48 protein-coding genes and 1 pseudogene (2 of these 49 only partly in view) are annotated in these 57671 nt (G+C 69.1%); 19 read left to right on the forward strand and 30 right to left on the reverse strand.

Annotated features, from left to right (window positions below):
- Positions 1–185 carry the 5' end (the start) of a MarR family winged helix-turn-helix transcriptional regulator gene (locus ACYVJ4_RS00580; protein ID WP_460458157.1) on the reverse strand. It extends 256 nt beyond the left edge of the window, so 185 of the gene's 441 nt are visible here — the first part of the coding sequence; the start codon lies at positions 183–185; its stop codon lies off the left edge, out of view.
- 163 nt (positions 186–348) lie between these two features.
- Here ACYVJ4_RS00580 and ACYVJ4_RS00585 point away from each other — a divergent pair, with 163 nt between their 5' ends.
- The 4 genes and pseudogenes from ACYVJ4_RS00585 to ACYVJ4_RS00600 all read left to right on the forward strand — a co-directional run bounded on the left by ACYVJ4_RS00585 (position 349) and on the right by ACYVJ4_RS00600 (position 4546).
- On the forward strand, positions 349–699 hold the full coding sequence (locus ACYVJ4_RS00585) for a rhodanese-like domain-containing protein (protein ID WP_460458158.1): 351 nt from the start codon (positions 349–351) through the stop codon (positions 697–699).
- 42 nt (positions 700–741) lie between these two features.
- Positions 742–1317: a YceI family protein gene (locus tag ACYVJ4_RS00590; protein WP_460458159.1), complete on the forward strand. Its 576-nt coding sequence runs from the start codon at positions 742–744 to the stop codon at positions 1315–1317.
- Between the two features lie 295 nt (positions 1318–1612).
- A pseudogene (locus tag ACYVJ4_RS00595) lies at positions 1613–2035 on the forward strand (BREX system ATP-binding domain-containing protein); the annotation flags it as partial.
- A gap of 354 nt (positions 2036–2389) precedes the next feature.
- Complete coding sequence (locus tag ACYVJ4_RS00600; protein ID WP_460458253.1) at positions 2390–4546, forward strand: helix-turn-helix transcriptional regulator; 2157 nt, start codon at positions 2390–2392, stop codon at positions 4544–4546.
- A gap of 95 nt (positions 4547–4641) precedes the next feature.
- Here the strand turns inward: ACYVJ4_RS00600 and ACYVJ4_RS00605 are convergent, their stop codons facing one another.
- The 4 genes from ACYVJ4_RS00605 to ACYVJ4_RS00620 form a co-directional block, all read right to left on the reverse strand.
- Entirely contained in the window at positions 4642–5019 is a 378-nt protein-coding gene (locus tag ACYVJ4_RS00605) for a hypothetical protein (protein WP_460458160.1), read from the reverse strand.
- 346 nt (positions 5020–5365) lie between these two features.
- Positions 5366–6889, reverse strand: a complete 1524-nt coding sequence (locus ACYVJ4_RS00610; RefSeq protein WP_460458161.1) for an MFS transporter — start codon at positions 6887–6889, stop codon at positions 5366–5368.
- A gap of 290 nt (positions 6890–7179) precedes the next feature.
- On the reverse strand, positions 7180–7833 hold the full coding sequence (locus tag ACYVJ4_RS00615) for a DJ-1/PfpI family protein (protein WP_460458254.1): 654 nt from the start codon (positions 7831–7833) through the stop codon (positions 7180–7182).
- Positions 7834–7905: 72 nt separating this feature from the next.
- The gene (locus ACYVJ4_RS00620) at positions 7906–8346 is read right to left on the reverse strand and encodes a hypothetical protein (protein ID WP_460458162.1); all 441 of its coding nucleotides are present in this window, start codon (positions 8344–8346) and stop codon (positions 7906–7908) included.
- A 3-nt stretch (positions 8347–8349) separates the two neighbouring features.
- Between ACYVJ4_RS00620 and ACYVJ4_RS00625 the strand changes: the two genes are divergently transcribed.
- On the forward strand, positions 8350–8739 hold the full coding sequence (locus tag ACYVJ4_RS00625) for a heavy-metal-associated domain-containing protein (protein ID WP_460458163.1): 390 nt from the start codon (positions 8350–8352) through the stop codon (positions 8737–8739).
- An 18-nt stretch (positions 8740–8757) separates the two neighbouring features.
- Here ACYVJ4_RS00625 and ACYVJ4_RS00630 read toward each other — a convergent pair whose 3' ends face one another.
- Positions 8758–12159 (reverse strand): AfsR/SARP family transcriptional regulator, encoded by a 3402-nt coding sequence (locus ACYVJ4_RS00630; RefSeq protein WP_460458164.1) that lies wholly within the window; start codon positions 12157–12159, stop codon positions 8758–8760.
- A 233-nt stretch (positions 12160–12392) separates the two neighbouring features.
- On the opposite strand from ACYVJ4_RS00630, the gene ACYVJ4_RS00635 reads away from it, so the two are divergent.
- The 9 genes from ACYVJ4_RS00635 to ACYVJ4_RS00675 all read left to right on the forward strand — a co-directional run bounded on the left by ACYVJ4_RS00635 (position 12393) and on the right by ACYVJ4_RS00675 (position 24101).
- A complete protein-coding gene (locus ACYVJ4_RS00635) occupies positions 12393–13838 on the forward strand; it encodes an MFS transporter (protein ID WP_460458165.1) in 1446 nt (481 codons plus the stop codon).
- A 146-nt stretch (positions 13839–13984) separates the two neighbouring features.
- Positions 13985–14218, forward strand: coding sequence for a heavy-metal-associated domain-containing protein (locus tag ACYVJ4_RS00640; protein ID WP_460458166.1), 234 nt, complete (start codon positions 13985–13987; stop codon positions 14216–14218).
- Positions 14219–14311: 93 nt separating this feature from the next.
- Complete coding sequence (locus ACYVJ4_RS00645) at positions 14312–17728, forward strand: heavy metal translocating P-type ATPase (protein WP_460458167.1); 3417 nt, start codon at positions 14312–14314, stop codon at positions 17726–17728.
- A 72-nt stretch (positions 17729–17800) separates the two neighbouring features.
- A complete protein-coding gene (locus ACYVJ4_RS00650; RefSeq protein WP_460458168.1) occupies positions 17801–18697 on the forward strand; it encodes an HD domain-containing protein in 897 nt (298 codons plus the stop codon).
- A 143-nt stretch (positions 18698–18840) separates the two neighbouring features.
- The gene (locus ACYVJ4_RS00655; RefSeq protein ID WP_460458169.1) at positions 18841–20247 is read left to right on the forward strand and encodes an alpha/beta fold hydrolase; all 1407 of its coding nucleotides are present in this window, start codon (positions 18841–18843) and stop codon (positions 20245–20247) included.
- A 33-nt stretch (positions 20248–20280) separates the two neighbouring features.
- Positions 20281–21597, forward strand: a complete 1317-nt coding sequence (locus tag ACYVJ4_RS00660) for a DJ-1/PfpI family protein (protein WP_460458170.1) — start codon at positions 20281–20283, stop codon at positions 21595–21597.
- A 39-nt stretch (positions 21598–21636) separates the two neighbouring features.
- Positions 21637–22014 carry a hypothetical protein gene (locus tag ACYVJ4_RS00665; protein ID WP_460458171.1) on the forward strand — a complete coding sequence of 126 codons (378 nt, stop codon included), beginning with the start codon at positions 21637–21639 and terminating at the stop codon, positions 22012–22014.
- 404 nt (positions 22015–22418) lie between these two features.
- A complete protein-coding gene (locus ACYVJ4_RS00670) occupies positions 22419–23513 on the forward strand; it encodes a flavin-containing monooxygenase (protein ID WP_460458172.1) in 1095 nt (364 codons plus the stop codon).
- Positions 23514–23630: 117 nt separating this feature from the next.
- Positions 23631–24101: a hypothetical protein gene (locus tag ACYVJ4_RS00675; RefSeq protein WP_460458173.1), complete on the forward strand. Its 471-nt coding sequence runs from the start codon at positions 23631–23633 to the stop codon at positions 24099–24101.
- Positions 24102–24537: 436 nt separating this feature from the next.
- Here the strand turns inward: ACYVJ4_RS00675 and ACYVJ4_RS00680 are convergent, their stop codons facing one another.
- Positions 24538–25695, reverse strand: coding sequence for an alpha/beta fold hydrolase (locus ACYVJ4_RS00680; RefSeq protein WP_460458174.1), 1158 nt, complete (start codon positions 25693–25695; stop codon positions 24538–24540).
- Positions 25696–26565: 870 nt separating this feature from the next.
- Positions 26566–26790: a helix-turn-helix domain-containing protein gene (locus ACYVJ4_RS00685; RefSeq protein WP_460458175.1), complete on the reverse strand. Its 225-nt coding sequence runs from the start codon at positions 26788–26790 to the stop codon at positions 26566–26568.
- Positions 26791–26864: 74 nt separating this feature from the next.
- On the opposite strand from ACYVJ4_RS00685, the gene ACYVJ4_RS00690 reads away from it, so the two are divergent.
- Positions 26865–27176, forward strand: coding sequence for a hypothetical protein (locus ACYVJ4_RS00690; RefSeq protein WP_460458176.1), 312 nt, complete (start codon positions 26865–26867; stop codon positions 27174–27176).
- On the opposite strand, the gene ACYVJ4_RS00695 is transcribed toward ACYVJ4_RS00690, so the two are convergent.
- The 8 genes from ACYVJ4_RS00695 to ACYVJ4_RS00730 all read right to left on the reverse strand — a co-directional run bounded on the left by ACYVJ4_RS00695 (position 27170) and on the right by ACYVJ4_RS00730 (position 36394).
- Complete coding sequence (locus ACYVJ4_RS00695; RefSeq protein WP_460458177.1) at positions 27170–28486, reverse strand: hypothetical protein; 1317 nt, start codon at positions 28484–28486, stop codon at positions 27170–27172. The two genes, ACYVJ4_RS00690 and ACYVJ4_RS00695, sit on opposite strands and share 7 nt — an antisense overlap.
- The gene (locus ACYVJ4_RS00700; protein WP_460458178.1) at positions 28464–28874 is read right to left on the reverse strand and encodes a hypothetical protein; all 411 of its coding nucleotides are present in this window, start codon (positions 28872–28874) and stop codon (positions 28464–28466) included. Before ACYVJ4_RS00700 ends, ACYVJ4_RS00695 begins: the two co-directional genes overlap by 23 nt.
- A gap of 3 nt (positions 28875–28877) precedes the next feature.
- The gene (locus ACYVJ4_RS00705) at positions 28878–29489 is read right to left on the reverse strand and encodes a hypothetical protein (RefSeq protein WP_460458179.1); all 612 of its coding nucleotides are present in this window, start codon (positions 29487–29489) and stop codon (positions 28878–28880) included.
- Positions 29482–31191: a type IV secretory system conjugative DNA transfer family protein gene (locus ACYVJ4_RS00710; RefSeq protein WP_460458180.1), complete on the reverse strand. Its 1710-nt coding sequence runs from the start codon at positions 31189–31191 to the stop codon at positions 29482–29484. Before ACYVJ4_RS00710 ends, ACYVJ4_RS00705 begins: the two co-directional genes overlap by 8 nt.
- A gap of 32 nt (positions 31192–31223) precedes the next feature.
- Positions 31224–32582, reverse strand: coding sequence for a hypothetical protein (locus tag ACYVJ4_RS00715; protein ID WP_460458181.1), 1359 nt, complete (start codon positions 32580–32582; stop codon positions 31224–31226).
- Complete coding sequence (locus tag ACYVJ4_RS00720; protein WP_460458182.1) at positions 32579–34114, reverse strand: SCO6880 family protein; 1536 nt, start codon at positions 34112–34114, stop codon at positions 32579–32581. The genes ACYVJ4_RS00715 and ACYVJ4_RS00720 overlap by 4 nt, the downstream gene beginning before the upstream one ends.
- Positions 34111–35328 (reverse strand): hypothetical protein, encoded by a 1218-nt coding sequence (locus ACYVJ4_RS00725; protein ID WP_460458183.1) that lies wholly within the window; start codon positions 35326–35328, stop codon positions 34111–34113. The genes ACYVJ4_RS00720 and ACYVJ4_RS00725 overlap by 4 nt, the downstream gene beginning before the upstream one ends.
- 703 nt (positions 35329–36031) lie before the next feature.
- On the reverse strand, positions 36032–36394 hold the full coding sequence (locus ACYVJ4_RS00730) for a hypothetical protein (protein ID WP_460458184.1): 363 nt from the start codon (positions 36392–36394) through the stop codon (positions 36032–36034).
- A 148-nt stretch (positions 36395–36542) separates the two neighbouring features.
- Between ACYVJ4_RS00730 and ACYVJ4_RS00735 the strand changes: the two genes are divergently transcribed.
- Positions 36543–36770: a helix-turn-helix domain-containing protein gene (locus ACYVJ4_RS00735; protein WP_460458185.1), complete on the forward strand. Its 228-nt coding sequence runs from the start codon at positions 36543–36545 to the stop codon at positions 36768–36770.
- Positions 36771–36877: 107 nt separating this feature from the next.
- Entirely contained in the window at positions 36878–37750 is an 873-nt protein-coding gene (locus tag ACYVJ4_RS00740; RefSeq protein ID WP_460458186.1) for a hypothetical protein, read from the forward strand.
- Between the two features lie 159 nt (positions 37751–37909).
- Here the strand turns inward: ACYVJ4_RS00740 and ACYVJ4_RS00745 are convergent, their stop codons facing one another.
- From ACYVJ4_RS00745 to ACYVJ4_RS00765, 5 genes are all read right to left on the reverse strand, one after another.
- Entirely contained in the window at positions 37910–39415 is a 1506-nt protein-coding gene (locus ACYVJ4_RS00745; protein WP_460458187.1) for a hypothetical protein, read from the reverse strand.
- 707 nt (positions 39416–40122) lie between these two features.
- On the reverse strand, positions 40123–40572 hold the full coding sequence (locus ACYVJ4_RS00750; RefSeq protein ID WP_460458188.1) for a hypothetical protein: 450 nt from the start codon (positions 40570–40572) through the stop codon (positions 40123–40125).
- Between the two features lie 467 nt (positions 40573–41039).
- Positions 41040–41297 (reverse strand): hypothetical protein, encoded by a 258-nt coding sequence (locus ACYVJ4_RS00755; RefSeq protein ID WP_460458189.1) that lies wholly within the window; start codon positions 41295–41297, stop codon positions 41040–41042.
- 288 nt (positions 41298–41585) lie between these two features.
- Complete coding sequence (locus tag ACYVJ4_RS00760) at positions 41586–42146, reverse strand: hypothetical protein (RefSeq protein WP_460458190.1); 561 nt, start codon at positions 42144–42146, stop codon at positions 41586–41588.
- Between the two features lie 121 nt (positions 42147–42267).
- Positions 42268–42621: a hypothetical protein gene (locus ACYVJ4_RS00765; RefSeq protein ID WP_460458191.1), complete on the reverse strand. Its 354-nt coding sequence runs from the start codon at positions 42619–42621 to the stop codon at positions 42268–42270.
- A gap of 705 nt (positions 42622–43326) precedes the next feature.
- On the opposite strand from ACYVJ4_RS00765, the gene ACYVJ4_RS00770 reads away from it, so the two are divergent.
- On the forward strand, positions 43327–43851 hold the full coding sequence (locus ACYVJ4_RS00770) for a hypothetical protein (protein WP_460458192.1): 525 nt from the start codon (positions 43327–43329) through the stop codon (positions 43849–43851).
- Between the two features lie 751 nt (positions 43852–44602).
- Here ACYVJ4_RS00770 and ACYVJ4_RS00775 read toward each other — a convergent pair.
- The 9 genes from ACYVJ4_RS00775 to ACYVJ4_RS00815 form a co-directional block, all read right to left on the reverse strand.
- A complete protein-coding gene (locus tag ACYVJ4_RS00775; RefSeq protein WP_460458193.1) occupies positions 44603–47179 on the reverse strand; it encodes a DEAD/DEAH box helicase in 2577 nt (858 codons plus the stop codon).
- Positions 47157–47510 carry a M48 metallopeptidase family protein gene (locus ACYVJ4_RS00780; RefSeq protein ID WP_460458194.1) on the reverse strand — a complete coding sequence of 118 codons (354 nt, stop codon included), beginning with the start codon at positions 47508–47510 and terminating at the stop codon, positions 47157–47159. The genes ACYVJ4_RS00775 and ACYVJ4_RS00780 overlap by 23 nt, the downstream gene beginning before the upstream one ends.
- A complete protein-coding gene (locus ACYVJ4_RS00785) occupies positions 47510–50452 on the reverse strand; it encodes a type I restriction endonuclease subunit R (RefSeq protein ID WP_460458195.1) in 2943 nt (980 codons plus the stop codon). Before ACYVJ4_RS00785 ends, ACYVJ4_RS00780 begins: the two co-directional genes overlap by 1 nt.
- Positions 50449–51702: a restriction endonuclease subunit S gene (locus ACYVJ4_RS00790; protein WP_460458196.1), complete on the reverse strand. Its 1254-nt coding sequence runs from the start codon at positions 51700–51702 to the stop codon at positions 50449–50451. Before ACYVJ4_RS00790 ends, ACYVJ4_RS00785 begins: the two co-directional genes overlap by 4 nt.
- On the reverse strand, positions 51699–53522 hold the full coding sequence (locus tag ACYVJ4_RS00795; protein ID WP_460458197.1) for an N-6 DNA methylase: 1824 nt from the start codon (positions 53520–53522) through the stop codon (positions 51699–51701). Before ACYVJ4_RS00795 ends, ACYVJ4_RS00790 begins: the two co-directional genes overlap by 4 nt.
- Positions 53523–53590: 68 nt before the next feature.
- On the reverse strand, positions 53591–55039 hold the full coding sequence (locus tag ACYVJ4_RS00800; protein ID WP_460458198.1) for a hypothetical protein: 1449 nt from the start codon (positions 55037–55039) through the stop codon (positions 53591–53593).
- A complete protein-coding gene (locus ACYVJ4_RS00805) occupies positions 55036–55719 on the reverse strand; it encodes a hypothetical protein (protein WP_460458199.1) in 684 nt (227 codons plus the stop codon). Before ACYVJ4_RS00805 ends, ACYVJ4_RS00800 begins: the two co-directional genes overlap by 4 nt.
- A 571-nt stretch (positions 55720–56290) precedes the next feature.
- Positions 56291–56758, reverse strand: a complete 468-nt coding sequence (locus ACYVJ4_RS00810) for an NUDIX hydrolase (RefSeq protein ID WP_460458200.1) — start codon at positions 56756–56758, stop codon at positions 56291–56293.
- A 7-nt stretch (positions 56759–56765) separates the two neighbouring features.
- A complete protein-coding gene (locus ACYVJ4_RS00815) occupies positions 56766–57506 on the reverse strand; it encodes a DUF5919 domain-containing protein (protein ID WP_460458201.1) in 741 nt (246 codons plus the stop codon).
- Positions 57507–57636: 130 nt separating this feature from the next.
- Here ACYVJ4_RS00815 and ACYVJ4_RS00820 point away from each other — a divergent pair, with 130 nt between their 5' ends.
- Positions 57637–57671, forward strand: the start of a protein-coding gene (locus ACYVJ4_RS00820; RefSeq protein ID WP_460458202.1) for a helix-turn-helix domain-containing protein. 172 nt of this gene lie beyond the right edge of the window; 35 of the gene's 207 nt are visible here — the first part of the coding sequence; its start codon is at positions 57637–57639; its stop codon lies beyond the right edge, outside the window.

The following is a 57671-nucleotide window of genomic DNA, read 5'->3' on the forward strand; positions in this document are numbered from 1 at the left end:
GCGCGGCGTCCCAGTTCCGACATCGTCAGTCGGCGGTCAGGCGCCGCATTGGTCACCAGCAGCACGTCGTACCAGGTCAGCGGAAGTCCAGTCGGTTGCAGAGCCCGTTCCAGCCGGGGCATGACCGCGGCGTGCGTGCGCAGGAGGCCAGCCCAAGCCGCTACCCGGTCGTCGTTGCGAGGCATGGACGAAGAGTAGCGCAAAGTGCGTGCTGGCGCACGCAGTTGCCCCCTCTGCGCGCCAACGGGACGCACTACGAAGTGTGCGTGCGCACTGACTTGACAAGGGCCGCGCAGGCATGTGCATTATGTGCGTGCACACACACTTGCCGACCCATAGGAGAACACCATGAGCGCCGTCATCACCCGGCAGGAGCTCGAGGAGCTCGTCACCGCCGGCTCCGTCGTCCTCGTCGACGCCCTGCCCGACTCGTACTACGCGCAGCAGCACCTTCCAGGCGCTGTGAACCTGGTCGAGTCCGACGTGAACGCCCTGGCCGCCGACGTGCTGCCGGACAAGGCCGCCCCCATCGTCACCTACTGCTCGAACGCCGCCTGCCGGAACAGCCAGGCAGTGGCCAACCGCCTCGAGCAACTCGGCTACACCAACGTCCGCAAGTACGTCGAGGGCATCCAGGACTGGGTCGAGGCGGGTAACGCCACCGAGTCGGCCACCAAGTCCGCCGCCCCTTCCGCCTGACCTTCCAGCTCTGTCCAACCAACCCATCCGAAGGAGCACCCCATGAGCGCCCACATCGCCACCCGCACCGTGGCCGGCAACGTCCTGCCGGCGACGGGGGTCTGGAACATCGACCCCGGCCACACCGACGTCTCGTTCATCGGCCGCCACTTCATGGTCACCAAGGTCCGCGGCCGCTTCACCGGCGTCACCGGCTCGGTAGTCATCGCCGACCCCATCCCCAGCTCCAGCGTCGAGGTCACCATCGACATGGCGACCGTCGAGTCCGGCAGCGACGCGCGCGACGAGCACATCAAGTCCGCGGAGCTGTTCGACGTGGCGAACTTCCCGCTGGCCACGTTCAAGAGCACCAGCGTGGAGTGGGTGGCTACCTCAGGGGTCATCCACGGTGACCTGACCATCCACGGGGTGACCCGCAACGTGCCGCTGCACGTCTCCTTCGAGGGCCACGTGCGCGACCCCTGGGGCGGCGACCGAGCCATCTTCTCGGCCAGAACGACGGTCAACCGCGAGGATTTCGGCATCACCTGGAACATGGCCGTCGCGGCCGGTGGCGTCCTGGTCTCCAAGGAAATCAAGATCGAGATCGACCTGGAGACGGTGCTGGCGACCAGCTGACCCGTGGCAGCTGCTGCCAGAGCCACCCCGGCCACCGCAAACGGTGCTGAGCCGGACTGAGGCGGGCCCCTTCCGGGCCTCGCCTCGGTCTGGCCTTGCGCTCAGCCCCGACGGCCCCCGCGTCGCCCAGGAACAGTTGAGCACCAGCTCCGATCGCGTAAGCCCCGTTCAGGCTGCCCGACGCGTGCCGCTTCTCCCTGGTCAGTCGCCACGGTCGCCGGGTCTCTGGCCCCCTCGCCCCCGAGAGTTCGCGAGAGACCTGCTGCGCGTGTGATGCGCGCAGTAGCGTCACGACGTGCTATTCGGTCGCGAGCGAGAGCTGTCCCTGCTCGAGGGGCTGCTAGAACGCGCCCGCGGCGGGCAGGCCGCAGCCGTCGTTATTCGAGGTGAGGCGGGAGTCGGCAAGTCCGCGCTGCTCAACGCGGTCTCCGCCGCCGCCTCCGCGGCCGGGATGAGCGTCCTGCGCGCCCAAGGTCTGGAGTCGGAGTCGCCGTTGGCCTTCGCCGGGCTGCACCAGCTCTTGCTACCGCTGGCCAGGCGCGTCGAGCAGCTGCCGGCCCCACAGGCCCGCGCGCTGCGCGTCGCCTTTGGCGAGCAGGAAGGACCAGCCGTCGACCCGTTCCTCGTCGCCCTGGCCACGCTCGGCCTGCTCACCGACGCCGCCGAGTCCCGACCTCTGGTTGCGGTGGTCGACGACGCCCAGTGGTTGGACGACGCCAGCGGAGCCGCGCTGCTCTTCGCGGCGCGGCGCCTGCAGGCCGATCCCGTCGCCCTGGTGTTCGGGGCACGCGACGGCGACGACCGCACATTCACGGCCGAGGGGCTGGACGACCTGGCCCTGACCGGACTGGACGAGGCGTCCAGCCGTGCCCTGCTGGCTGCGCGTGCCGGCGGTTCGCTGCCGGAGGAGGTCGTCGCCTCGCTCGTGGCCCAGACCGGCGGCAACGCGCTGGCACTCGTCGAGCTGCCCACCGAGCTGACGGCGGACCAGCTCGCCGGGACGGTCGGGCCGCCGGGCCAGCTGCACCTCACCGACCGGGTGCAACGGGTCTTCCTTCGACGATGCCGGGGCATGACGCAGGACGTGCAGACGCTGCTGCTCGTCGCGGCCGCTGACGACACCGGCAGCCTGGCGGTCGTGGAGCAGGCGGCGGCAGTGCTCGGTGTTGGTGACGGCGCAGTGCAGCAAGCCGAGCAGGCACAGCTGTTGGAGACGGACCGCGACCAGCTGCGAGTGCGTCACCCACTGGTGCGTTCGGCGATGTACCAGGCCGCGACCGGCCACGAACGTCGCCGCGCGCACCGCGCCCTGGCGGCGGCGCTTGCCACACGTGACGCCGGCGCCTCCACCGCCTCGCCGGCTTCCACCGACGCCGCCGGCTCCGGCGACTCCCGCGACTCCGCCGACTCGGGCCTGGCTGACCGTCGCACGTGGCACCTCGCCGCCGCCGCCGAAGGCCCGGACCCCGACGTGGCTGCCGCGCTGGAGCGGATAGGCGCCCGGGCAGAGCGTGCTGGCGCAGCGGCCGCCGCGGCCGCCGCGTACGAACGGGCGGCCGAGCTCACCACGGACCAGCAGGAGCAGGGTCGCCGCACGTTCGCTGCAGCCCGCAGCGCTTGGGGAGCCGGGCAGTCAGCCCGCGCAGCGCTCCTGGCCGACCGGGCCAAGGCCTTGGCGGACGACCGGCTGCTGCGCGCCGACATCGACCGGCTGCGGGCTCGTATCGAGGTGAACGTCGGTTCGGCGGCGACCGCTCATCACATCTTCATCAGCGCCGCTCGAGCCGTGTCGACCGACGACCCGGTCCGCGCGCTGGAGATGCGCGTGGCCGCCACCCTCACCCACCAGTACAACGCCGCCGTCCCTCACGACATCGACGACATCGACGAAGTCAGGTCCAGCGACCAGGCGCCAGCAGGGACCGAGCACCCGGCCCGCTGGCAGTCCGACCAGGCGCTCCCGGACGACCCCAGAACCCGCTGCCTGCGTGACCTGCTGGCTGCGACCGCAGCCGACACCGCGCACCACTGGGCCGACGCCCTTCCCCTGCTGTCACGAGCCGTCGAGGCGACCGCCGCCGTCGAGGACCCCGACGTCCTGGCCAACGTGGGCAACGCGGCACTGCACCTGGGTGACGACGAGGGGCATCGCCGATGCTTCACCCGCATGCTCGCCGGTGCCCGGGACCGAGGCGCCGTGATGTCGGTCCTGTACGCGTTGCCACGCCTGGCGTACGCGGACCTGCTCAGCGGCGACTGGGACCGTGTCCGCGATGCCGCCGAAGAGGCCATCTCGCTGGCCGGCGCCGCGGGCCAGCGCTCGCTGACCGCCACCCCGCTGGCCTGGTTGACCCTCCTCGCCGCCGTGCGCGGCGAGGAGCGGTACGAGGATCTACGGACCGCGTTGGACGAAGCCCAGCGCCAGCCGTTGGGCGTCCTGACCGACCCCGTCCGCGACATGTCCCGCTGGGCGGCCGGCGTCCACGCGGCCAACGCCGGCGACAGCGCCCAGGCGCTGCACCACTTCAGCCAGATGCGGGTCACGACCATCGCCCGGATGGCGGCCCTGGACCGGTTCGACGCCGCTGTCCGCTGCGACGAGGGACGACTGGCCAAGCAATGGGTCGAGGACCTCGCCGAGTTCGCCGACGCCACCGGCTGGCCCTGGGCGCTGGCGGCCGTCGCTGGTGGCCGGGCGCTGCTCGCAGACCCGGCGCACGCACCTGGCTTGTTCGCGACCGCGCTCCTCCACCACGAGAACGCCGCCAGACCGTACGAGCTGGCTCGTACCCACCTCGCGTACGGGGAGGTCCTGAGACGTTCTCAGCGTCGGGTGGACTCACGTACTCACCTGCGCGCCGCTGCGGTCCTGCTCGACGAGCTCGGTGCGGCACCCCTCGCGGACCGCGCCGCCCAAGAACTCCGCGCGTCCGGCGCGACGGCCCGCAAGCGTGATCCATCCACGCTCACCGCGCTGACGCCGATGGAGCTGCAGGTCGTGGGGCTGGTGGCGCAGGGCATGTCGAACAAGGACGTCGGCGCTCAGCTGTGGATCTCGCCCCGGACCGTCGCGTTCCACCTACGTGGGGCCTTCGCCAAGCTCGGTGTGAGCTCGCGGGGCGCGCTCAGCCAGCTGGACCTGCCGAACCCGGACGGCACCGCATCCCGGCCGTCCAGGGCGTCCGGGGAGGCCTCGGTCGACGTCCGAGGCGCGGCGAGCTGTGACTGAACGACCTCCAACGGTGAACCGACAGCCACGTGCGAACCCATCAGCCCAATCCCGCCGGCGCCGCTGTCACAATTTTCCGGCGACCGGGTGAGCCCTCAGCTGTGGAACGAGACGCCGGCCACGATGGCGAGGGTCAGTCCTGCCGCGACGACGACGTCGACGACCGCGCAGAAAGGCGGCCACCACCGGGTGTGAGCCACGAAGTGCGTGCGGTACTGCACCCAGTCCTTCACCCCGTGGCCAGCCAGGCCGGCCACCAGCCACCACGGCGACCCGGTGACGCCTACTGCGGCGACGACGACGAACGCTGCGGCGACGACGCACTCGACGACGACGACGTGCCCGCGCCCGTCGGCGACGCTGAACCCGATGTAGACCGCCGCGATGACCGCCAGCTCCAAGGCGTAGACCGTCGCGGCCGGCAGCCACCAGAGCGGCAATGGCGACACGAGCTGCACCGCTCCCACCGCCACCCCGAAGAGGAGCGGAGCGCTTAGGGCTCCGAGCCACTGCGCGCCGGTGAAGGTCGGGTCGCCATGCCTTGGTGCGCTCGAGTCGACGTCAGCCGCAACGCCCTCCTGCTCGGCTGGCTGTGTCGACGGCTGGGACCTATGGGCTCCAAGAGTGTGCATGACGGTCTCTTCTCGTGAGCTGTCTGGGGCGGCTGGGCCAGCGTGACGGCTGGCGGTTCCGCTCGGAAGGCGTGTGATCAACCCACGCCATGAACCCCACGGCTCCTGCGCCCTCGACCTCCAATCGAGACCGGAAGTCACGACTGGAGGTCGAAGGCGAAGGGCAAGCGGGATGCCCAGCGGTGGGTCAGTGGTGCATGTGCCCGACGGCGCCGGTGATGCGGGTCGCGGGCATCCGCCAGACCGCCACCGCGGCGACGAGGATGGCGATGACCGCGGCGGCGAGCAGACCGCGCGAGAAGCCGGCCGTCGCGCCGGTGGCCGTGGTCAGCGAACCGGCGGTCGTCGCGACCGCGGACAGGACCGCCACCCCCAGGGCTGCACCGACCTCGTGGCCGGTCATCAGGAACCCGGACGCCAATCCGGCGTGCTGCGGGGGGATGCCGGCCATCGCGGTGACCGACACCGGGACGAAGACGATGCCGACGCCCAGGCCGAGGACGACCAGCCACGGCATCACGCCGCCGGCGTAGGTGCTGGCGGCGTCAGCGGTGGACAGGCCGACCGCCCCGGCGGCGGCCAGGACGAGGCCGACGGCGGCCAGGGCCCGCGGGGAGGCGTGCGCGATGCCGTGGCGGGCGACGACGGTGCCGGCGGTGATGGCGAGCGCGAACGGCAGGAACGCCATGCCGGCCCGCAGCGCGGAGAAGCCCAGGACGGTCTGCAGGTAGATGGAGGTCAGGAAGACCGCGCCGACCAGGATGGCCGTCACGCCGAGCATCACGGCGGTGCCGGAGACCAGGGTGCCGACCTTCCACGTGTGCGGCGGGACCAGCGGGGTCGTCGTGCGCAGCTCGAGGAAGGCGAAGGCGGTGAACAGGGCCGCGCTGACCGCGAACGCACCCAGGACGGTCGGTGAGGTCCAGCCGTACCGCTGGGTCGAGCCGAGGGCATAGACCACGGCGACGAGCCCACCGATGACGGCGACAGCTCCGGGCACGTCGAACCGGCGCAGGGAGAAGCCCGAGGTCGACCCGGTGCGCGGGATGGCCTTGAGCCCGACCACGAGGGCGCCGGCGCCTACCGGTCCGTTGATGAAGAAGATGGTCTGCCACCCGGCCCAGGTGGTCAGCGCGCCGCCGAGCAGGACGCCGGCGGCGACGCCGAGGCTGCCGACGGCGCCCCACATGGCCAGTCCGGTGCGGCGCTGAGCGCCGGAGTACGTCGTGGTGATGATGGACAGGGCGGCCGGGGTGAGCAGCGCGGCAGCCAGCCCCTGGGTCGCGCGGGTCGCTGTGAGCTGGCCGGCGCTCCCGGCGAACCCGCTGAGGATGGACGCGCCGGTGAACAGGGCGAGCCCGACCAGGAAGACGACCTTGCGGGACATCAGGTCGGCGATGCGGCCGCCGAGCAGTAGGCCACCGCCGGACATCATCAGGTAGGCCGTCACCAGCCACTGCAGGTCCGAACCGCTCAGGTGCAGGTCGGCGCCGATGGACGGCAGGGCGGTGTTGACGACCGAGATGTCCAGGACGACGAGGACCTGCGCGGCCAGGGCGATGGCCAGGACCGCCCACGAACGCCGCGGGCCGTCGTTGCCGTGACCGGCGGTGACGTCACCGGCGCCGTGCGCGTGCGGTGCGTGGTGCTCGGTCGTCGACGGGCTGGGCGTGTGCCCAGCCGGGTCGCCTTGCGCGTGGGTGGTGCTCATGACGGTCTCCTCGAGGTCAGCGGACGGTGTCGCGCAGTGCGCGTGCCGCCATCCGTGGGGGCTTCGACCGGGTGGTGCGGACTGCTCGGCCGTGGTGGCAACGGTGCGCCGCAACGGCTGCGCTCACCCCGGTCAGATGACCGGCATCCACCTGGTCATGGGCCTGCCTGGGTGGCGAGCGGTTCAGGTGACGGCGGATGACGGCGCCGGCGCGATGCGGCCAAGGCGCGAGCGAGCGCCTCGGCGACCACTCCACGTGGTTGGCCGAGGCGCCGGGTCGCGGCGGACGGTCAGTCGCCAGCCGTTCGGGGGTACGGGCCGTGGTCGTACTGGATGTAACGCTGCACCTCGCGGGCGCGGTCGGCGTCGACCAGCCTCTCGACCAGGTAAAGCGCCATGTCGATGCCGGCCGAGACCCCGGCCGAGGTGATGACCTCACCGTTGTCGACCCAACGGGCGTCCGGGTCGATGCGAGTGCTCGGGTCGAGAGCTGCGAGCTCGCCAACGGCCGCCCAGTGCGTCGCCGCCGGACGGTTCGCCAGCATCCCGGCAGCGGCGTACACCAGGCTTCCGGTGCACACGCTAGCCATCAGCGGCACGGCGGCGCGCTGGCCGCGGACCCAGTCCAGGTGGGCGGAGTCGGTCAACATCCTTCGGGTGCCGACGCCGCCGGGGTGGATGAGCACGTCCAGCCTGGGCGCGTCCGCGAAGCTGTGGTGGGCTCCCACCACCAACCCCTTGGCGCCCCTCACAGCGGCCCCGTCGGCGGACAAGCAGGAGACGGCCCATCCGTCGCCGGGGTGGAACTTCGTCCACGCCGACAGCACCTCCCAAGGGCCGACCGCGTCCAGCTCCTCGACGTCGTCGAACAAGACGATGCCGATGTGCCGTAGCGGGCCCTCTGGCTGCACGTCAGGGCGCAATGGGTGGTGCGAGTGCCGCATGATCATCATGTCTCCCGGAGCTGTCGTGACTGTACGAGCAGGGTCACGCCTCGGCTGGGGAACTCGCCCCGGTCAGATGGCCTGGTCACGGCCGGCGGCCGGTCCCTGCCAATGACTCGCCGCGAGCAGCTGGTGGAAGTCCAGGAGGTCGTCGAGCGTGAGCGGCGGGCCGGTGGGCGGGCGCTCCGGGTGCAGCGGTCGGCGGGTCGCGACGGCGGCTGACGGGTCAGTCGCCTCACGAGCGTCGCTAGCGTCGGTGGTGTCGCTCGGGTCGGTGATGTCGGCGGCCTCGAGGAGGGCGGCACCGGCGCAGACCAGCCGGGGCAGGGTCGCCCACTCGACTGGCACGTCGACGAGCCCGTCGCAGCCGGCGCAGATCCAGGTGACGGCCGCGGCGCAGGGGTGGTCCTCGGTCAGGTGGTCGGTCAGGTCGTCGGCGTCAACCATGAGTGCGGGTGCGGGGACGTCGTCGTAGGCCCGGCAGGTGGGGCATTGGATGCGGACGATGGTCATGGCGTGCTCCTTTCGCTGGTCCCACCGTCTGCGCCGGTGCTGTACCGCTGCTGTTCGGCGCCTGTCTTTCCGGACCTGAGCCCAACCGCCGTCGCGCTGGCATCGCGACAGAAAGTGGACAGCCGCGACGGCGACCGTTGGGGTGTCCCCCAGATCGAGGAGTCCTGTGCTGTGAGCGTCGTCGAGATGGACGTACCTGGCATGACGTGCCGGCACTGCGTGCGCGCCGTGACCGCGCGGCTGCGCGACCTACCCGGTGTGATCGCCGTCGAGGCCGACGCCGTGACCGCGCGGTTGGTCGTCCACGGTGACGTCACGGCCGCTGAGGTGACCGCTGCCTTGGCGGATGTCCCCCTGACAGACAGGCACGCGGCGCACCAGCAACGGCCATAGCGGGACCGCCGGGACCGTTCAGCCGTCTGCGCCGACGCGCAGCCCCAGCGCGGCCCCATCCCGCGCGGCGTCGTCGTACGCCGACGGGCCGAGCACGGTCGTCGCCGCCGTCCGCGCGGACGTGGCCGCCGCAAGTTCGGCGCTCGTGGGCGGCCGGTCGTAGGTGTCCCGCAAGCATCCGGCTCGGCCGAGCAGCCGCGCCGCCTCGCGCGCGCCCGCGACATCGCCTGGGACGAGCGCAGCACGCGCCAACCCCTCCAGGCCTGCCGCGACCAGTCCCACCTCGCCAGCGCGCTCGCCGAGGGCGACGAGGCGCTGGTACTCGCCGGCCGCCCGGACTGCGTCGCCGAGGTGCTCGTCGCAGGACGCGACGCCGGCCAGCGCGAGCCCGGCGGCGAGCGGCACGCCGAGCCGCTCGAGCGCCTCGCCGGCGGCGGCGAACAGGGGCCGGGCCGTGGCGTAGGCCCCGTCGTCGTGCGCGAGCACAGCTGTGCCGTACGTGCCGAGGACTCGGCCGGCGTCGTCCCCGACCTGGTCGGAGATGCTGCCGGCTCGGGCGAAGCATGCTGTGGCGTCCTGGACGCGGCCCAGGGCCAGCAGGGTCATGCCGAGGTCGGCGGTGGCCCACTGCACCGTGTTCATAACCCCGGAGTGGGCTGCGACCTCGATGGCCTCCTCGTACACCGGCACCGCATCGGCGTGATGACCGAATCGGGCCAAACCCCAAGCGCGGTGGTACAGCACGGCGGACAGGCCCCAGCCGTCCTGCAGAGCCCGGAAGCGCGTGAGTGCGGTAGTCGCTGCGGCTTCGGCTCCGGGCTCGTCTCCGCGCTTGGTCAAAGTCTCCATCTGGACGAACGCGGCGACGGCTCGGCCCCAGTCGTCGTCCAGCGCCGCGAAGTCACGGTCGGCTTGCTCGAGCAGCGCCTCGGCGTCCGGTCGTGGGTTCGCGCCGACGCCCTCAACGGCCAGCAGCAGTCGCGAGAACGCGGCCCGTGGCCGGTCACCGACCTGCTCGAAGATCCGCAGGCTGTGGGCCGCTGCGGCCGCGCACTGCTCGCTGGGGTGGACGATGCACGCACGTGGCCGCTCGACCAGCGACACCGCCTGCATGGCCCGGGCTCGGGCCGCCGGGCTGCCGCCGGGAAGTGCCATGACGCGGCGCAGCGTCTCACGGCCTTCAAGGTGCCGGTTCTTATGCCAGTACAGGCCCAACGACCCGGCCAGTCGCAGCGCGCCCTCGGCCTGCCCGTCGGTGTCGATAAACCAGGCCAGCGCGGCCCGGATGTTGGCGTGCTCGTCGGTCAGCGCAGCGAGCCAATGGTCGTGTCCGTGACCGCGCAGTCCCGTCTCGGCCCGCTCACCCAGGGTCAGGAAGTACCGGGCATGCGCCCCCGCGAGTGCCGTCTCCTCACCGGAGACCGCGAGCTTGTCGGCGGCATACTGCCGCAGCGTCTCGAGCATCCGGTACCGGGTCCGCGCACCAGGCCTGGCCGGTCGGTCGACCACGACGAGCGACTGCCGCACCAGCCGGTCCAGCAGGTCGAGCACGTCGCCGTCCACCTCGGTCAACGACGCCTCGGACCGTTCCCCTGGAGGTTCGCCGGCAAGGTCGGCGAGGAGGTCGTTGGTGACGACGTGCTCGGCTGCGTCGAGCGTCCAGCCGCCGCGGAACACCGCGAGCCGCCGGAACAGCGCCTGCTCGGGTGCGGTGAGCAAGTCGTGGCTCCAGTCGACGGTGGCACGCAGCGTCTGCTGACGGGCGTCGGCGGTTCGGGGCCCCGAGGTGAGGACGGCGAACCGGTCGACGACCCGCTCGGCGAGCTCGCTCGGGCTCAGGCTCGCGAGGCGGGCGGCGGCAAGCTCGAGGGCCAGGGGGATGCCGTCCAGCCGCCGGCAGATGGCAGCGACCGCGGCCATCGTCTCCTCGTCGGCCGGTGCGTCGTCCAGTGTGGCGGCCAGCAGCGGGCTGGCGACGCGGGCTCGGTCGAGAAACAGCCGGGCGGCGGCGACCGCTGCGACGTCGGCGGCTGCGGCACCCGGTACCGGCACGGGTAGCGGGGCGACGGGCACCTGCACCTCGCCCGGGACGGCGAGCGCTTCCCGGCTGGTCGCCAGGAGGTGCACGTCAGGGCATCGAGCCAGCAGGGTCTCGGCGAGCGCGGCGATGGGCTCGATGAGGTGCTCGCAGTTGTCCAGCACCAGCAGGACTCGGGCGTCGCGCAGCTGAGCGACAAGCAGGTCGCGTGGTCGGTGAGCCGCCGTCCCGCCCTCGATGGTGACCCCCAGCGCGTCGGCAACGGCGTGGGGCAGCGTGTCGCGTTCGGTCACGGCGGCCAGCCGGACGAGAGTGACACCGTCCCTAAAGCGCCCAGCGACCGCGCGGGCCGCTTCGACGGCCAGTGCGGTCTTGCCGGCGCCGCCCGGACCGGCGAGCGTGACCAGGCGTGAGTCGGCCAGCAGGTCCGCGACCCGGCCCAGGTCGGACTCGCGGCCGACGAACGTGGTGGACCGCAAGGGCAGGTTCCCGAGGTCACGAGCTGGCGTCGCCTCCGCCTGCGAGGCCGCGCCACTGTCCGCCGAGGCGGGGGTGGACTGCTGACGGGGGACGCCGGGGTGAGTGGCGGGGCGCTCAGTTCGGCTGGTGAGCCCAGCCGCGCCAAGCCCGGTAGGCCGTTTCGCGGACTCCTCCTGACGCAAGATGGCTTCCATCACTGCGCGCAGCTCGCGCGATGGGTCGATGCCGAGCTCTTCCGCCAGCATGGTCCGGGTTCGTCCGTAGACCGCGAGGGCCTCTGCCTGCCGACCGGCGTTGAACAGGGCGGTCATGAGTTGGCCGACCAGCCGTTCCCTGGTCGGGGCGAGCGCGACGACCGGTTCTAGGTCGGCGACGACGTGCTCGTACCGGCCTAGGGTCAGCATGCGCTCGGCGCGCTCTGCGACGGCGGCCAGCCGCAGCTCGTCCAGGCGGGCTGCTTCCACGGTGCTCCACTGCTCGCCTGCGAAGTCGACCAGCGGGTCCCCACGCCACAGCGCGAGCGCCTCGTCGTAGGCGTCCAGCGCCTGCTGCGGCTCGCCGGTGCGGCGGGCGGTCGCGATGAGGCGCGTGAACTGGTGCGCGTCCACGTCTTCGGCGGCGACGTCCAGCAGGTAACCGGCGCCTTCGCGGCGGACCAGGTCGGGGACGCCGTACGCGGCCAGAGCCCGTCGCAGCTTCGACACCCGGAGCTGCAGGGCGTTGCCCGGGTCGGTCGGCAGGCTGTCTGGGTCCCACAGGCGATCGATGAGCGTGGACGCTGCGAGCACCTGGCCGGGTGACAGGGCGAGCAGCGCGAGCAACGCACGTTCGCCGCGGCCGGCGACCTGGCAGGTCGTGCCGTCGACGAGCACGTCGAACGGGCCCAGTAGGCGGAACTGCATCGGACCTCTCATGGCTGGGCAGGCGGTGCCCCTTGTCGAGCATCGCAGCAAGGCAGTGGCCGCAACAACACGTCCGAGCGGGGTCCACGCTCCCTCCGCTCACTGTCGAGCCGCTGTGCGCGCGCTGTCCTGAGCGCTCGCGTGTACGTCAAGCCGGCGACAGCGGCGCGACACCGCCGGTGCCGACCGTGGTGGCACGTCTTCATACCGCCGCGAATGAAAGGACCACCCCGATGACCACCGACAGCCTCCACGACGCATCTCGGACGAATGCCCGTGCTGGTCGACGCCGCTGGTGGGCGCTCGGCCTCATCGCCGCCGCCCAGTTCATGGTCATCATGGACACCTCCATCATCGGTGTCGCACTGCCGCAGATGCGCAGCGACCTCGGTTTCGCACCCGGCGAGCTGTCGTGGGTGTTCAACGCCTACGTCGTGGCGTTCGGCGGCCTGCTGCTGCTCGGCGGCCGCCTGTCCGACCTTCTCGGCGCCCGTCGGGTCTTCGCCGCAGGGTGGGCCGTGCTGCTCACCGGGTCCCTCGTGGCCGGGGCGGCCGGATCGGTCCCGGTCGAGCTGGCCGGCCGCGCTGTCCAGGGCGTCGGCGCTGCCCTCATCGCACCGTCGGCGCTGACGCTGCTCATGGTGCTGTTCGGCAGCGAGCCCAAGCACCTGACCAAGGCGCTGGCTCTGTACGGGGCCGCGGCTCCGGCCGGCGGCACGGCCGGGGTGTTCCTCGGCGGCGTCTTGACCCAGTACGCGTCCTGGCCGTGGGTGTTCTACCTCAACGTGCCCATCGCCGCGGCGGCCATCATCGCCACCTTTCGGTTGATGCCGGCGGTCCCGGGCAGCCGCCGGCGTCTCGACGTCCTCGGTGCCGTCACGGTCACGGGCGGCCTGGCCGCTGCCGTGTTCACCATCGTGCGCGCTCCTCAGGTCGGCTGGGCCTCGGCCGCGACGTGGACCAGCGCTGTGGTGTCGGTCGTGCTGCTCGGCGGGTTCGTCGCCTCCCAGGCCACGCGGAACCAGCCGCTGGTGCGGCTGGGCGTCTTCCGCAACCGGTCCCTGACCGCTGCCAACGTCGCCCAGTTCCTGCTGGCCGCCGCCTGGGTGCCGATGTGGTTCTTCTTGAACCTGTTCCTGCAGCAGGTGCTCGGCCTGTCGGCGTTCCCGTCCGGGGCAGCGCTGCTGCCCATGACCGTTCTCATCATGGCCGGCATGGTGCTCGTCGCACCGCGCGCCATCGCCAAGTTCGGCCCGAGCCGTGCCCTGGTCACCGGCATGGGCGTGCTGGCCGCGGGCCTGGCACTGCTGTCCCTGGCCCGCCCCGACGGGGCCTACCTCGTCGACGTCCTGCCAGCGACGCTGGTCGCCGCCGCGGGCATGAGCCTGGCGTTCATCCCATCCCTGGGCATCGCCTTGTCCTCCGCACGTCCGGAGGAGGGCGGCCTCGCGGCCGGCATCGTCAACACCAGCTACCAGGTCGGCTCCGCGCTCGGCCTGGCCGCGATGACCGCCATCGCGGCGGCCAACGGCGCGAACCAGCTCGGCGACGTCACCTCGCTGACCGACGGCTACACCGCCGCGTTCCTCGCCGCGGCCGCCGTGGCAGCCGCCGGAGCCGTCATCGCGCACATCACGCTGCGCCCCCGCAACACCGCTCGCAGCGCGCCCACACCCTGAGCAACCCGGCCGTTTGACCGGCGCGACCAGGCACCCATCACGCACACCCTCGAAGCAGACGAGCCCCACCGCTGCCGAACCAGCTGCAGCACCGGACCCACCAAACCGGCACCACAACTCCCACCACCACCACTCAAGGAGAACTGATGAGCCACGACACCACCAGCACGTTCACCGGGACCGCCACCTTCCAGGTCGAGGGCATGACCTGCGAGCACTGCCGGACCGCCGTCACCGCGGAGGTCACCGCGGTCTCCGGCGTCGAGTCGGTCGCCGTCGACCTCCCCACCGGCACCGTGACCGTCTCGACCAGCGCCCCGGTCGACCGCTCGGCCGTCGCCGCCGCCGTCGACGAGGCCGGCTACACCCTGCGGCCGTAGCCAGCCGCACTGGCCCGGAGCACCGCCGTCCACCAGCCAGCCCAGCACCACAGGGTCCATCCGTCAGACCGTCACCCGGAGCAGGAGCTCGCCATGACGACCACCCCGACCCACCGCGCAGCCACCTCGGCCGCCGACCCGGCAGTCGACCCGGCAGTCGACTCGGTGTTCCCGACGAACGTCGTCGCGACCACCGCGAGGGCGGCCGAGCAGACCGGCACCGCGCTCTCGTCGGCCGAGGCCGAGTCATGCACGCTGGACATCGGCGGCATGACGTGTGCCTCGTGCGTGCGGCGGGTCGAGAAGGTCCTGGCCAAGCTGGACGGGGTGCAGGTCGCCGAGGTGAACCTGGCCACGGAGGCCGCTTCGGTGGTCTTCGACCCGGCGCAGGTCGGACCGGACCAGATGGCCGCAGCCATCGCCGCCGCCGGCTACACCGGCACCCTGCGCCCCGACCCGCGCGCTGCCGGGCCGTCCACCGGCGGTTCCGCCGCCCAGCCGGGGACACCGGCCGCAGCGGAGACGCGCCGCGTGGAGCACGAGCGGGCGCGGGACGCCGAGCTGGCTGGGCTGAAGCGCAAGTGGCAGGTCACCCTGGCCACCGGGTTGAGCTTGATGGCGCTGATGTACGTGCCGCTGCCGATCGACACGATGGACTGGCTGATGCCGGTCATCTTCGCCATCACCACGGTCGTGCAGTTCTGGGCCGGCAAGGACTTCTACGCCCAGGCGTGGGCCGCCGCCCGCCACCGTGCCACCAACATGAACACGCTGGTCGCGCTCGGCACCCTGGTGGCCTACGGGTACAGCACCTTCGCGACGCTGTGGCCGGCCCAGGCCCAGGCGTGGGGCCTGCCGCTGCACGTGTACTTCGAGACCTCGCTGGTCATCCTCGCCCTGGTCACGATGGGTCGCTGGCTGGAAGGCAAGGCCAAGAAGCAGACCGCCGCGGCCATCAAGGCGCTGGTCGGCCTGGCACCGAAGACCGCACGGGTGCTGCGCGAGGGCACCGAGGTCGACATCCCCGTCGAGCACGTCGTGGTCGGCGACCTGGTCCGGGTCCGCCCCGGAGAGAAGGTCCCGGTCGACGGGGTCGTCGAGGACGGCTCGTCCAACGTCGACGAGTCCATGCTGACCGGGGAGAGCCTGCCGGTCGAGAAGGCCGCCGGAGACGTCGTCATCGGCGCCACCCTCAACGGGACCGGCAGCCTGCTGGTCCGCACCCGCGCCGTCGGCCAGGACACCACGCTGGCGCAGATCGTGCGCCTGGTCGAGGACGCCCAAGGGTCCAAGGCGCCGATGCAGCGCCTCGCCGACCAGGTCTCGTCATGGTTCATCCCGGTCGTCCTGACACTTGCTGCGCTCACGTTCGCCGCCTGGGCGGTGTTCGGGCCGGACGACGGCCGCTGGACGCTGGCCATCGGCACGACCATCGCCGTCATCATCATCGCCTGCCCGTGCGCCCTGGGCCTGGCCACACCGACGGCCATCATGGTCGGCACCGGCAAGGCCGCCGAGCTCGGAATCCTCATCGGGTCCGGCGAAGCGCTCGAGCAGGCCCGCCGACTGACCGCGGTCGTCCTGGACAAGACCGGCACCCTGACCCGCGGCAAGCCGACCTTGACCGGGGCCACCGTCGTCGGCGACTTGAGCGAGAACGCGCTGCTCAGCCTGCTCGCCGCCGCGGAGCTCGGCAGCGAGCACCCGCTCGCCGAGGCCGTCGTGGCCGCAGCCCGTGACCGCGGCCTGCCGCTGCCTGAGGTGACCGCGTTCCAGGCCGTCCCGGGTCACGGCATCGACGCCACCGTCGCCGGGCACCGCCTGCTGGCCGGCAACGCCCGGCTGCTGGCCTCCCACGACGTCCACCACACCGCCCTGGACGCCGCGGCTACCGCCGGCGCCCGCAACGGCGCCACGCCGATGCTCGTCGCGGTCGACGGTCAGGCGGCCGGCGTGTTCCTGGTCGCCGACCCGCTCAAGCCTGAGTCCGCGGAGGCCGTCGCGCAGCTGCAGGCACTCGGGCTGGAGGTGTGGATGCTGACCGGCGACAACGCCGCCACCGCCGCTGCGGTGGCCCGCCAGGTCGGCATCGAGAACGTCGTCGCGGAGGTGCTGCCGGCGGAGAAGGCGGACCACGTCGTCGCCCTGCAGCGCCAGGGCCACGTCGTCGCCATGGCCGGCGACGGCATCAACGACTCCGTCGCCCTGGCCGCCGCCGACCTCGGCGTCGCCCTGGGTACCGGCGCGGACGTCGCCGTGGCCGCCTCGGACATCACCCTGGTCGGGGGCGACCTGCGCGGCATCGTCTCGGCCATCGCGCTGTCCCGCCGTACCGTGACCACCATCAAGCAGGGTCTGGGATGGGCGTTCGTCTACAATCTGGCGCTCATCCCGGTCGCTGCGGGCGCCCTGTACTGGTGGCACGGCATCCTGCTGGACCCGGTCCTGGCGTCCGCGGCAATGGCGATGAGCTCGGTCAGCGTGGTCACCAACGCGCTGCGGCTGCGCCGCTACCGCCGTCCGGCCACGGTCCAGGAGATCTTGCGTCCGCCGCTGCGCGACCGCGTCACCCAGTGGGCGTTCCTGACCGGCATCGCCGTCGTGGCCATCGCCCTGGGCGCCGGGTTCACCGTCGCCAGCCGCTCCGACGCCGCCGGGCACGGGATGAACGGCCAGCTCGCCTGGCTGCAGGGCACCGGCATGACGATGCGCCCGTCGACGACGGTGATGATGACGACCGACGTACCGCCCGTCGACGCCGGCGTCGCCGGGGTCACCGTCCAGTACGCCGTCCCGGCGACCGCTCGACCCGGTCAGCCCGTCCGCCTGCTGCTGACCCTGCGCAACACCGCCACCGGCGCCCCGGTGACCGATCTGACCCGCACCCACGAGGTGTGGATGCACCTCATCGTGACCCGCCACGACCTCGGCACGTTCGCCCACGTCCACCCCGAACCGACCGGACGCCCCGGCCAGCTCGCCGTCACGCTCACGTTCCCCACCGCCGGCACCTACGACATCCACACCGAGTTCGCCCGCCAGGGCTCGATGAACAACATCCTGGACCGGCACACCATCACCGTCGCCGACCAGACCCCGAAGACCTCAACGAACACCTCAGCCGAGCTGACCGCCGGCCCGCGCCAGCAGGTCATCGACGGGGTGCGGGTCACCTTGTCCGGGCAGGCCCACGCCGACGCGACGTCCGACCTGACGTTCTCCTTCACCGACGCCAGCACCGGCAAGCCGGTCGAGGACCTGCAGCCCTACCTGGCCGCGGCCGGGCACATCGTGGTCCTGCGCGCCGACGGCGGCGACTTCGCCCACGAGCACGCCGAGGGCGAGAACTCCCACGGCGACCCGGTCTTCGCCCTGCCCGGCACCCGGTTCGGCCCCCAGCTGGACGCCCACTTCCGATTCCACAGCGCGGGCATCTACAAGCTGTGGGCCCAGTTCCGCCTCGCTGACGGCCACGTCATCACCGCCCCCTTCACCGTCCAGGCCCGGTGACCAGCCATGACCCCGGACGCCCGCACCCAGCAGCCGGACACCGGCTCACCACGACGACCCACCGGAGCTGACATGACCCGCGCATCGCACGACGACCCCACCCCGCCGGACGCACCCCAGACGGCCCTCAGCCAGCAGGATCCCAACCATCCGGGGCCCAGCCCGCGGCCCAGCCAGCCGGACGGCACGCGACCTGCCGCACCGCCTGCGCCGGCTGGTGACCTGGGCACCTACCAGTGGGTCCAGCGCACCGGCGGGCAGCTGAGCGCCGCGGAGCGACGTCAGCTGGCCGGACCGCTGATGGCCGCCCTGGTCACCAACCTCACCGGACGACTGGCCATGGCGATGCGGCTGAACTCCGGACGTCGCCAGACGTCGCCCGTGCGGTCCAAGGCGGCGCCGGACTCCGCGCTGACCCGGGCAGCGCTGAACGTGGCCCGCCAGCGGCTGACCCCGGCGCTGCTCAACCACTCCGAGCGCACTTTCGCGTTCGGCGCCGCGGTCGGCCAGCTCGAGGGGCTCGAGATCGACCACGAGGTGCTGTACGCCGCAGCGCTGCTGCACGACGTCGGCCTGCGCAGCCCCGAGCGGCCGGTCGACTTCACCCTGGCCAGTGCGCGCACCGCCCGGCAGGTTGCCGAGCAGGTCGGGCTGTCGAGTGCCGCCACCGACACGCTCCTCAGCGCCATCACGCTGCACCACAGCCCGGGCGTCACCCTGACCCATGGCCCGGTCGCCTACCTTCTGTCGGCCGGAGCCGCAGTCGACGTCGTCGGCCTGCGCTCCTGGCAGCTGTCCCCGGCAGTGCTGGACGACGTGGTCGCCGCGCACCCGCGAGCCGGGTTCAAGCGCGAGTTCACCGCCGCGTTCCGCGACGAGGCCCGCAGGGTGCCGCAGGGCCGTGCGGCGTACCTGCGTCGCTACGGCGGGTTCACCCTCGCCGTTCGCACCGCTCCGTTCCGCGGCTGACCGCCGGCACCCCAGGCACCCAGCCGACACCAGCACCGCAATCCCACGGTCCTGGCCATGTGACCGGGGCGACCACCAGCGAACCCGACCACCGTGGTGACAGCGGCCACGCACCCCCCGCAAGGCCCACCAAGGAGAGCGTCATGACGACCACGCAGCCCCAGCGCCCGAGCCAGACGGCCAGGTCCACGCGGTCCGCCGCGCCCGCCGGGGCCGCCGGGGCGACCGACCCGACCAGGGAGGCGCAAGCGCCTTCCGGTGACGGACCGCTGGGCAAGGTCGTCGCCGCCTCCCTCGCCTTCGGGGTCGTGGTGGCCGCGGCGTTGACCCTCGGACCAGCCGCTGGCAGCAGTGAGGCCACGGTCGTGGCGACGGCCCTGGTCGGCTTCGCGACCGGGTGGGCCCTGCTGGCCGCCGCCAGCGTCAAGCTGACCAGCCGCCCCCAGCGATGGGCGCCCATCCCGGCCACCATCCTCAGCGTCAGCGGCGTCGCACTGCTGCTGGCCAACCCCGGCGAGCCGACCATGACCCGCCTGACGTGGATCTGGGCACCGGGCTTCGTCGTCCTCGCCATCTGGGTCGCCCGCAGCGCGCGACGTCACATCGGCGGTCGGCGCGCGATGCTCGTCTACCCGGCCGCCGTCCTGATGCTGCTGGCCGGTGCCGGCGGGGTGTTCGAGGTGGCGACGCAGCCGGCCGACGCGGCCATGAGTGCCGCCCCGGGCCGGATGGTCGACGTGGGCGGCTACCGCCTGCACCTGAACTGCTCCGGCACCGGAAGCCCGACGGTCGTCCTGCTCAACGGCCTGCAGGAGACCTCGCCGTACTGGGCGCGCATCGCCCCGCAGGTCGCGGCGACAACCCGCGTCTGCGCGTACGACCGCGCCGGGCAGGGCTGGAGCGAGGACTCACCCCACCCGAGCGACGCCGCCCATGTCGTCGCCGACCTGCACACGCTGCTGAAGAACGCCGGCGAGTCCGGCCCGTTCGTCCTGGCCGGCCACTCCAGCGGCGGGGTCTACGCCCTGGCCTACACGGCTCGCTACCGCGACGAGGTCGCCGGGATGGTCCTGCTGGACAGCGCCAGCCCGCACCAGGTCGAGCTCCAGCCCACCTTCACCGGTCAGTACAACGTCGTGCGCCGCGTCGCCGCCGTCGCCCCAAGCCTGGCCCGGACCAGCATCTGGCACGCCGCCATCCCGGTGTTCACCCCTGGCCTCCCCGGTGACGCCGCAGCCCAGGCGGCACGGTTCGCGGTCAGCCCCCGGGCGCTGCGGAACATGCGCGCCGAGCAGGTCATGCTGCCCACCGCGTTCCGTCAGGCCCAGGCGCTCACCACGATGGGCGTCACGCCACTGGTCGTCGTGACCGCGCAGGACACCGTCGACAACACCCCCGGCTGGGGAACCTCGCAGGACGAGATGGCCGCGCTGTCGACCAACTCCCGGCACGTCGTCGCGCAACTGGCACACACCGCGCTCCTGGACGACCCCACCGGCGCAGCCTTGTCCGCCCACGCCATCGCCGAGGTCGTCGCCGCCGCCCGCTAGGAACCCGCCACGTCCGAAGAATCGGAGACCGTCATGTCCTCCCCCCGGCGCCGCACCATCCGCGCCATCGCCATCGCAGTCCTCGCGCTCGTCGCGCTGGCCGGCATCGCCGTCGCCGGACTGCGCACCACCAACAGCCAGGAGCACAGCATGCCGACCGCACACCACGAGCCCCTGCCCGTCAGCCACCCGTCCAAGGGCGCCCCGTACGTCGTCGCCGTCGTCCTCGGGGCGTCCGGGACCGTGACCAGCGACGCCCTCGGTCCGTACGAGGTCTTCGCCAGCTCGCCGCAGTTCCTCGTCTACACGGTCGCGGCCACCCGAGACCCCGCCCCCACACAGGGCGGCCCCGCCATCGTCCCGACCTACACGTTCACCGACACCACGAGCGGCCGCGCGCCCAAGCCCGACGTCGTCGTCGTACCTGCGGTGAACGCCCCCGACGGCGAGCAGGAGCAGGCGTTGCGGGCCTGGGTGACGCAACAGGCCGACGCCGGTGCGCACATCCTCGGAGTGTGCGCCGGCGCGCGGGTCCTGGCCGCGACCGGCCTGCTCGACGGGCGGACCGCCACCAGCCACTGGTCCCGCATCGGCGCACTGAGCAAGCAGCGACCCCAGGTCCACTGGGTCCGCGGCCAGCGCGACGTCCAGGACGGACGGATCACCACGACCGCCGGTGTCACCTCCGGCATCCCCGGCGCCCTGCGCGTCATGGCCGACGTTGCCGGCCGAGCCGAGGCCGCCAAGGTCGGCGCGAGCGTTGCCTACCCCGGCTGGTCGCTCGACGGAGACACCACCATCCCCGCCCAGTCTTTCGCGGGAAGCGACTGGCCCGTCGCCCTCAACGCCCTCATGCCATTGGCACGCCCCACCCTGGGCATCGCCCTGCGCGACGGCATGGGCGAGATCGACGTGGCCAGCGCCTTCGAGGTCTACGACGTCTCCTACGCCGCCCGAGCCGTCCCGCTCAGCGACCACGGCGCCATCACCACCCGGCACGGCCTCGTCCTGACCACCAACACCCTCGCCGACACCACGGTCGACCGGCTCGCCGTCCCCGGCGCCGGCGGCACCGCAGACCTCGACCCCGGACTGAGCGCCTGGGCCACCGCCCACCACGTCTCGGTCGACGCCATGCAAGCCTCCGCACCCGGCTTCGACGGCGCCCTGACCTACCTGGCCTCACGGTCCGGCGACCGCACCGCACAGTCCGCGGCCAAAATGATCGACTACCCCACCGCGCAGCTGGACCTGCCCGGCCACCCCGGCAGCCCGCGCACCCTGGTCCTGCTCGGCCTGGCCCTGGCCACCGTCAGCGCCGCAGCCGTCGCGCTCACCCGCTGGGCCTGACACCCGCCCCCGCGGCCTCACCAGACCAGGAGAAACGCCATGTCCACCGTCACCCATGCGACCGCCATCAGCGAGACCCTCGACCGGTCGTCCGGCGGCACGACGCACCGACGCGACGACCTGCCACTGACCCGCCTGTACGCCATGCGCGCCGGCTACCTGCTGATGGCAGTCGGCCTGGCCCTGGTGAAGTGGCCGTTGCTCCCTGCCGCGCACACGATGCCGCTGTTCGAGGGCGTGACCCTGTGCATCCTTACCGCGATGTCGATCCTGGCCTTCCTCGGACTGCGCCATCCCGTGTGGATGCTGCCGCTGCTGGTCCTTGAGACGGTCTGGAAGGTCCGTGGCTCGGGCTGGTCGCCCTTCCCCGGTACGCCGCAGGCGACATCGACGCCAGTACGGCCGAGACGGCCTTGAGCTGCTCGCTGGTGCTCCTCATCATCGCCGTCGTCCCGTGGCGGCACGTGTGGCGCACCTACGCCGGTACGCCCGGAGACCGTTGGCGTGCATTCGGCCGACGAACGCCCGGGTGACGAAACCTGGCCGTTGTGCCGGCGCGAGCAGGCTCTCGCCGACCGCAGCCTGGAGTCGTTCCCGCTCCACCCCGGAGCAGCCGACACCACGGAGCCAACAATGTTCGTCATCGCCTTCACCTTCGCGCTCGGGCTCGTCCTTGCGCTGTCCGACCAGCCCTCGCTCGACCGCAGGCAGAGGGGAGGAGCCGGTCGAACTGTCGGGTACCCGCACGAGCTGAACACGTCCGGCCCCCGCCTGCCCCACGTGTTGTGAGACACCACATCGCCCCACCCAAGGAGACCGCCATGACAGCCCACCAGACCACCGCTGGCGCCGACGTCGACGTGCTCGTCGTCGGCTCCGGCCAGGCCGGCCTGGCCATCGGATGGCACCTGCGCCAGCAGCGGCGCACGTTCTTGCTCGTGGAGGCCGGCCCCGAGGTAGGCCACGTGTGGCGGTCGCGCTGGGACTCGCTGCGCCTGTTCACCCCCGCCGAGTACGACGCCCTGCCCGCCGTGGCGTTCCCCGCGCCCGCCGGCAGCTACCCGACCAAGGACGAGGTCGCCGACTACCTGCGCAGCTACGCCACCGCCTTCGAGCTGCCCGTCCGGCTGAACACCACGGTGGCCCGACTGACCCGGGATGGCCAGACGTTCGTCGCCGAGACGACCGGCGGCGTCATCACCGCCCGGCAGGTCGTCGTTGCCACCGGCCCGTTCCAGACGCCGCACGTGCCCGACGTCGCCACGGCCTTGGACGCCAGCATCACCACGCTGCACTCGTCGCAGTACCGCAACCCCGACCAGCTCCCCGACGGACCGGTCGTCGTGGTCGGCGCCGCGAACTCCGGTCTCCAGATCGCCCTCGAGCTCGCCGCGACCCGACCCGTCATCCTCGCCGCAGGCTCCCGACCGCCGATGCTGCCCCAGCGCGTCATGGGTCAGGACCTGTTCTGGTGGCTGACCCGGACCGGGGCGCTGACCAAGCCCGCGGATTCGCTGGTCGCACGTCGGATGCGACGCCGGGGTGACCTGGTCATCGGCACCCGGCCGCGCGACCTCGCCCGCGCCTCCATCACTCCTCGGCTGCGGCTGACCAACGTCAGCGGCCGCAGCGTCCACTTCGCCGACGGCACCAGCACCACCCCATCATCGGTCGTGTGGGCCACCGGTTACCGGCCCGACTACAACTGGCTCGACGTCCCCGGCGTGGTGGACACCGCCGGCAACGTCCGGCACACCCGCGGCCTGACCAGCCAGCCAGGACTCGCCTTCCTCGGCCTGCCATGGCAGCACACCCGAGGCTCGGCCCTGCTCGGCTTCGTCCAAGACGACGCCGCATGGCTGGCCGACGCGCTCGCAGCCCAGAGCGCCAGGCCCCTCGCCATGGCATCCAGGTAGGCGCCAGCCGATTGAGCGCCTTCACCTCGCGGGGCGACCACTCCGCCCCTTCTGCGGCGCGAGCCCTCATCAACGTCGCTTCGACCCACATCCCCTCCCCCGACCCTAGGACGCCCCATGACGCGCAACAGCCAGCTTGGAAGCAGACTCCGCCAGCGCAACGCCGAGCTGCCACACGTTCCCGCCCCCACTGCCTGGGGCGCGTTCGCCCGACATTACGTCGAGATGGTGATCTCCATGGTGGTCGGGATGATGGCCCTGCACCCGCTGTGGGAGGTCGGCCTCGGCGCCGTGGGACTGGCCGATGCGTTGAACCGCGCCATCGTGATGGCGTTGGTCATGGCCACCGACATGAGTGTCGGGATGGCCGCATGGATGCGCTACCGCGGCCACCTCTGGCGTCCCGTCCTCGAGATGAGCGCGACGATGTTCCTGCCGTTCGCGGTGCTCCTGCCGGCGGTCTGGGCCGGCGCCATGTCCGGGAGCGCCATGATCGCCGGCGGCCACCTGCTCATGCTGCCAGCCATGCTTGCCCTGATGCTGTGGCGCCGTGACGAGTACGGACACGGGGGCCACACCTCTTCGTAGAGCTGGCGACCGTGGCGCGACGGTGCGCCGCCCGTGTCGGCGATATCCCGTCCGACGCCTGGGAAGGCGCACCGGCTGGCGACAGATCACCATCAGGCGACTTCGCCCGCCCGCGTGCCGCCGACGATGCCGAGCTACCGCGCGGCTCGAGAACTCTGGCCGTGACGCGTATGAGCCCGCGGCTGGCCTGCGCCTGGCGGCGAACGGCGTCCACTCGGTGACGCAAGATTGGGTGGAGGCCCGCGCGGACCAGGTCGCGCCACCGGCGCTCACAGAGCGCCGCTCGTCCAGCGCCTCGGATGAATGCACCGTGTGACGCTGCAGAGCAGCGTCTACTGAGACTCGACCCATCAAGCGGCGGGAGTCGCCAGCCGCCCAATCAACGGCAAGACTACGGCGGGGCGGCCGACTCATATTGTGGTCGACGCCCCTGAGCTCAGTTCCTTAGCGGTTGTCCAGTGCGTACCGAAGCGACTACGTCCCGGACCGCCTGGCTCGTGATGGCCGCGGATCGTTCGTCCAGGACGAGGTCGACGTGGCTGGCGCCCTCGACGACGCTGTGCGCGCTGTTGGTCGACAGGGCGGCCAGCTTGCTCTGCTTGCCCATCCACCCGGGCGCAGCGCCTTGGCCAGCAGTCAGCACGAACAGGGGCTTGTCGTCGAAGGAGGTGAGCGTGGCGGCTTGTGCGGCCGAGGCGCGGGCTTGAAGGTACTCGTCAACCGTGCCGCGGATATGTTGGGCGGTCGCAGCGGTCGCGCGCGCATCATCCCGAGACCGCGGTGGCAATGTGCCGTAGTCGAGACTGGCTGCGATCCGCGCAAGTCCGAACTGGGCGGTGCTCGCGAGCAGTGCCGAGGCGCGGCCCATTAGGTCGTGGGAGCCGGTGGATGAAGTGCCCGAGATCGGCCCCGCCGCCGGCGCTGTGGAGTCGATCAGCACCATGCCGGCCACTTCACCTGGGTAGCGAGCGGCGTACGTCAGGGCATACAGCCCCCCGAAAGAGTGCCCGGCCAGCACGTATGGTCCGGGAACCTTCCCGCGATGCAGCACTGTGTGCAGGTCGGTTGCGATCTGCGCCGCGTCCTGGGCGGTATCAGCCGAATCGCTCCATCCGCTGCCGGCGCGGTCATAGACGCAGACATGCGTACTACGGGCAATCGCCGGTGCAATCCAAGCCATGCTCGAGGACGTCAGGCCCGCGCCCGGCTCGAGCACGACCGTGGGACTGCCGGAGCCAGTGCAGTGCAAATGCAGTCGGCGCCCTCCCACATCGATCAGCTGGCCCGGCCTCTCAGCACTCGCTGCCGTTGCGGCACGAACCGTTTCGTAGCCGCCCCCGATGGAGACGACCGCCATCAGGCCGATCACCGGGTAGAGGAGCCATCGCCCCAACGGACTGCTGATACCTGCACGGATATGCACCGCTGACCAGACCGCGAGCGCGAGCATGACCGGGGGCCACACCCAGCGCATGTCGTTCACAGCCGAACCGAATGTGATGAGGAGCAGTCCACCGAGACCCATGAACAGGGCCAGAACCCAAGCCCATCGCTGCTGCTGGTCGGTGAAGCGGACGGACAGCACAGCCAGCATCGCCCAACCTAGAGCGAAGCCGCACAACACCCCACCGGTAAGCGCGCTCGGTTCTGCCGGGATGGTCGGCATAGCGACAAGAAGGAGGGCAGCGACAAGTCCGCATGTCAAGGAAGCGGCGACTACCCAGCCGACGTGCCCCTTCGGCCCGGGAACGCCTGGTCGGTATCTCTCGCGGATCAGTTGCGGTTGAGGGGGGTTCCGATGAAAGGGGCCGGTGGTGGTCACGTCGAACTCGCTCCCCATACCGACCTCGGTTCGCTGAACCGCGAATCAACCATTTCGAATACTTCCTTCGCCTGTCACTGTGGCGTGGGCCTGGACGGCTTCCGGTCCATCGCGAGGTTCACAGGCTCCGCGGGCGGCCTGGCTGCGCCCTGTCCGGTCGCTGTCCGACTCCAGTCAGCCCCCAGGCGCCGTACCGGTCTTAGCCGTCCGGACCGAACACGCCAGAAGGCTGTGACCCAGCGACCAGGCCAATGGGGGCACGTCGCACGCCTCATCTGTCGCACCGCCCGCAGGACCTGAAGAGTCAGACCGCCAGACGGCTAGTCAGCGGCACGCACCCGATCTGAGGAGAGCCACTGCTCGACCAGGACTGGAGGGGCCTTCCGCTCGGTAACTACGTAGACCGTCCTAGCCACCCACACCTCGCCTTCCTTGCGCCACTCGACCACGAGGCCGGGCCACGGACCGGGGCTGTCGGCCGGGCCGTCGACCCAGCAGTGCCGTCGTGGCGCTGCCTGCTGCCGCGTAAGGGCGGTCCGCTCGGCCAGCGTCGGGCCGGCTCGTCGAGGGAACCCGCTCGGACCGCCAGCCATCGAACGATGATGGCACGACTCGAACAGACGTTCGAGTGTGGCCTGGCGATCAAGTGCCGTCGGTGAGTCTGAGTAGCTCCAGCGGATCGACTTCCAACGCCGCGGCCAGGCGCTCCAGCGACCGCAGGCTGACGTTCCGTTGGCCCCGCTCAAGCGCGCCCATGTAGGTGCGATGCACGCCCAGCACGGCCGCCAGTTGCTCTTGACTCAGTCCGCGCTCGGCGCGCAGTCCTCGCAGGTTCCGTCCAAGCCGTGCCTGCAGCGCTTCCTCCACAGACCGACCGTCTCGCGCTTGCTACTTATGGGTCTACATACCTATAAGTAGCATCCGCCTGCTGAGGAGGACACATGGCTGATCCGTTCCCGACTCACGACCGGCTCTCCCTGATTCCGGACGCGCGCGTCGCTGCCGGGCCCCGGGTCTGCCTCGCCTCCCTGGGCGACGCCCAACGAGGCATCCTCACCGCTGAATGGTTCGTGCTGCGCGGACCCCTGGAGCACCTCGCGCTCGGGGCCGCGTGCTTGCAGGCGCGCGCGGTCACCGGGCCGGCCGGCCCGCTGGGGATCTTCGACTTCGAGGACGTCCCTGCCGACGTCGTGCAGGCGAAGCCGAGCCTCGCGTACCTGCACGAGACCGCACACCGCCGAGGTCGTCACTGAGTCAGGTGGGCCAGTCGATGCCGCACGGCCCCCACCGGCTCCAGCCGCGGGCCGGCCGGTGGCAGAGCGAAGGCCGCCCAAGACCTATGTCCGATGGCCTCAAGCTGACGTCGAAGGGGAGCCGGGTTCGCCGCACGCTCGGCCAGCGTCCAAGCGGTACCGCCTGACTCGTCATCCCATCCGGGTACGAGCAGTCGGCCCTCCGCCAAGCCGGCGCTGACGCTGCGCGCAAGAGCCCCGACGACGTGCAGCTGCGGCTCGGCCAGGGACAGGAGCACCTCGGCCGATGGCGGGGCTGAGAGGGGGACGGAGGAGATCCCCCGATGCAGCTCGGCCGCCTGCGTCACCGCCCGTCGGTCTCCCTTGAACGGCGACCCGACACGCGCCGTCGTGCGATACGAGTCCGCGAGCAGATGCGCCATCTCAAGGTGAGCGACGCTGTGAGACACCACCTCACGTGGGGTGCTGACGCCGACACATTGCGCGTGAGCCGCCAGCAGCTCGTGCATTCGGAAGTGGTCCCGGGCTTGTGCCTGGACGATCGCCGCTATCCCGCGGACGTCGAGCTGCCCACTGGTCACGTCCAGCAGACGACGGAGCCGGACCGTCGCCCGCCTGAAGTCTCCGGGGCGACCCACGACCAGCGGTCGGGGAGCACCGGGTAGCGGCACCGAGTCCCAGGCGCGGTCACCCTGGACGACGTCGTGCTGGCGTCGGACCTCACGGCAGATCACGGGCATGGCTACGCGCGTCGCCGCTTCCAGATCCGCCGCCCGTGGATCGCCGAGGGCTCGGAAGGCACCTTGCAGAGCGCCGTCCATCGCGGCAGCAACCTGCGCGATCGCAGCGAGGTCGGCGATCACCGTCGTCCGCTCGCCGGGGACTGTCGGCAGCGTCGGCTGCGAGCAAGCGATGTGCGCACTCGTCAGGGCATGACGTGCCGCTCGCTGCCACAACGCAGTCGTCGGGCTGAGGTCGTGCGCGGCGAAGGCGTCCGCGGGGCTGAGTGACTCGGCGATGGCAAGCCGCGGGTAGGCGCGGAGCGCCCGAGACAAGAAGGCAGTCGGTGCGACCTGCAGGTCGTCTACGCTGCTGAGCGCTCGGCGCCTCGGCGCACCTCCGGCTGCGACGGCAACAAGGTCCGTCACCGCCTCGACGACCATGTTGCGGAACGTCGCCACCAGCTCGCTCTCGGCCGGTCGAAACTCGGACGAGACGCTGTGCAGCTCCATGAGCGCGTCGGCCAGGCGGTGCGTCTCGGTGCCGTAGGTGACCTCATCGCCTCCGTCAGCCGTCTCGGTCCGCGCCAAGGCGCACCCCCTGCCCAGACCAAGTGCGCTCCGCAAGGTCCACCTGCGCGGGAGATGTCCATGGCCACAGCATGCTCGCCGCCACCGCGATCTCCGTGCGCGCCGCCGCCGGCGCTGACCCGGCGACCTCCAGGAGCCCGTTGCGGACCGCTGCGAGCCTGCGGCATGCGTCCTCGCGACTCGCGGGCGGCTGCGTGGGCTGGGGTGCCAGCAGCCCGACGTGACCAGCCGAACCCAACGCCAGCTCCACCGCTTCGAGCGCGTCGCCCACGGCGAAGGCGACCGGCGCCGGCACGGCGGCTGCCCCACCGGCCACCAGAGCGCGCAGCTCCAGCAGCGCCTCCTTCAGGCGCTCGCCTACCTGCTGCGGTTCTATGTCTGTCGTCATCAACTACCCCTCGGTCCAGGTTCTTGGCATCGCACTCTGTTGCGCCCTTGCTCCCTCGTCCAGCACGGCTGTGGACGGCGGCGGCACCGGCCCGTAGACGCCCGCGGCCCGCGGCTCGTGAAGGTCTCCGCACACGACGCCCCACCGCTTCACGCGCTCGAGAGCACCAGGCAGGTAGTGGGCGTGGAAGTCGGCCGGCGCTGTCGGACGGGGATCGTCACCGTGGAAGGCCGCGCGCCACGCCCAGTGGAGCGCGGAGAGCTCCTCGATCAGTTCGGGGTGACGCGGCCAGCAGGGCGGCAACATCTGTGCGACCGGGTAGCGATGACGCAGCCAGCCCACCCACTCGCGTAACGCTGACATGGCGGCTCGCGCCGCGTCGTCCGGCATGCGCCGCCAGTTCCACGGCGCCCAGTCATCGTCCTCGTCCTGGTACTCCGTCGAGACCGCCACAGCGGACGTCTCGCGCCACTCGCGCAGCTCCTCCGAGACCCGCTCGACGTGCAGGGCGAGGCGCGCAGTCGAGGCCTGCTCGGCCAGCAGCGCGCGAGCCACGCCGTCGACGTCCGTGAGTTGGTGCATCTCCCCGGTCGTGTGGTTCATGTACTCAGTCACGAGGCGCTCCTGCTCTGCTAGCGACGGCGACGAGGCGGCGCAGGTCGCGATCCGCGAAGCTGCGCCGGAGTCGAATCCTCATCGGCGCGAGGTTCTGGTAGGCGACCACCGCCTGCCCGGCCTGCAGCTCGCGCAGGGTGTGCAGCGGCGCGAGCTCGCGCTGCGACTCGGACGTCGACGTAGAGCGCGCCCCGTCAGCCGCTCGCGTGACTGACGACGACTTCACGCGGGAGCGTCCCAGCAGCTGCGAGAAGTACTGCAGCGTCTCGAGATCGCCGACTCCGGGGAGCAGGATCCTCAGCTTCGCGTTGGACAGGATCGTCCGAGCGACCTGCCGCGATCCCGACGCGTGCTCGAGCTGCCCGAGGTCGTGGTACGCCAGCAGCAGCTGGATGCCGTTGCCGCGGGCCGTAGTGAGGAGTGCAGGCAGTCGCGGAAACCTCAGCACGTTGGCCGCCTCGTCCAGCGCGAGCAGCAGTCGCGAAGGGAGAGGCCCGCCCAGAGCGGCCGCGCGGTGCTCCGCCGCGTGCACCACCGCAGCCAAGAGCGCGGTCACCACGGGCGCGAAGCGATCACCGTCCGACTCCGGCGCGACGATCAGCAACGTGGCGTGCCGTCCCTTGCCACTTTCGAGGAACTGCGCCACGTCGAACGGCTCGCCGACCGCGGCATCTGCGCTTCGTGAGTACGCGTCAGCGATGCCGTAGGCGGTGAAAAGCACGGACCCGACTCCCTCGTCGTGGATGGCCCACGTCGACATGAACTCGCGCTTGGCCTCTGTCCACTCGGCCGCACCGGTGACGGCGGCTTGCTCCGCCAGAACTGCACCGACTCGCTCGACGGCGGCCTGACCGTCGTAGATCCACTGCACGAACTGCTTCGTCCCCCCGCCAGAAGCATGAGCCGCCATGAGCAGGGGCTTAATCAGCTTTCGGGCTTGCAGCACCCACGCGCGAGCCCGGTCGTCGCGCGCCAGCCCTGACGCCTCGCAGAGCCACTCCGCCATGCGGTCGGCCGACGTGGCGTCGGCCGCGTAGCCGACCGGCGACCAGGACGCCTGACGGAACCGTGCGCCTCGCAGGCTGCCCTCGGGCAGGCCAGCGGCGGCGAAGACGTACACGGGCCCTGTACGTGAGCGAACGGCGATGACGTCCTCCAGGTCCTGCGGTTTGGTCGTCGTCATCACGACCGGGCCATCCCACTCGAGAGTGTTCGGGATGATGAGCGACGTGGTCTTGCCACTGCCGTTAGGCCCGATGGCGATGGCCGAGATGCAGTCCTCCCCGGCCAGAAGTCGTCCCGTGCGACGGCTTCGACCAGCGACGAGTCGATGGCGCCGACGCTCCGGCGCGGCCGGCACGCGCATGAGCAATTCCCCTCGAGCTGACGCCCACCTGGCGCCGGCCTCGGGCCGCATACGGCGTCGCCAAGCCAGCACGCCAGCCATCAGCGCGACGAGACCTAGTGCCGTGAGCGCTGCGCTCACGATCCAGAACACCGTCGGCTGAACCGCGGCCGAGTCGAGGACGCCCGCCTCGCGGCCGCCCAGATGATGGGGCGTCTGTGCGCGAAGCGTGACGACGTGCCAGGCCCAGCCGTGACCGGTTGCAGCATTCGTGATCGAGGCCGCACAGCTGAGGACTGCGTCGGCCGCAGCAGCCGTCGCGGCCATCGCCACGAGCACCGCCACGCCCAGGTCCACGGCCGGCCCTGCGTGCGTCGATCCCCTTGTGCTCATCCGGCCACCCGTCGTGCCGCGACGAGAGGAGCGGAGGACGCCATGGTGTCGCGCGTGGTGGTCAGCGCGACCTCTTCCGGCGCCAGCAGGGTCTGCACCAGGAAGGAGCGGTCGCCCATCTTCCATAGCGCCTGTCCTGTCCGCATCACACGAGGCGATGTCACGATGCGGACTTCGGTCTCGGTCAGACCGAGGACGTTGCGCAGCGTCGAGATCTCGGAAGCAGGTTGGGAGTAGATGACGCGGGTGGCGCAGTCAGCCACCAGGTTCTCGGTGATCTGCCGGACGCGCGAGCCCTCTTCGCCAGAGGCGCGCAGGTCAGCCAGCTTGTGCACCAGGTAGATGGACGAGACGTTGTGGTCGCGCGACAGCTTCGTCCTCTCCTGAGCGGCTTCCGCCTCCCGCGCCAGGGCCAAGGCCCTCCAGGCCTCGTCGGTGACGTGGATCGTCGGCTGGACCTTGCCGGCGCGCTTGCCAGCTGCGATGAGCCCTCGCTGCCACGCGGTGGCGCAGAGCATCAGGATCCCCATCCCCGACGAGCCACCAGCGTCGGCGATGTCTAGCGCCAACAACGGCGCGTCGATCCTGATGCCGTCACTGGTCGGGCCGTCGAACATGCCTCGCAGCTGCCCCGACACCAGCTCGTCGAGACCGTTGGTCAGTTCCCGCGCATCGCTGGCGAACGTCTGCTTGGTGACGCCTTGCTGACCAGCCATCTCCGTTGTCGGCTTGAACAGCAGCCGAACCACATCCGGCAGCGTGGCCTCACCGGACGTCGGCCCGCTGTCGGCGCGCTCCGCCTCACGCAGTGCGATGCGCGCCATCGCCTTCTCGGTCGACGTCAACGGCCGACTCAGCGCTACCTCGCACACCGCATACAGCAGCATGAGGCGATCGGTGTGCTCCGCCCACGGCGACAACGGGTTCAGCCGGGCACCGCAGCCGTCTCCGGCGCCAGGCCGCAAAGAGATGACTGAGCCGCCCAAGGCTTCGGCCAGCGCCACGTACTCGCGCTTGACGTCGATGACGAGGGCGCGACGTCCGAAGACCCCGACCTGCCGGTGCAGGTAAGCCTTCACCCCGGTGGACTTGCCGGCGTTCTGGTTGCCGAGCACGAGCATGTTGGGGTTGGACAGGAGTCCCGGCTGCTCGGCCTCGAACGTCCACGGACAGTATGTGAACGCTCCCCCGCCGTTCACCTCGATGCCGATGAGGCAGCCGGACGTCGAGATCGCGCCTTGTGCCTGGAACGGGTAGGCCGCCTGCAGGTGCCGGGTCGTGACCCGGTGCGTTCGCTGACGCACCCAACCGCGGCCGCCACCGGGAGTGACCGAGGCGCTCGGCAGTCGGCTCATCGCACGCCTCGGCACAGTGGCGCGGTGTACCAGAACGCCTCCGCCTGCTGACCAGCAAGGCGAACTAGCCGCATCCTGGCCGCCCGGGCCTGTGAGTGGACCTCCGCGACCGCCTCCTCGAGCTCGGGCAGGTCTGGCGCCGACACGGTGATATAGGCGGAGAACCTGACGTCGTCGTAGCCGTCGACAAGTTCGTCCTCGCGACGATGAGCCATCTCGTTCTCGCGACGCCGGCGCGACGACGTCCGGACCCCGAAGCGCGCTCGCAGGGCGTCATCGGACTCGTCGGCCGTTGCCGCTCCCTCTGCGGCCCGCAGGGCTGCGGCGCCGTCCACCGGAGCCATGGTCACCGACACGGAACGTGCGACGGAACCGGTGCGGAGCAGGAGCGGAGCGAGGAAGTCGACGCGGGACGGTCGGCGCGGCCACTCCTTGACCCAGAGCGTCGTGTGCACGGCTCCATCGGTGCGGTGCACCGAGAAGCGCTCCTCGCCCACCAAGGTCCACGCGGTCTCGGTGTCCATACCCGCCAGGTCGGGGGTCTGACCTTCGGCCGAGATCTCCGCCTGGTATCGGTGCTCCCCGGGATCGACGTGTCGCCGCAGGACCTCGCCCACCTGCCGCGGGCTGAGCATGCCGTCGACGACGACCTCCCCGCTCGCCAGCTTGTACGCGACCTGCTCCAGGCCACGGGCGCAGACGCTGGCCAGTCCTCGGTCCCCTCCACCCGCGTCTCTCACCTGCCGGGCAACCCGTCTCGGGTCCATCGCGAGCGCGACGAGCAGGTCGTGCGACTCCGACACAGGAGCCGCGCGGTGCAACAGCCGCTCGTAGCTGGCCCGAGCCTCGTGCTGCGGCGTGCCGATCTCCCGAGCGGACTGGCACATCGCGTCGGCGACGAAGCGGGCGAGTGCTCCTCCGTCGACCGGGGTCGTGGTGTCGATCCACTGCAGCCGGACCCACGGAGAGCCAGCGTCGGCGATGGACCCGATGAGCTCGGCCCAGTGCCCGGTCAGTGCCGCCTGGTCGCCCGGCTCCATCATCAGGAAGGCGCCCGCCGATCGAGCACGAAGTACTCCGACGGCGAGGTTGCCGTCGATGACGATGCCGGCCTCACGATCGCCCCACGGCACGCCGACAACGCGAGTTCGGGCACGCTGCAGAACTGCTGGAAGATCCTGCGGCACACCGGCTGACGAAGCTCGGCGTCGTCCCGCTGTCGGGGACGCTGAGATCCATCGGCCCCGACCCGCCGCCATCCGCCACGAGTACGCAGCGAGCACCAGAGCCCACTCTGCGGCGGTGGCACCGCGAATCTGAACAAGGGCTGCCGCAAGGCCGGCACACAGCATCCCCAGCCCAACGAGGAGTCCCCAGGTCCCGCCTGCTACGAGCAGGCACAGGAGGCAGCCGAGCACCGAGCCGGCGATCACGGCAAGTCCCGGAACGGAGACGCCCAACACGACTCCACGCTGCTCGAGCGGACCGAACTCGACCGTCAGCGTTTCGGCCGCTGGCGCCTGCGCGGTCATGAACGGTCCCCCGGCTTACCCTTCGCGCCTGTGTTGATCGGCGCACCGCTGACGCGTGGCGGTGCCGAAGGCGCAGGAAAGGCAGCCGCCCCTCCCGCCATGGCGGGTGGCGCCTTCGGCTTGCCGAGCGCCCCGAGCCCGGCTCCGGCAGCCCCGGCGGCCGAGACGCCGCCCGTCTTAACCGCCAGCGCGACTCGTCCAGCGCGCTGGAGCTGGCTCTGCGCCGTGCGCAGAGGCGTGGCGACGGCTGTTGCCGGAGCGGTAAGACCCGCTTGGGCCTCGCGGCGCGTCATCGCGGACCGCAGGTGGCTCTCCATGAAAGGCAGCATCTTGAACAGCAGCCACGGCATCCAGGCGGCAACGGCAACCAGCACCACGCCGGTCAAGACTGACGACCACGATGTCGCCAGCTCGTCGGCTCGGAACGAGTCGATGGCCGACCAGCCGAGCGCGATGACTGCGAAGAGGACGAACTTGGAGAGCACCAGGATCCCCAAAAACTCCGCTCCACGCTTCGCCCAACCACGCGTGGGGGCCCAGATGGTCCCGACGAGCATCAGGGGCACGAAGAACACGACGACGTGGATCATGACGCTGCGGACGAACAGCTCGACGTAGACGGCGAGCATGCCTAGGCCGATCAGCGCACCAAGCAGCGTGGCGAGTACGGCCTGCCCCGGACTGGCTGATGGCATGGGACCGAGCGGCTCCATCAGCCGCGAGAACAGGCTCGTGATGTCGGTGCGCGTGCCAGCTGACAGCTGGGCCGTCGTCGCGTCTGTGAAGAGCACGAACATCTGGACGACCACCACGGCAACGGTCGACCCGGCGAAGGCCATCACGGTGTGGGCAACCACCCGCCCCAGCTCGACCGCGGACGACTTGAGCACCGCACTGCCGATCCCGAGGATGAAGAGCAGGGCCGCATAGCTGGCGCAGGCGGCCAAGATGTTGCCGAGGCTGCTCTGGAACCACGACTGGGTCAGCTGGAGATCGCCAGGCGTGGTGAGGAATGCCGCCACTGCACCGGCGACCTCCTTCGCGGCGCCGATCATGGCTTCCGCAGTCTCTCGGAGTGCCGAGCTCACCGCGCCGCCGGCGAGTTGTCCAACGGCGCCGTGCACCAGGTCTGGGGCAGCGCACACGGGGTTGGCCTTCATGCCCGGCAGCTGGCAGATGCCCGTCGGGACCGCCGCGATCACGTGCCCGCTCATCGGTCGACCACACCGTCGACGGAGAAGGTCACAGGGCGGAACTGGCGCCCCGCCGCTACGACGTCCAGGTCACTTGACTGGGCCGACGACGAAGGCAGCCCCGGCGTCGGACCGGCCGACGTCGTCAGCTCAGAGAGTCTGAGGCGCCAGCCGGCCGCGTCAGTCCAGACCATGGGCAGCGAGGTGGTGGCCCACGTCGCTCGGGCGGGTGCCGCCGGCTCACCCGTAGAGGCAGACAGCTGGACGGACCACACGGCGACCGTGCACTCGGTGTCCGAGCAGCCGACCGTTCGGACGCCGACCGGGACGAGGCGCCATGCCGACACGCTTTCCGGCGCGAAGGCTGCGGCCATCGGGCCGCTGCCTCCGCCCTCCCCGCTCGGCTGTCCTGACCTGGTGGCAGCGGCAGCATCCTCGCGAGTAGCCACCGCGGCGATGATTCGCGCACGTGCAGCGGCGTCAACCACGAAGTCGCGAGAGGTCAGGCCGCTCAGCGCATTGAGCGCTGCCTCCACAGCCGCAGTCTTAGGGGTTCCGCTGTCCGCGCTGGGCGTGACCGGGCTGGCAACCCGACCGGGCGGCGTCCTGTCGCGGTTGTTCGGCCGCGCGCTACGGACGCCCAAGGCGAACGCGGCAGCGATCAGGGCCACCAGCGTTATGAGCCAAGCGATCCGACGACGCCACGACCGTGCGTCCTGCCGAGTCATGCCCTCGCCCCGAGCGCAAGCGCCCAGGAGATGATCGCTGGCCCCGCGCCCAGCAGGATGGCGCCTCCCACGGCGGCGAGCATCGTCATCTTCCCCGCTGCGGCGCCGGCGCTCGAGTGCATCATGCGGCCGCCGATGCCCCAGGTGGCAGCGCCGATGGCGAAAGCCCCGAGCGACAACGTGATGCAGAAGAAGGCCACCGTGTTCAGCAGGTCTTGGATCACTGCGCGGCCTGGCGCTGTTGAGGCGTCGGGCCGGTAGACGGGCGATGCCACTATCGCCGCGATCGCCGGCGACGCGGCGACTCGCAGGGCGACGTGTGAGCTGGCTGTCCGGATGACACTGGTCGACGTACGCACTGCTGCCCCCTAACGGGGACCACGTCCCCGGGTGTCCGCTTTGACCGGTACGGGCCGAGAGTGCCTGTGTCGACCGATGGTCGTCAAGCCCTTGTAGCGGTAGTTGGGATAAGATAGAAGTAGTTGAAGCGAACTGAGGTGGTCACACATGGATGGTTCGGATGAGGTCCTGACAGCCGACGAGGCTGCGGTATTGCTCAAGGTCAGCACCCAGACGGTGCTGAAGGAGAGCCGTGAAGGCCGGCTCCCCGGCATCAAGATCGGACGGGAGTGGCGGTACAGCCGGACGGCGCTGCTGGCACACCTTGGCCAGTACCCACCTGCCGAGATCCAGGGCAGCGCCCTGACGGAACCAGGTGGTGACAGACCTGCATGAGTGCGTTCCGCGGTGCTTTAGGTGTGGCCGTCCTGGCACTAGTCGTGGCGGCACCAGCCGCACTGACGGTCAGGGCAGCTGAGGGTGGCCAGGGATGCCAGCTCGTCATGACCGCCGGCCACTCCACCGATCCGCAGGCACCGCCCGCCCTGGGTGGCCGCGTGGACGCAACCCAGCTGGCGAACGCCCGGATCATCGTGGACGTCCGGCGACAGCTAGGACTGCCGCCGCGGGCCGAGGTGATCGCACTGGCCACTGCGCTGCAGGAGAGCTCGCTGCACAACCTGCCGGGCGGTGACCGCGACAGCGCGGGGCTGTTCCAGCAACGGCCCTCAGCAGGTTGGGGGTCCCTGGACCAAGTGACCAATCCTGTGTATGCCAGCGCGACCTTCTACTCGCGGCTCGTGCAGGTACCTGACTGGGCGACGGTTCCCTTGACTGAGGCAGCGCAGGCGGTTCAGCACTCGGCGTACCCGCTTGCCTATGCGCGGTGGGAGCCCGTGGCGGCTGCGCTGTCGGAAGCGGTGGGCAGCGGCGCCGAGTCGCTGCTGGCCTGCAGCGAGGACGACGTCGGCACTGACGGAATTCCGTCGCACGAGGCCATGGGCGCGGACGGACTGACCGCGACGACGCGCTCGACGAGGGACCTCGTCACCGAGGCCTTCGACGTCTATGACATCGGCGGCTACTGCCCGGGCGGTTGCTCGAGCGGCCACGTGTCGAACAGCGACCACTACACCGGACACGCGATCGACGTGATGCTCACGCCGATGGACGCGCGCCATCATCGGCTAGGCAACGCCATTGCCGCCTGGGCGGTCGCCAACGCGCGGTCGCTGCACATCCGGTATGTCATCTGGGACCGGCACATCTGGTCCACGAGCCACGCCGACGAGGGCTGGCGCCCCTACAGGCATCCCTCCGGTGGAAGCAGCCCGACCCTCAACCACGAGGACCACGTCCACATCAGCACTCTCTAGCGGCTCCGAACGCCCGCATCTGCCGATGAGCGGAGACCACCACAGGTCCGTCACATCGAGCGCTCCTTATGCTCGTTGGTCTAGACAGCTGCACGAATCTGCTCATGGCACTCGGGGCTGGCAATTGAGCAAGATCCACAGACGCTGCCACCGCTTCGCTCAAGTCGCAGCGGACGCTTCGTCGCTGACCTGATCTACCGGGAAACGAGAAAGCAGATCGCCCGGCTCCCGAGCATCGACCTGCAGCCGACTCACTGCCCGCTGCAGGCGTTGCGCGAGATGCGTCAGTGAGTCCGTCGGGGGAGGTTCATATCTGCGGTAGATGAAGCTCGGCACCAAGTCGCCCGCCATCACCGCGCTCAGGTCGGCCTTAAACATCTCCTGTTCTGCTGCCGGCAAATGTGCGTGCGCCTCCAGAGCGACGCTCCGCGCCACTTCGCGGGTGCGCTCGTCGCGTACTGCGTTCAGTAACGCCTGGCCGAACGCCCAACCCCGCTCCCGCGGTGCGTCTGCCTCCGGGCCTAGGGGGGCCTCGGCGAGCGCCACGGCGAATTCAAGTGCTAAGCGACCAGAATGAAGTGAGCCGTCACCGAGGTAAGTCAGCAACCTGGGGTCGTCAGCATATCTCCGCGTTCCACGCACCAAATCGCAGAGCAGCTCGTTGTAGGCCCGATTCCCCGTTTTCGCCAGGATCGCTAACCAGTCCACCGCCACCGCCGGCCGTTCCGACGTTATGGCGGCTCGCGCATAGCGGTCGAGCGTCTTGATCTCGGCTGCATCCAAGCCTGGGTCCTTGATTCTCAGCGAGTTCGCGGAGAATCCGGTCAACGCTTCGCTACCCTTTCCACCGGAGGCGCGCAGTGTTTCGGCCAGATCGTCGTAGGCCGTAACTATGCGCGCGCGCCCTTGCCATGTGAGCATGGCGGCCAAGACCAGGGCTGCCACTAAGGCGACGATGCTGACTGCAGCAGCAAAATGCAGACCTACAGTGATAAACAGCGCGGCGAGAGGAACGGCCACAGCCGCTCGGAACTCACCCTCCGCCACTTGGCGATCGAAGCGCGAGTACACCTCAGGCTGCACAGTCAGAAGCCGGCTGGGTACCAACTCAAGGTCGACGAGAATGCCGTGCAGCTCGTCCTCCAGATTGATGTGGCGCGACAGCCAGGCGCGGCGCTCGACCACAGCAAGGCTCGAGTTGAGAGCTAGAAGTAGTGCTTCTGCGTCGGGGTCCTTGCTGAGGAGCTGAGATCCTCCCTGCGAGAACGTTTGCCCGCCGTGCTCAGGGCGCAGCGATGCTGCGGCCTTGTCCAGCAATAGTTCGTGAAGTGCACCAACGCCACGCGCACTCAACGGTGCGTTGGCCACGACGGATTCCTTGGCCGACCGAGGGTGGTAACGCGCAAGTCGTTGGATCAAGGTGTCCGTCGCCGCGACGGACAAGATTCCGATCAGGTAGGCCGCAAAGGCGGCAGCTCCAAGTAGGGCTGGCCGTCCCAACCAGCCACTAAGACGTTGCGCGTCTGAGATCAGCGGCGTGTCGGCACTGCGAATCACAATCCATTCATGCATCCAAAGCACCACGCAAAGCAACCACAGGTACCCACTCGCCAGCGGCGCGCGCAGCTCTCGAAGGCCGGGTAGAAGACTGCCGAGAAACCCCATGCTGCACATCTAAGCGTGGTCGTTGCCCGCACGGGATCTTCTGCTTCGTGTCCGGGCCCGTCGTGGCGGAGAGGCGGTAGCGGCGGCTCAGCGGGCCGACGCCGCGTCGGCCCCAGAAGCACCGAACTCAGCCGCGCCCTTTGTGTGGCCCGCGCACGCCTTCGTGACATGGGCCAGCTCGCCGGCCACAGCCGTGGCGTCAGTCGTAGTGCTCAAGCAGGACGGCAAGTGGATCGCGGCACGAGTCGTCGGAAGGTGATCTATTCCACCCGGACGGCGTCGATGGATCAGGCGACTATCGGGCTCTCGCGGGCGGTTCTCAGAAACGGCGACATCGGCACAGACTTTCTCGAGCACCATGGCAGGCAGGCGATCGTCCGCTCATGGCGCGCTCGGGCGGCTACACTCGCCCGGATCTGCAGCACTGTGGGCGAGCGCCCGGTCATGCCGCCGCGCCGAGGGAAACGCCCGGTTGCGCCGCCTGCGGCCTGTCCTGCTTAGTGCGCAGCGGCGTCCTTGGTGCCGGCAGGTAACCGACATCTGCGTAAGGAAAACAAGTTTCACCAGCCTCGAGGCTGGTTCGCGGCTGCGACCCTTGCTAGAGCACCGATGACCGGTGGTGGACCTGGAACTGCTAGCCGGTGAGAGCGTTCTGGTGTTCGCGCCACTCATTGCCCATGGCGTGCTGCGAGCCTCGATCTCGCGAGTCAGTCATACGTCGGTTCTGGCTGAAAACCCCCTGGCTCATTCGGCGCCGCGTACCAGGCCCAGTCCAGTTTCCTCTCGAAACCTCCGGTCGGCATCCCAGTCGTCCCAAAGGTGGCGCTCCCTTCGGGGACGTTGATTTGCAGGATTTCCCCGTCGACATCCACCTCCAAGCTCAGCCGCCAGCGAACGAGCCGCGCATTGCTCACCTGACCAAATACCCTGAAAACATGCTCCTGGCCGGGCTCGATAACTACCATATTCCTTTCAAACCACGGGACGGGGCCATTGATGCGAAAGCCACCTTCATCGTAAATGCATTCCACGAGAGGGGCGTCACCCACGCCACCCAGCTCCGCCAACAGCACGGTGAAGGACTGCGCGCCCGCCGGCGGGCACGTCAGGCGTGTGCCGTCGATTGCGCGCGACTCTTGCAGTACTTCTGCGTGCATGTCGCGGATTACGACCGTCTTCGGACCCCGGCACCTAACGACGACCTCCTTATCCGATTGGCTCAAATCGATAGCGCCCCTGCTGTCCAGCCATGCACGTACGTCGCTCGGAGGCATTCCTCTCGACATCCCCTCCGGCACTCCAGTAGGCATGGCGCCCGAGATCGCGCACGTCCACATCTTGTTGCGGCCAGATTGGCGCACAGTGACAGAGACAGGGTCACCAAGTTGGCGTCTAGCGCGTCCACGCCCTAGAACTAGAGCAGCCGCGCCGCTGATCACCACGATGACTAGGCCCGCCAGGACTTCAGCTACAAGGGTGGATCTGTCCATTTGTAGGAGCGTAGTGCGGCCCCTTCCAGACTACGGTGGGCTCAGCGAGTGGCTGACGTGGTGACCTCACGCACGCCTGCTTTCCACCGTCCGCTGATGCCGCGCTGAGGGTGATCAGGCGACCTGGGGCGTCATTAGGACGGCTTCGAGCTGGTGCCGGACCGCCGTTCCGCCACCAGCGACCAGCCAGAGAAGCCGAGCCCAGCAAGGCCAAGGGCTAAGAGCGCAGCGCCGATCAGCGAATTCTTGTCCGTCGAGCGGAGACTGCAGACGAAGCCGCAGCTCTCGGGCGGGACGATGCGCACGTTCTCTAGATCGGCGTCCGTCACCTGCTCCCACGGCCTCAGAAGCGGGCTGGCGGCCAGCATCAGCCACAAGCCGAACAGCAGCACGGCTGGCGAAACACCAAGTAGGAGACTCTCCGGCCCTCCACCCGAGCCCTCCCGCTCATGCCGCGCTGCGGACGACCGCCCGGTCATGCCGCGCTGAGGGCGACCGCCCGGTCCTGCCGCGCTGGGGGCGACGGCTCGATCAGGCGGGTGGTGGCGATCGTGCCGATGAGCGCGCCAGGCCGTCCGGGTCGTTCTCCTTCTCGTTCCCTGGGCTGCACGTTGAAGGGCGCCAGCTGGGTGCCACGCACGCTCGGCCACGTGCTGGCTACTACCCGACCGAGGGCACCGTCACCAGACTCCGTGCCCAGGGTCGTCGGGATCGGACCGACCTCCTCCTCGGCGCTCCAGCTCATCGAGTTGATGCGATTGGCGCGCCACGCTGTTGAGCAGATCGTGCGTCATCCCGTGGCTCACCTTCTGTGCCGCGCGGATCGAGGCGCAAGGCCACGGGGATGCGCAACCGTCACACCTGCCTTCCAGCGGCAAGTGCTCTCCGAGTGCAGCCGCCGCCATGTCGCGCCAGATGTCGCGGCTTTTCAGCGCCGAGGCGACTTTTCGGCGCGACTCCTGGACTTCGCTCGCGTTCTTCCCGGCGTCGGCAGCCGCTGCGTCCCGTAGGGCCTGCACGCAGACCAGATGAGCTTCGGCTCGGGCGAGGCGGCGCTCGATGGACTCGCCGTCGACCGGCTCGTGACCATCACATTCGGCGCACAGCCGTCGGATGTCCTCCGGCTCCGCTGGCAGCTGCATCCACTGGATCGGGTAGGAGCAGCAACTGCATCGGCCTCTGCGCTGGACTGGCGGCTTGTTGCCGACGCCGACGTCGTACGGGTTGCGAATGATCGCCATGCTTCACGGTAGCGACGGTCGGGGACAGTCCCGGGCAGGTTCGCTCGCGGTTTAGGGGACTAGGGGCAACCGACCGGTCATGCGCTGAGGGCGACCGCCTGGTCATCCCGCAAGGAGTCGTTCAGCTATCAGCGCGTACCTGACGCTCGGTGCCCGTGTCGAAGTGGCGGTCGAGGTAGTCGCTGGTGGTGAGTTCGCTTCGCCGAATGAGAGAAAACACTTCCGCCCCGTGGCCAGGCTTCGAGCTCAGCGTGTACGCCTGACTGAACGTGAGCACTTCGCCGCCGAGATCTTCCACGTACCTGGCCGCTTCCCGTTCGGCGAGTTCAATCGCGGCGTCAGCGTCGGACGCGCGCCAGAGGGTGATCCGCTCCTCGTAGTCGATCTGACCGGGCTCGAGGTCGCGAGGTCCCCATGGCTGGTTCTCGCTCATGGCTACGACGGTTCGCACGGCGAACCAGACATCGTCGGGCATGCCCACATAGTGCCCGGTGGCCAATGCCCGCTCATGCCGCACTGAGGGCGACCGCCCGGTCATGCCGCTGACACTTGTGGTTGAGCAGAGGCCTCGCCTAGCGCAAACTCGCTGCGGACCCCGCGCTAGGCGAGGGAGCTGCCGCCCGGCCCCTCGTCCTGCATGTGGAGAGGGAGCCAGCCAGTTCGAGCCTGGCCGGGGAGGGCCCAAAGGTGGGGTCGCCATTTCCGGGTCATGCCGCGCTGAGGGCGACCGCTCGGTCATGCAGCTCGTAGGCCCACGCGGCCTAGTGCTGACCCTCGAAGACCAACAGTGGCTCCCCGCGCTCCGACTCCCAAAGATGGCCGACCCATTGCAAGCCCGTCACGGGCGGAGGTCGACCTTCTGCCAAGGTTGGCCGGACGCGTGTCCAGACGCTGGACGCGCCGGGTCCCCCTTCGTGCCATCGCGCACCTTCGGGGTACACGGACGTCACAACCGGCGCGCCGCCCGCGATGAGGTCCGAACACATTCTTCGTTTGAGGCGGCGGGGGGTACGCCGGTAAGTCACCCCGTTAGGCCCGGGGAGCGAACCGTCGGGCAGCTCGTGAAGTTCGGTGCCATCGCCGCCCATGCGCGAAACGATAGTCATCCCGCCAGTCGTGCAGCGGCCTATCCGCTCATGCCGCAGTGACGGTGCGAACCCCAGCCATATGCGAGCGCCTCATGGGAGAGTCGTTCATGCCATCGAACGCCGAAGTGGTCGATCAGCTCGGTGCCGCGGTGAAGTCCAAAGCTCTCGTGGTCATTGAGCGGACTCCGCGCAATGCCGACAACCTCATGGGCTTCGTCCTCGCGGTGGGCGGCAAGTGGGTGCTGCTGTCGGAGATCGGCGATGGCGGATACCTCGACGAGGGCCTCGTCGCGGTCCGCTGCAGAGACATAAACGAAGTCCGACCACAGACATCGTTCGAGGCGCGGTTCGCGCAGAGCCAGCCAGGATGGCCGCCGTCGGCGCCCGCCGCCATCGACCTGAACACGACGAGCAGCATGATCCGAGACATGAGCAGGCTCGCGCCCGTCGTCGGTATCGAGCAAGAGCGTCGGTTCCACTCAGGGATGGTGGATCGGGACCGTCACAGAGGTCGGCAAAGGCTGGCTCTGGCTACTCGAAGTTCGGCGGGATGGTCGTTGGCGGAAGAATCCGTTGGGTTACCGGAACCGCCGAATCACCAAGGTGACTGTCCTTGACAGGTACCAGGTGGCGCTGGCGAGCATCGCCGGAGCTCCGCCCCGGGCGTCGACATAGCACTGTGCTTGCCGGCGCGAGGCTGGCCGAGAGTTCCGGTCATGCCGCACTGAGGGTGACCGACTCAGGCCTGCGGCGCCGCGGGACGGTCGCGGTCATGACGCCCGCGTGGGCGTGGCGCAACGGGGTTGGGGGACTTTTAAGCGACCACCAACGTCATCGGACGCTCTTGGCCTGGCGCTTCGCCACTGAAAGGCCGCCGGCGAAGCCGAGCCCGACAAGCCCGAGTGCGATGCAGGCAGCACCCACCAGAGATGGGCGCTGGTCTGTTGATCCGGAAAGGCAGTCCGCGTCCGCCAACGCGCAGGTGTCAGGAACCAACTCGCTGTGTGCTCCCCCAAGGTTTCCGGCGGACAGGTCTTGCCAAGGCCACAGAAGTGGGCCGTCTTGCAGGAGGAGCCACGCGCCAATCAGAAGCACTACAACAGAGACGACCACGAGGAGGCCAGGACGGCGAAGGGGCAGCACGCGGGGAGGCTAGCCCAGGTCAGGGACCTCCACCTTCGTCATGGCCGCAGTGCCACCCGCCCGGCGCTCGCCCCCATTGTCTGCTCATGCCGCACTCCGGCCGAGCGCCCGGTCATGCCGCGCTGAGGGCGACCGCCCGCTCAGCATCACGTTCATCTCAGACACGTCGTCGATCCCCTCTGCGGCCTGATTGGAGGTTCCGCGCCGCCAGTTCGGCACTCTGGATCATTCGCCTGGCCGAATGCGCTCTTGGGCCAGCCGGTCAACAACCTGCGTGGGTAGGCAGCCGTTCTCTGCCAGCGTCTCTTGCACGTGGCGCCGAAGGACGTGAACGGCCTCGTGCTTCGCGGCGCTGGCCAGCAAGTCCGCCCAGACCGCCTCAACATCGCCGGCGATCTGACTCACTACGTCCGTCGATGCCAGGTAGACGTTCGGGTTAGCGACGGGCGCGTGCTCGGGAGAGACGGTCAGGCGGTCCGATACGATGATCGTCGGGCTACCGGCGGGCGCGTGGTCCACGCCCTGATCCGTCGCCAGTTGGTCGAGCTGCGTGTTCGCTTGCCGAATGTCCTTCAATGGCAGAAGGCCATCGGAGTTCTCCTCCGACTTGGCCTCGACCGTCATCCAGAGCGCAGAGTCCCAGCGCCAGGCTGAGTCACAGCGCCCCTGACCAGCGGGCTTTGCAGCCTCCGCGCCGAGGAGGCTCCCCAGTACGGTCAAAGCGGCCTCATACTTGGGCGCCTCTTCCTGGCCGAGAGCCTCGCGCATCTCCGCGAGCTTCTCCTTGACTCTGTTCGGCTTAAGGTTCCCGGTGAGCTTGGCGACGATGTTGTTGACCGCCACCGCGTCGGCGGCCGCGAGCGGCACTTCCTCTGCACCAGGCAGCTCCTTCATCTCTTTCAGCCACGTGCCACGTGTCGACGCCCGCGCCGCGGTGCGAACGAGTTCCCGGGCATGGGCGCGGTGCGCCTCACCCTCGGCGCCGAGGCTGAGCCAGACGCCGGCCAGGTACAGGAGCAGCCCGCGATACCCCCGGGTGGCGTCACCACCCTTGCCCACCGCACGAGCAGCGTCCTCGAGCTTTTGGCTGGCTGCGATCCAGTCGTCGTTGAAGGCCAGTTCCCAGGCCTCGACCTCCAGCTCAGCGGACTCGCCCAGCGCTGCTGCGCCGGGCGCAGCAACCTTCACGGCCTCCTCGCGGAACTCAGCGACGAGGGGCTCACCGCCCTCGCGCCACTCGACGTCGTGGTCGAGGAAGGTCCGGACGTTGGCCAAGATGTCGGCGGCTTCGTGGCCCTTGCTGTTGTCCCAGCCGAACTGAACCTCGGCCTGTAGCTCAGGCTCGAGCGCCGTCTGGTTCTCGGGGCGCGAGAAGTACCGCGTGATGTCCGACCCGATGACGACCACCACCGCGTAGTCGTTCGGGCCGCGCGTCGCGCGACCGGCGCCCTGCACGATTCGCGTTCGCAGGCGCTCGGCGTTCGCTGCGCTGGCCTCAGCTCGCTCAGACAAGAACTTCTCCTGCAGGCTGACGGCGTCCGGCTTTCCACCGAGTACGACGATCCGGCAGTCGTCGCCAGGCAAATCCATGCCGTCGTACCGGTTCGCCAGACCGAGGACTCCCGTCGGCGACTTGGCGAACGTCGCGAGGCCTTGCTCTACGACTTCCCTGCCGAACGCGGGAACTCCGTCGCCGGCGAGCTGGCGCGCCGCGGACTCGGCATTCGCGGTCGTGGTCTGACTGAGCACGAGCGCCTTGTTCGTGATGCCGACGATGCTCTTGGTGAGGCCGACTGCATCGCCGCCCTTGACGAGGTCCGGGAAGACGAAGAGGCGTCGCCCCGACCGAGGTGGAGTCTTGCTGGGCAGAGGCATGCGGGTGATCTCGGAGCGGCCGAAGGCTCGCTCGAGCTCACCGCCGGAGCCGAGAGTCGCCGAGAGGTACACCCGTTGGCCGGCCCGAGAAAACACCCGGTTCTCGAACGTGGGCGGGATCATCGGGCGGATCTGGATCCCGCCGTAGGAGAGATAGACGCAGCAGGACGCAAGGCCGCCGCGGATCATGGCCAACTGGAACCTGAAGGAGTCACCGAGCCCCGACAGGGCCGTGTCGAGTTGGGCGAGCGCGCCCTGATCGACCGCAGGCAGGATGAGCCGTACCTGGTGGTGTGCCCCGGGGTCCGGCGCACCCTCGAGCCTCTGAATCTGGAGACCAGACAAGAACGGCCGCAGGGCGCTCAAGACAGTGAGGTAGGCCGCCTCCGCCTCGTGACGGCGAATCGTGATGCCGTAGTGCTCACCGACGAACTGCTCACCGGCGTGGGCGTCGTCGAGCACGATCAGGCGCGGCTCAGGCAGCTTCGGGTGGCTGTTGAAGATCGAGCTGTACGTCGTGACCGCGATCGCCTCACCGCCCTCGACGTCTGTCTCGTCGGTCGGGCTCCAACTGTGGTGGCTGCCGACGAGCAGCCGGGCGGGCACTCCCTCGTTCTTGGCCGTGGTGAGCACCTGGTCGGCCAGCTGCCGCGTCGGCGCCGCATAGAGCACCGGCCCCTCGGCCTTGCGACGCACCCACTCAGCGATGAGCAAGCCGGGCATCGTCTTGCCAGTGCCAGTCGGCAACTCAAGCGCCAGGTCAGAGGTGTCCTGATGCTCCTCGGCGTAAGCCCGAAGCACGTCGCCCTGATGGATCCACAGACCGCTCACCGCATCGGCCGTGCGCGGCAGCGACCCGCGCAGATACATCTCCTCCGGCGTGTCGAACTGCTGCTGAACCTTCTTAGTCTTGCCCTGAAAACCCATGGATCAGTTCCCCCGTCCGTCGTTCGGTCGAATGCCGGCTCTCGCGTTCCAGTTCGCGCCAGTTGGGAACGAGGGCGGACAGCATCGCTTGGAAGCGCTTGCCGTGTGTCTTGTAGCGGAGGTGCAGCAGTTCGTGGACGATCACGTAGTCCTGGAATGACTCGTCAGCGTCGGCCAGTTCGTCGGCGAACGTCACGACGCCCTCGCTGGTGCACGAGCCCCACTTCTTGGGCATGTCGGCGATTTCGACGCGCTCCGGATTCACCCTAAGACGGAGCGCCCAAGCCATGGCGCGCCGCTTGAGCTGCTGGTCGGGGTAGAGCGACGACATCAGGTCGTTTCCGTCTGCTCGAGGACCTGCATGATCTGCTCCACCGCCGCCTTGCGCTGCTCGTCCGGCAGCCTGATGACCGGCTTGTAGAGATTGAGGCGCAGGCGGCGCTGTTCGTCGGCGTTCTCCACCCAGTTCGGAAACTTGCCGAGCACCGTTTCGACCTCCCGAGCAACAGCGAGGCTGTCGAGACCCGCGGCGGCGAAGCTCTCGTCCCGACTGAGCTGCCAGTGGACCGCGAAGCCCACGTCGCTCAGACCGCTATTCTCGGCCGCCTTACGAGCCTCGTCCTTTTCGGCGACGAGTGCTGCGATGTCATCCATCGCGGCCATGCCGGTGATCTTGCGTTCCTCTAGGTTCCGAATGATCTGGTCAGCGCGCTCCTTCAGGGCACGCAGTACGACGGCCTTCGCGGGGTCCTCGTCCATCTCCTTTCGAAGGCCACGCAGCAAGTTGTAGACCTTGCCCTCGTCCGGGCCATCCTCGCCTCTGAGCTGCTCCAGGGTGGCGACGTCGAACGTGACGACCTTCGCGATGCGGCCCAGACCCTCCTGCTCCGCGCTGCCCTCGATGAGCCGGCGGGTCTTGTACTCCAGATCACCCAGGAAACCACCGGTCTCCGAGTACGCGTTGCGAACGGCTGCATACAGCTGACTGAGCCGCTTGTAGGTCGTGATGTGGTCGCGCAGCTCCGCCGAGGGCGACAAGATCTCCCAGAGCGCCTCGACGTCCTTGTAGTCCTCGAAGAACGTCTTCCGGGCGTCAGGGTCGATGAACCGGCCGTAGACGATCTTCTCCAGCTGCTGATCAGGGCTGTCCTGTGAGTCGACCTGAAGGTAGTTCTCGGCCGCCTCGCTGATCCGCCGGTGGAGGTCCTCCATCATGGAGTCCAGATCTTCGATCGCTCCGCCGATGTCATCCGAGTCGAAGCGAAGTGCCTTCTGGAGCTCGCGCAAGATCCCGACGAAATCCACGACCAGGCCGACGCGCTTCTGGACCCCTTCGGCGTCCACGTACGGCCGGTTCACACGCGCGATGGCCTGCAGCAGCACGTGGTCCCGCATCGGCTTGTCCAGATACATGGTGTAGAGAACCGGAGCGTCGTACCCGGTGAGCAACTTGTCGGTGACGATCAGGATCTTTGGCTGCTCGGCGGGCTTCTTGAACGACTTGCGCACCTCCTGCTCGCGGGTCTCGCTGAGCTGGAGTTCCGCGACCTGGGGTCGGTCGACGACGTCCGAGGGATTGCTGCTGTAGACGACCTCCGACCACTCGGGCGGGAGGTGCCGGTCCAGGGCCCTCTTGTACTTCGCGCAGGTCGCCCGGTCGACGGCGACCAGGAAGGCCTTGTAGTGCAGCGGATCAACGTTCTCGCGGAAGTGGTTGGCTACGAATTCCGCCACCTGCTCAACGCGGTCGTCTGCGCCGAGGAAGGCGCGGATGCCAACGGCCCGGTCGAGTACGCGGTTGAGCTCCTCGACGTCCGTCACTTCCTCGGACTCCGCGAGCGCGAAGAACTCCTCGTCGAGCTGCTCCGTCGGAATGGTCATGGTTGACGGCGCCATCATGTAGCGGATCGGCAGTGTGGTGCCGTCGTCGATGGACTCCTTGATCGGATACCGGTCGAGGTACCCGTCCTCATCCTGGGTGCCGAAGATCTGGAACGAGCCGGAGCCGCCCTTCGCGCTCCCGACCGGCGTTCCCGTGAAGCCGATGATGGTGGCCTTCGGCATGGCTGCCATGAGGTAGCTGCCCAGGTCCTTAGCAACCGATCGGTGCGCCTCGTCGATGAATACGTAGATGTTGTCGCGGGGCGAGCTGTCCTTCTTGATCTCCTCGAACTTCTGAATCATCGAGATGACCAGGCCCCGGAAGTCGGCGTCGAGCAGCTCCTTCAGCTCAGCCTTGGAGTTGGCCCGCCGGACGGCGATGTCGTTCGCCTGCATCTCGCCGAGCAACCGGTCGACCCACTCACGGAGCTGGCCCTCGAGTTCGGTGCGGTCGACGACCAAGATCACGGTCCCGTTGCTGAAGCGGTCCTTGTCCTCGAGGATCAGGCGCGCCGCGGTGAGCAGCGTGAACGTCTTGCCGGAGCCCTGCGTGTGCCAGATCAGACCGCGGTTCTTCTCGGGGTCATCGCAGCGGTTGACGATCTTGTCGATGGCCCGTCGCTGGTGCTCGCGCAACACGGACTTCCGGGTTTCGCCGTCCTCGACGTAGAACAGGATCCAGTGCTGCAGCGTGCGCAGGAAGTCGGTCGGCTCGAAGAATGCCTGGACGGCGAACCGGTACTCCTCGTCTGGCGCCTGCTTCCACTTGGAGATGAAGCGGCGGTTCGCGTTCCACGTGACGCCGTACCAATAATCGAGCAGGTGCGTCACGTTGAAGAGCTGGGGCGCGGCCAGAAGCTCGGGCGTCTCCTTCTCGTAGCGCCGGAGCTGCGTGACAGCGCGGTCAAGCGCTCCTCCATCCTTGGGGTTCTTGTGCTCGACAACTGCCACCGGCAGCCCATTGATGACGAACATGACGTCGGCGCGATTGCCCTTGCGGGCGAGCGGCTCGATCTTCCACTCCCACGTGACGACGAAGTCGTTGTTGGTCGGTGTATCGAAGTCGATGACACGGACGGGACGATGCCGCTTCTCGACTTCGTCGTACCACTGGCGCTCACCCCGGATCCACGAAAGGACCTCGCGGTTGCCTTCGATGGTGGACGGCAGCGCGTCGATGGTGTCGACGATGGCCCGTGCCTGGCCGTCGGTCAGCCACGAGTTGAGCTCCAGCAGCTTCTCCTCGAGATCGTCACGGAAGAGCATGTTGGCGCGCCCCTGCCGCTTCGCCTCTGCTTCGGCCTGGGTCAGCGGCGTCCAGCCGATCTCGACGGCGTGCTTCACCATCGGGAACTGGACCGTGAAGGCCTCGTTGATCTTGAGCGTGGTCATGCGGCACTGCCCTTCTCAGTAATCACAAGCGCGACCTCCCCGATAAGACCGGCGACATTGAGGTCACCGCTCATCAGGCCCGTAAGCAGAGTGGAGAACAGCGCTTCCAGGAGGGGCAGGCGCGCTTCGTGCAACCGGGTCTTCTCGTCGAGCGCGTCCAGCAGCTCGACAATCTCCGCCTGCCGATCACTGCTGACGGGGTAGGTGATCGCGAAATCTCGGACGATGTCGAGGTTCAGGTTCTGCTGCTGGCCGCCGTGGGCCAAGTGACGCAGCTCGTCGTACTGGTGCGCCAGGTAGTGGTAGAGGTACCGGCTGTCGACAGCATCGTTCTTCGGCAGGATGGCCGCGCACGCCTGGTTCGAAGCGGCCTCGATGCCGAGCACAGCGACCTTGCCCCGCGTCACGCCCTGGCCGTACATGGCCAGGAGAATGGTGCCGACCGGAAGGATCTTCGCGGCCGAGTTGTCGAGGCCGAGCTGCGTTATGTGCTCCGATGTTTCGCTGATCACCGTGTAGTTGACCTCGGTGGTCTTCACCCACGGGATGGTGCCGCCGGTCCAGTACTCCGCGACCGCCCGCGATGGCGTACCGCCAGACGAGACCACGTAGTTCTCCCCGAGGGGCTCGGTCACCCAGCTGCCTTCCGTACCGCCGTCGCGTGCCGCGAAGAGCTGATACCCGACGGCCCGGGTGAGCGCCTTGGTCGCGGCCAGCGTTTCGCGGTCGCTCGCGATGGCGTTGCGCACGACGTCGAGGAGATCCGCGATCGCCTTCTGTTCCTTGTCGGAGGGCACCGGCACCGGGATGCGGTCGATCTTCGACTTGTTGAGGGTGTTGCCCTTGATCTGGCGATCCTGCAACTGGGAGTAGTCGACCTGGGACAAGTAGTAGCCAAGGAAGCGCTGATCCATGCCGGGCTTCGGGTAGATCGAGATGATCGCCTCGTTGTGCACAGCAGGCACGCCAAGCGTCGCAACGCGTCCGATCGTGAGCTTGAAGCTCATCAGCAGGGTGCCGGCCGGAACCAGCTGGCCACGGAAAACCTTCTCGTGCGCGGCGGCCGAGGCCGTCTCCTTCGTCGTAGTTACGACGCCGTACGCCGACATGTCGGAGATCGTCACCCAAGGCACGTTGTCCGGACCCGCAGTCCAGTACTCGGGGGTCGCGCGAGCCGGAGTCCTTCCCACGTCGTAGTCGGCGACCTGCTTTAAGGGACTGACCGACCACGCGTCGGCCACGCCGCTCACTGCGCCACCTGCTTCACGAGGCGATAGACGGCCTCATTGACCGACACCGCCCGCCCGTCGATCGCCATGAGGTCTCCGAGAAGCTCTTCGATGGAGCGCTGGTCGAGGTCAGCAGTTCGACGCACCCATCGTGCGGGGCTCAGGTTGTAGTCGGCCTCGGCCAGGTCTGCAGTTTCGACGACCGCCACTTCTCCCTCGACGGACTCGGCCGCCGCGTACAGCGCGGCCAGGTCCCTGACGTCCGAGTCGGCGATGTGGTTTTTCGGCTTCCCCTTGGTGGCACGGTGGCTGGCGTTAACCAGGATCACCTTGCCCTTGCGGCTGGCCGGCTTGCGCTTGTTCATGATCACGATCACGCCCGCCGCCGACGTGTTGTAGAAGAGGTTGTCCGGCAGGAGGATGACGCCCTCGATGTAGTCGTGGTCGACGAACCACTGGCGGATGTTTCGTTCCTTGTCCTCGTTCTTGGAGCCGGATCCGCGCGTTATTGCTCCGGTGTCCAGGACAACTGCAGCCCGGCCCCCGTCGTTGAGGGTGAAGAGGGTGTGCTGCAGCCAGGCCCAGTCCCCCTTGCCGGAGGTGATGCCGCCGTACTTAGCGAACCGGTCGAACGGGTCGTCAGCGAAGAGGTCAGGGTCGAATGGCTGGTTCCACATCGGGTTCGCAACGACGACGTCGAAGCGCATGAGTGAGCCGGTCGCGTCGCGGAACTTGGGGTTGATCATGGTGTCGCCACGCTGTAGATCGACGTCCATGTCGTGGATGATCGTGTTCATGCGAGCCACCGCGTAGCTCTCGGCCTGGAGCTCCTGGCCGTACATCTTGAGCGGCACCTTGCTCGTAGGGTCGAGCTCTCGGGCAACAAGCTGCAGCTTGATCAGCAGACCGCCGGAGCCGCTGGCGTAGTCATGACAGGTCTCGCCCGGCCTCGGCCGAAGGATGTTGGCCATCAGGAACCCGACTTCGGTCGGCGTGAAGAACTCGCCTGCGCTCTGTCCGGAGCCCTCAGCGAACTTGCGCAGTAGGTACTCGTACGCGCGGCCGAGGAAGTCTGGCTGCACGTCGGCCAAACCAAGCCGGTAGCGCGGGTCGGAGAAGGTCTCCACGACGCCACGGAGCTTGGCGGGGTTGATGTCCCGCTCGCCGTTGCGCTCGGCGGCGAAGTCGACGACGTCAATGACACCCGACAGGTCGGGGTTGTGACGTACGACGGCGCGCACGGCCTTGGTGAGGTGCTCCCCGATATCCCGCGGTGCCGTGGACCGGCCACGGTCGTCCACGGGCCACTCGAAGGGCGTGCGCCCGGAGACTACGCTCCAGCGCGCCTCGGGCGGCAGGTAGAAGCGGAGCAGACTGTGGTCGGACTCCGCGATCTCGAGAGCCACCCCTGCATCGCCGAACTCCTCGGCGAGCCGGGCGACCTCGTCGTCGAAGACGTCTGACAGGCGCTTCAGGAAGAGGAGAGGGAGCAGGTAGTCCTTGAACTTGGGCGCGTCCTTCTCGCCACGGATCGAAGATGCCGCGTCCCAGAGCATCTGCTCCATCGACTTCGTGCCCTGAGCCGCCCCGCGACCGCGTCGGCGAGTCGGCGGCGCCGGGACGGTCGACTGCGCGTCGCCGACATCCACGCCGGCCTCGGCAGCTACCTCCAAGATGCGCGCCATCGGCGTCTTCTGAGGCTTGTTGCCTCCACCCTCCCAGCGGTTGACGGTGGCGAAGGAGACGCCGAGCTTCTCGGCCAACTCTGCCTGGGTGAAGTCCAAACGATCCCTGATCGCCAGAAGCGTCGCGGGCACATCCATATCTGTCATGTTTGTCATTTTTGCGGTCTTCTGTGACAGAAGCAAGGCGTAGCGCAAGTGGTTCGAAGATCGCTAGATGGTCAGGCTCAGCGTCGTCGGAACCAGCCGCTCTTCGGGTGGGCGGGTTCGGACTCCTCGGTCGACTCTGAAACCACGGGGTTGGCATCTCCGAAGATGAGCCGCCGAACAGTCTTGACGTCCTCCTCACGCCAAGCGTCGAACACGGCCAGCGTGGTGATCACCGGCTCGGTCTGGGCAGCGAGGAACTCCGGGCGCTCGTACGGTTTCTGTCTACGCTCACCCGGTGCCAGCCGGTGCTGGTGGTTGATCACCAGCGCGCCACCGTCCACCGGCGTGCTGGCTGGTAGCTGGTGCCACTCTCTGAGGTGGCGAACTAGGTCTTCGTAGGCGCGCTCTGGAGCGGGTCCGCTGGCGGACTTGACCTCGACCAGCCGGGCGCGACCGCCGTAGCTGCACAGCAGGTCGGCGTTCTTAGTACCGCCGAGCTCCTCGTCGAGATCGACGACGGTCACGTCGGCTGACTCCAGCACCGCTCGTACTGCGTCGACGAGTGCCCCACCGGCGCCGTAGAGCAGGCCCTCCCTCACCACGGACGCCGCGCCTTGCGATTCCTCAAGCTCGTGTTCTAGGTCGGACCGTCGAGTGGCGTAGTCAGCCTCAAGCGCAACCAGAGCCGAGCGCGCGTCACGTTCGCGGCGCGTCATCAGGCTGGTATCGCTTGCAAGTTGACGCCTTGCTCGGCGCATTGCGCCGGGCACGAATTCCGGAATCCCCTGCTCAAGCAGCCACTTCAGCAGTACCGGCCAGGGCGTCTCGAAGGGCACCACGTAGCGCCGCTCAACGCTGTCGGGCGAGAGCCATGCGGCCACGACTGGCTCGCCGAGCTCGGTCACGATGATCGGCTCGAGACTCCCCTGTGCTGGTCGGTGCGCCGGCTGGTCACGTGCCGCGCGATACGCCGATCCGCCGTGTTCCTGAACAGGTATCCCCTCGAGTGACAGCTTCCACCAAGATGGGGCGGGGTTGCAGCTCAGCAGTCGAAGAGCGAGCAAGCCATCGGCGTCGCCCAGACCATCGGCAGCGCGGACACTCGCGCCCTTGCCGAGTGGCACACCGCTGATCCGATCGTTGAACTGACCGAGGTAGATCGAGTCACTTGGCCCGAAGATGCTTCGGGTGTCGCCGTCGTCGAGCTTGCCGATCGGGCTGATGACGATCGCCGTCTCGCCCCTACTCGCGGCCCCCTGACGGAATCGGTCGAACTCGTCGGCTCCTTGCCCGGAGTAGATGCTCGGGTGGAGCGCAACCACGCTGTCAGCGGTGTCGAAGCCCACCCAACGCGGCTCGAAGCCCAGGCCATCCCAATCCAGGTCCGGCTGAGCGAGTGCAAGGCGGCGCTGTTTCTGCAGCCATGGAGCAGCGTCCTCTCCGAATTCCTTCTGGCACGCCTCGATGTCGTCCCACGACGCCGGAGGCTCGAAGCCGACGTGAACCGGGATCGGCAGCCGAGTCATGCGCTCTCTCCCGCGGGCGTGCCAGCGAAGTGGGCGGAGAGCAACTGCATCTTGCGCAGGTAGACGGGCGCGATCGTCAGGTGGACACGAGCGGTGTCTTCGTCGATTCGGCGCCCAGTCGGATGGCCCACTTCATTGCGAGTCGTTCGGATCAGGTCGGCGATGGCGTCAAGCGTGAGGGCATCGGCGAGCCCATTCGGCAGATCCTGTCGGATGGGCTCGATGCGCTTGCGGAACTCGGTCCAGAGCGCGAAGTAGTTGCCGCGCGGCTTCGCGAGCTCTTTCGCAATGGCGGGTGCGCCCGCCACCGATGAGGCGGCGTATGACTCCGCCATCACGAGGAAGGCGCGCTCCGCGGCGACGCCGAGCATGACCGACGTCGCGAGGTAGCAACGTCCGTTGAAGGACTGCAAGGCTTCGACGAGGTAGAGCTCAACCAGCCCATCCAGGTCAGGGACCTCGCGTCGGATCCGCGCGAGGTAGCCCTCCGGGTCGCGGGGCTCCCAGGTGCCGCCCTTGACGACCTTCCGGCCGTCGGCCGAGAGGCACCAGCGCCAGTTGTCCGTGCTCGACTGCTGGCCTGCGGTGTCGAGGTAGATGAGACCCTCCCCCACCAGACCCCAGAGGGCCTCCCACACCTCGGTCTCCGAGCAGGCGGTCTGCTGCCCGACATTGGCCACGGCATAGTGCCGACTGAAGCGAGGATCTGCTCCGCTTCCCAGGTATGCGAGCGCCGCTCGCCGAACGTCTGCTGTCACCAGGCCATTCGATCATCAAGCACCGACGGGAGTACGGCACTCCGCCGATGAGAATCAGCCCGGGCGCGGCTCCTCGATTGGCCGGCAACCGTCGGAACTGAGCGACGGAACGCGCTCAACGAGAAGCTGCTCACGATGACGTTCCAGAACGCCCGCCAGTGGGACTACGGGTTCGACCTGCTGGGCATTCGGTCAGGGCTGACGAAGACCGGGCGGGCCATGACGCCGATCGAGCCGAAGGCATCGCTAGAGACGCGGCTCAACTCCCTGAGCCACCGGCGCAACCGAGTGGTGCATGAGGGCGACTTGGTGCGCCGGAAGCATAACCGCCGGGCTCACTTGAGCCCGGCGGTTATGTCATGCATCTTGGCTGTTCCGACGTCATCGGTTCCAGCAACAAACCCTTTGGTGGGACGGGTTCGGCTCGAACCCACGACCGAGGGTTCTGACTCCGTAGACACCCGTTGGTGCAAGAGGTGTGTCCTCTTCTGACTCAGCCGATGAAAAGCGCTCCGCCGCTGAGTCCGTGATCGATGCGGAGACGGATGGAGGGGTGGATGTTGAGGTGGTCCAGCTCATCGACGGCCACCCATCGCAACTCCGGAGTCTCACTCGACGTCTGCGCCGCCCCCTCGAGCAGGCGGCAGCGAAATGAAAGCGCGAATTGCTGTCGGATCTCGCCGTCGTCGTAGGCCATGACGTGCGCCGGGTCCGAGTAGACGCCGATGAGGTCGACGACCTCAACGTCGTATCCCGTCTCCTCGCGAGTCTCACGAACGGCGGCGTCCGACACACGTTCGCCGACGTCCATGCCGCCGCCCGGCATGGCCCACAGCCCGTTGTCGCTGCGTCGCACGAGGAGGATGCGGCCCGACTCGTCCTGCACGAACGCGGTCGCCGCTACGACGATACTGTTCGCCGCTGGCGCGCCGGGGTCGTTGAAGTACTCGCGTCTCGCCATACGGCTCCTATGTCCACGCTGGCTTGGCGGAAGCCCACACCCGCTCGTACGCGGCAGCGTAGGTCTCGAACAGGCCCATGCCACGTGACCGGCGCAGGTGCAGCGCCGGCGCCTGCGCACCCGGCAGTCCCAGCACGTGAGGATTCGCGATCATCTGGTCGTCGACCCGGTAAATGGACGTGTAGAGCGTTGTGTCGTGCAGCCGCACCTGAACGCCGTCGACCTCGGCCAGCGGTGCGTACAGCTGAACGGCATTGAGGGACTTGATGGCGACCGCATCGCCGATGCCTTCTTCTCGGCCACGGAGAGCGACCGCCGTGGATTCGGGATTTCCTAGAAGCAGCCTGATCTTCACGCCCTCCTGAGCACGCTGCTCGAGGAGCTCCGGCAGCCCGTAGGTCTGCTCGGGAAGGAAAAGCCCGGCGTAGGCGAGCAGGTCGAAGCAACGCGCAGCGGAGTCGAGGAACGACCGCCACAACGGTGCAGCGATCTCAGACCTGTGCGTGTACAGCCGCACCAGCTCGTGAGTCACTCCGGCCGAGATGTGGTCGGAAACGAGTGCTGGCCACAGGCGCCCCTCGGGCACCCCGACAGCCCTGGCCGCACCTTCACGATGCCGACGATGCGGGACACGCCCCTGACGCAGCCACCGATCGACAGTCTTCGGATCGACCGTCAGACGGGTCGCCAGGTCATGCGGCGTCATGCCGGCGTCGGCCAGCGCCTGACGCAGGTGATCGTTCCGCACAGCCCCTCCCCCCCGAGTAGGACGTCGTGGATCTTAGGACGTCCCGATACGTCCCGATCAAGGGGTAGAGACGTCCCGCGCCGTCCGGGACAAATGAGGGCATCACGATCACTCATCGCAGGGGGCCAGGATGCGCGACGGTGCACTGTTCGAGGACGAGCTGCT

Source organism: Angustibacter peucedani (assembly GCF_054779595.1).

Excerpts from the sequence above, each read along its gene's own strand:
- ACYVJ4_RS00585 (WP_460458158.1), top strand. The coding sequence starts at position 349 with ATGAGCGCCGTCATCACCCGGCAGGAGCTCGAGGAGCTCGTCACCGCC.
- ACYVJ4_RS00590 (WP_460458159.1), top strand. The coding sequence starts at position 742 with ATGAGCGCCCACATCGCCACCCGCACCGTGGCCGGCAACGTCCTGCCG.
- ACYVJ4_RS00600 (WP_460458253.1), top strand. The coding sequence starts at position 2,390 with ATGACGCAGGACGTGCAGACGCTGCTGCTCGTCGCGGCCGCTGACGAC.
- ACYVJ4_RS00610 (WP_460458161.1), bottom strand. The coding sequence starts at position 6,889 with ATGAGCACCACCCACGCGCAAGGCGACCCGGCTGGGCACACGCCCAGC.
- ACYVJ4_RS00615 (WP_460458254.1), bottom strand. The coding sequence starts at position 7,833 with ATGCGGCACTCGCACCACCCATTGCGCCCTGACGTGCAGCCAGAGGGC.
- ACYVJ4_RS00620 (WP_460458162.1), bottom strand. The coding sequence starts at position 8,346 with ATGACCATCGTCCGCATCCAATGCCCCACCTGCCGGGCCTACGACGAC.
- ACYVJ4_RS00630 (WP_460458164.1), bottom strand. The coding sequence starts at position 12,159 with ATGCAGTTCCGCCTACTGGGCCCGTTCGACGTGCTCGTCGACGGCACG.
- ACYVJ4_RS00635 (WP_460458165.1), top strand. The coding sequence starts at position 12,393 with ATGACCACCGACAGCCTCCACGACGCATCTCGGACGAATGCCCGTGCT.
- ACYVJ4_RS00640 (WP_460458166.1), top strand. The coding sequence starts at position 13,985 with ATGAGCCACGACACCACCAGCACGTTCACCGGGACCGCCACCTTCCAG.
- ACYVJ4_RS00645 (WP_460458167.1), top strand. The coding sequence starts at position 14,312 with ATGACGACCACCCCGACCCACCGCGCAGCCACCTCGGCCGCCGACCCG.
- ACYVJ4_RS00650 (WP_460458168.1), top strand. The coding sequence starts at position 17,801 with ATGACCCGCGCATCGCACGACGACCCCACCCCGCCGGACGCACCCCAG.
- ACYVJ4_RS00655 (WP_460458169.1), top strand. The coding sequence starts at position 18,841 with ATGACGACCACGCAGCCCCAGCGCCCGAGCCAGACGGCCAGGTCCACG.
- ACYVJ4_RS00660 (WP_460458170.1), top strand. The coding sequence starts at position 20,281 with ATGTCCTCCCCCCGGCGCCGCACCATCCGCGCCATCGCCATCGCAGTC.
- ACYVJ4_RS00665 (WP_460458171.1), top strand. The coding sequence starts at position 21,637 with ATGTCCACCGTCACCCATGCGACCGCCATCAGCGAGACCCTCGACCGG.
- ACYVJ4_RS00670 (WP_460458172.1), top strand. The coding sequence starts at position 22,419 with ATGACAGCCCACCAGACCACCGCTGGCGCCGACGTCGACGTGCTCGTC.
- ACYVJ4_RS00675 (WP_460458173.1), top strand. The coding sequence starts at position 23,631 with ATGACGCGCAACAGCCAGCTTGGAAGCAGACTCCGCCAGCGCAACGCC.
- ACYVJ4_RS00680 (WP_460458174.1), bottom strand. The coding sequence starts at position 25,695 with ATGCTGGCTGTGCTGTCCGTCCGCTTCACCGACCAGCAGCAGCGATGG.
- ACYVJ4_RS00690 (WP_460458176.1), top strand. The coding sequence starts at position 26,865 with ATGGCTGATCCGTTCCCGACTCACGACCGGCTCTCCCTGATTCCGGAC.
- ACYVJ4_RS00700 (WP_460458178.1), bottom strand. The coding sequence starts at position 28,874 with ATGACGACAGACATAGAACCGCAGCAGGTAGGCGAGCGCCTGAAGGAG.
- ACYVJ4_RS00715 (WP_460458181.1), bottom strand. The coding sequence starts at position 32,582 with ATGAGCCGACTGCCGAGCGCCTCGGTCACTCCCGGTGGCGGCCGCGGT.
- ACYVJ4_RS00720 (WP_460458182.1), bottom strand. The coding sequence starts at position 34,114 with ATGACCGCGCAGGCGCCAGCGGCCGAAACGCTGACGGTCGAGTTCGGT.
- ACYVJ4_RS00725 (WP_460458183.1), bottom strand. The coding sequence starts at position 35,328 with ATGAGCGGGCACGTGATCGCGGCGGTCCCGACGGGCATCTGCCAGCTG.
- ACYVJ4_RS00735 (WP_460458185.1), top strand. The coding sequence starts at position 36,543 with ATGGATGGTTCGGATGAGGTCCTGACAGCCGACGAGGCTGCGGTATTG.
- ACYVJ4_RS00740 (WP_460458186.1), top strand. The coding sequence starts at position 36,878 with ATGACCGCCGGCCACTCCACCGATCCGCAGGCACCGCCCGCCCTGGGT.
- ACYVJ4_RS00745 (WP_460458187.1), bottom strand. The coding sequence starts at position 39,415 with ATGGGGTTTCTCGGCAGTCTTCTACCCGGCCTTCGAGAGCTGCGCGCG.
- ACYVJ4_RS00750 (WP_460458188.1), bottom strand. The coding sequence starts at position 40,572 with ATGCACGCAGAAGTACTGCAAGAGTCGCGCGCAATCGACGGCACACGC.
- ACYVJ4_RS00760 (WP_460458190.1), bottom strand. The coding sequence starts at position 42,146 with ATGGCGATCATTCGCAACCCGTACGACGTCGGCGTCGGCAACAAGCCG.
- ACYVJ4_RS00765 (WP_460458191.1), bottom strand. The coding sequence starts at position 42,621 with ATGCCCGACGATGTCTGGTTCGCCGTGCGAACCGTCGTAGCCATGAGC.
- ACYVJ4_RS00770 (WP_460458192.1), top strand. The coding sequence starts at position 43,327 with ATGGGAGAGTCGTTCATGCCATCGAACGCCGAAGTGGTCGATCAGCTC.
- ACYVJ4_RS00775 (WP_460458193.1), bottom strand. The coding sequence starts at position 47,179 with ATGGGTTTTCAGGGCAAGACTAAGAAGGTTCAGCAGCAGTTCGACACG.
- ACYVJ4_RS00780 (WP_460458194.1), bottom strand. The coding sequence starts at position 47,510 with ATGTCGTCGCTCTACCCCGACCAGCAGCTCAAGCGGCGCGCCATGGCT.
- ACYVJ4_RS00785 (WP_460458195.1), bottom strand. The coding sequence starts at position 50,452 with ATGACCACGCTCAAGATCAACGAGGCCTTCACGGTCCAGTTCCCGATG.
- ACYVJ4_RS00795 (WP_460458197.1), bottom strand. The coding sequence starts at position 53,522 with ATGACAAACATGACAGATATGGATGTGCCCGCGACGCTTCTGGCGATC.
- ACYVJ4_RS00800 (WP_460458198.1), bottom strand. The coding sequence starts at position 55,039 with ATGACTCGGCTGCCGATCCCGGTTCACGTCGGCTTCGAGCCTCCGGCG.
- ACYVJ4_RS00810 (WP_460458200.1), bottom strand. The coding sequence starts at position 56,758 with ATGGCGAGACGCGAGTACTTCAACGACCCCGGCGCGCCAGCGGCGAAC.